The 50,208-nt window shown below is 61.0% G+C and carries 61 protein-coding genes and 1 pseudogene; 22 read left to right on the forward strand and 40 right to left on the reverse strand.

The window, feature by feature from the left end:
- Nucleotides 1-275: 275 nt before the first annotated feature.
- The gene (locus FHT82_RS26965; protein WP_183735780.1) at nucleotides 276-950 is read right to left on the reverse strand and encodes a GntR family transcriptional regulator; all 675 of its coding nucleotides are present in this window, start codon (nucleotides 948-950) and stop codon (nucleotides 276-278) included.
- 33 nt (nucleotides 951-983) lie between these two features.
- The gene (locus tag FHT82_RS26970; RefSeq protein ID WP_183735781.1) at nucleotides 984-1,673 is read right to left on the reverse strand and encodes a GntR family transcriptional regulator; all 690 of its coding nucleotides are present in this window, start codon (nucleotides 1,671-1,673) and stop codon (nucleotides 984-986) included.
- Between the two features lie 250 nt (nucleotides 1,674-1,923).
- Between FHT82_RS26970 and FHT82_RS26975 the strand changes: the two genes are divergently transcribed.
- Nucleotides 1,924-2,187 carry a KTSC domain-containing protein gene (locus FHT82_RS26975; RefSeq protein ID WP_183735782.1) on the forward strand — a complete coding sequence of 88 codons (264 nt, stop codon included), beginning with the start codon at nucleotides 1,924-1,926 and terminating at the stop codon, nucleotides 2,185-2,187.
- An 80-nt stretch (nucleotides 2,188-2,267) separates the two neighbouring features.
- Here the strand turns inward: FHT82_RS26975 and FHT82_RS26980 are convergent, their stop codons facing one another.
- On the reverse strand, nucleotides 2,268-3,347 hold the full coding sequence (locus tag FHT82_RS26980; protein WP_183735783.1) for an acyltransferase: 1,080 nt from the start codon (nucleotides 3,345-3,347) through the stop codon (nucleotides 2,268-2,270).
- Nucleotides 3,348-3,587: 240 nt separating this feature from the next.
- Nucleotides 3,588-4,721, reverse strand: a complete 1,134-nt coding sequence (locus FHT82_RS26985; RefSeq protein WP_183735784.1) for an acyltransferase — start codon at nucleotides 4,719-4,721, stop codon at nucleotides 3,588-3,590.
- Between the two features lie 289 nt (nucleotides 4,722-5,010).
- On the opposite strand from FHT82_RS26985, the gene FHT82_RS26990 reads away from it, so the two are divergent.
- Together FHT82_RS26990 and FHT82_RS26995 are read left to right on the forward strand one after the other, a co-directional pair.
- Nucleotides 5,011-5,415: a hypothetical protein gene (locus FHT82_RS26990; RefSeq protein ID WP_246698231.1), complete on the forward strand. Its 405-nt coding sequence runs from the start codon at nucleotides 5,011-5,013 to the stop codon at nucleotides 5,413-5,415.
- A 52-nt stretch (nucleotides 5,416-5,467) separates the two neighbouring features.
- Nucleotides 5,468-5,974, forward strand: a complete 507-nt coding sequence (locus FHT82_RS26995; protein ID WP_183735785.1) for a hypothetical protein — start codon at nucleotides 5,468-5,470, stop codon at nucleotides 5,972-5,974.
- Nucleotides 5,975-6,019: 45 nt separating this feature from the next.
- Here FHT82_RS26995 and FHT82_RS27000 read toward each other — a convergent pair whose 3' ends face one another.
- The 3 genes from FHT82_RS27000 to FHT82_RS27010 form a co-directional block, all read right to left on the reverse strand.
- Nucleotides 6,020-6,253: a hypothetical protein gene (locus FHT82_RS27000; RefSeq protein ID WP_183735786.1), complete on the reverse strand. Its 234-nt coding sequence runs from the start codon at nucleotides 6,251-6,253 to the stop codon at nucleotides 6,020-6,022.
- Between the two features lie 272 nt (nucleotides 6,254-6,525).
- A complete protein-coding gene (locus tag FHT82_RS27005; RefSeq protein WP_183735787.1) occupies nucleotides 6,526-8,448 on the reverse strand; it encodes a hypothetical protein in 1,923 nt (640 codons plus the stop codon).
- Between the two features lie 141 nt (nucleotides 8,449-8,589).
- Nucleotides 8,590-9,315, reverse strand: coding sequence for a class I SAM-dependent methyltransferase (locus FHT82_RS27010; protein ID WP_183735788.1), 726 nt, complete (start codon nucleotides 9,313-9,315; stop codon nucleotides 8,590-8,592).
- Between the two features lie 251 nt (nucleotides 9,316-9,566).
- Between FHT82_RS27010 and FHT82_RS27015 the strand changes: the two genes are divergently transcribed.
- Nucleotides 9,567-9,782, forward strand: a complete 216-nt coding sequence (locus FHT82_RS27015) for a hypothetical protein (RefSeq protein ID WP_183735789.1) — start codon at nucleotides 9,567-9,569, stop codon at nucleotides 9,780-9,782.
- Between the two features lie 721 nt (nucleotides 9,783-10,503).
- Here FHT82_RS27015 and FHT82_RS30460 read toward each other — a convergent pair.
- From FHT82_RS30460 to FHT82_RS27055, 8 genes are all read right to left on the reverse strand, one after another.
- The gene (locus tag FHT82_RS30460) at nucleotides 10,504-12,426 is read right to left on the reverse strand and encodes an SGNH/GDSL hydrolase family protein (RefSeq protein ID WP_246698232.1); all 1,923 of its coding nucleotides are present in this window, start codon (nucleotides 12,424-12,426) and stop codon (nucleotides 10,504-10,506) included.
- A 74-nt stretch (nucleotides 12,427-12,500) separates the two neighbouring features.
- Nucleotides 12,501-12,815 carry a hypothetical protein gene (locus FHT82_RS27025; RefSeq protein ID WP_183735790.1) on the reverse strand — a complete coding sequence of 105 codons (315 nt, stop codon included), beginning with the start codon at nucleotides 12,813-12,815 and terminating at the stop codon, nucleotides 12,501-12,503.
- Nucleotides 12,808-13,218, reverse strand: a complete 411-nt coding sequence (locus tag FHT82_RS27030) for a Bbp16 family capsid cement protein (protein WP_183735791.1) — start codon at nucleotides 13,216-13,218, stop codon at nucleotides 12,808-12,810. Before FHT82_RS27030 ends, FHT82_RS27025 begins: the two co-directional genes overlap by 8 nt.
- Nucleotides 13,219-13,282: 64 nt before the next feature.
- A complete protein-coding gene (locus tag FHT82_RS27035; RefSeq protein ID WP_183735792.1) occupies nucleotides 13,283-14,317 on the reverse strand; it encodes a major capsid protein in 1,035 nt (344 codons plus the stop codon).
- Nucleotides 14,318-14,323: 6 nt separating this feature from the next.
- Nucleotides 14,324-15,022, reverse strand: a complete 699-nt coding sequence (locus tag FHT82_RS27040) for a hypothetical protein (RefSeq protein WP_183735793.1) — start codon at nucleotides 15,020-15,022, stop codon at nucleotides 14,324-14,326.
- Nucleotides 15,006-15,359 carry a hypothetical protein gene (locus tag FHT82_RS27045; protein WP_183735794.1) on the reverse strand — a complete coding sequence of 118 codons (354 nt, stop codon included), beginning with the start codon at nucleotides 15,357-15,359 and terminating at the stop codon, nucleotides 15,006-15,008. Before FHT82_RS27045 ends, FHT82_RS27040 begins: the two co-directional genes overlap by 17 nt.
- Nucleotides 15,359-17,044 carry a portal protein gene (locus FHT82_RS27050; protein ID WP_183735795.1) on the reverse strand — a complete coding sequence of 562 codons (1,686 nt, stop codon included), beginning with the start codon at nucleotides 17,042-17,044 and terminating at the stop codon, nucleotides 15,359-15,361. Before FHT82_RS27050 ends, FHT82_RS27045 begins: the two co-directional genes overlap by 1 nt.
- 15 nt (nucleotides 17,045-17,059) lie before the next feature.
- Complete coding sequence (locus FHT82_RS27055; RefSeq protein WP_132654374.1) at nucleotides 17,060-17,299, reverse strand: hypothetical protein; 240 nt, start codon at nucleotides 17,297-17,299, stop codon at nucleotides 17,060-17,062.
- A 535-nt stretch (nucleotides 17,300-17,834) separates the two neighbouring features.
- Between FHT82_RS27055 and FHT82_RS27060 the strand changes: the two genes are divergently transcribed.
- Nucleotides 17,835-18,785, forward strand: coding sequence for a DUF535 family protein (locus tag FHT82_RS27060; protein WP_183735796.1), 951 nt, complete (start codon nucleotides 17,835-17,837; stop codon nucleotides 18,783-18,785).
- Nucleotides 18,786-18,825: 40 nt separating this feature from the next.
- Here FHT82_RS27060 and FHT82_RS27065 read toward each other — a convergent pair whose 3' ends face one another.
- The 3 genes from FHT82_RS27065 to FHT82_RS27075 are packed head-to-tail and all read right to left on the reverse strand — an operon-like array spanning nucleotide 18,826 to nucleotide 20,928.
- Nucleotides 18,826-19,995, reverse strand: coding sequence for an ATP-binding protein (locus FHT82_RS27065; RefSeq protein ID WP_183735797.1), 1,170 nt, complete (start codon nucleotides 19,993-19,995; stop codon nucleotides 18,826-18,828).
- Nucleotides 19,992-20,684, reverse strand: a complete 693-nt coding sequence (locus FHT82_RS27070; protein ID WP_183735798.1) for a response regulator — start codon at nucleotides 20,682-20,684, stop codon at nucleotides 19,992-19,994. Before FHT82_RS27070 ends, FHT82_RS27065 begins: the two co-directional genes overlap by 4 nt.
- A 19-nt stretch (nucleotides 20,685-20,703) precedes the next feature.
- Nucleotides 20,704-20,928 carry a hypothetical protein gene (locus tag FHT82_RS27075; RefSeq protein ID WP_183735799.1) on the reverse strand — a complete coding sequence of 75 codons (225 nt, stop codon included), beginning with the start codon at nucleotides 20,926-20,928 and terminating at the stop codon, nucleotides 20,704-20,706.
- A 62-nt stretch (nucleotides 20,929-20,990) separates the two neighbouring features.
- On the opposite strand from FHT82_RS27075, the gene FHT82_RS27080 reads away from it, so the two are divergent.
- Nucleotides 20,991-21,731: a phosphatase PAP2 family protein gene (locus FHT82_RS27080; protein WP_183735800.1), complete on the forward strand. Its 741-nt coding sequence runs from the start codon at nucleotides 20,991-20,993 to the stop codon at nucleotides 21,729-21,731.
- 220 nt (nucleotides 21,732-21,951) lie between these two features.
- Here FHT82_RS27080 and FHT82_RS27085 read toward each other — a convergent pair whose 3' ends face one another.
- Complete coding sequence (locus FHT82_RS27085; RefSeq protein WP_183735801.1) at nucleotides 21,952-22,269, reverse strand: plastocyanin/azurin family copper-binding protein; 318 nt, start codon at nucleotides 22,267-22,269, stop codon at nucleotides 21,952-21,954.
- Nucleotides 22,266-22,787, reverse strand: a complete 522-nt coding sequence (locus tag FHT82_RS27090; RefSeq protein WP_183735802.1) for a DUF4142 domain-containing protein — start codon at nucleotides 22,785-22,787, stop codon at nucleotides 22,266-22,268. Before FHT82_RS27090 ends, FHT82_RS27085 begins: the two co-directional genes overlap by 4 nt.
- 149 nt (nucleotides 22,788-22,936) lie before the next feature.
- On the opposite strand from FHT82_RS27090, the gene FHT82_RS27095 reads away from it, so the two are divergent.
- On the forward strand, nucleotides 22,937-23,611 hold the full coding sequence (locus FHT82_RS27095; RefSeq protein WP_183735803.1) for an RNA polymerase sigma factor: 675 nt from the start codon (nucleotides 22,937-22,939) through the stop codon (nucleotides 23,609-23,611).
- Between the two features lie 5 nt (nucleotides 23,612-23,616).
- Here the strand turns inward: FHT82_RS27095 and FHT82_RS30590 are convergent, their stop codons facing one another.
- From FHT82_RS30590 to FHT82_RS27105, 3 genes are all read right to left on the reverse strand, one after another.
- Nucleotides 23,617-23,748, reverse strand: a complete 132-nt coding sequence (locus tag FHT82_RS30590; RefSeq protein ID WP_281411244.1) for a hypothetical protein — start codon at nucleotides 23,746-23,748, stop codon at nucleotides 23,617-23,619.
- Nucleotides 23,749-23,898: 150 nt separating this feature from the next.
- Nucleotides 23,899-24,255: a type II toxin-antitoxin system PemK/MazF family toxin gene (locus tag FHT82_RS27100; protein ID WP_183735804.1), complete on the reverse strand. Its 357-nt coding sequence runs from the start codon at nucleotides 24,253-24,255 to the stop codon at nucleotides 23,899-23,901.
- Nucleotides 24,252-24,476, reverse strand: coding sequence for an antitoxin MazE family protein (locus FHT82_RS27105; RefSeq protein ID WP_183735805.1), 225 nt, complete (start codon nucleotides 24,474-24,476; stop codon nucleotides 24,252-24,254). The genes FHT82_RS27100 and FHT82_RS27105 overlap by 4 nt, the downstream gene beginning before the upstream one ends.
- Before the next feature lie 156 nt (nucleotides 24,477-24,632).
- Here FHT82_RS27105 and FHT82_RS27110 point away from each other — a divergent pair, with 156 nt between their 5' ends.
- Nucleotides 24,633-24,836 (forward strand): hypothetical protein, encoded by a 204-nt coding sequence (locus tag FHT82_RS27110; RefSeq protein WP_183735806.1) that lies wholly within the window; start codon nucleotides 24,633-24,635, stop codon nucleotides 24,834-24,836.
- A 6-nt stretch (nucleotides 24,837-24,842) separates the two neighbouring features.
- Here the strand turns inward: FHT82_RS27110 and FHT82_RS27115 are convergent, their stop codons facing one another.
- Nucleotides 24,843-25,709, reverse strand: a complete 867-nt coding sequence (locus FHT82_RS27115) for a LysR family transcriptional regulator (protein WP_183735807.1) — start codon at nucleotides 25,707-25,709, stop codon at nucleotides 24,843-24,845.
- Nucleotides 25,710-25,795: 86 nt separating this feature from the next.
- Here FHT82_RS27115 and FHT82_RS27120 point away from each other — a divergent pair, with 86 nt between their 5' ends.
- A complete protein-coding gene (locus tag FHT82_RS27120) occupies nucleotides 25,796-26,026 on the forward strand; it encodes a hypothetical protein (protein ID WP_246698233.1) in 231 nt (76 codons plus the stop codon).
- Between the two features lie 89 nt (nucleotides 26,027-26,115).
- Here the strand turns inward: FHT82_RS27120 and FHT82_RS27125 are convergent, their stop codons facing one another.
- On the reverse strand, nucleotides 26,116-26,907 hold the full coding sequence (locus FHT82_RS27125; RefSeq protein WP_183735808.1) for a potassium channel family protein: 792 nt from the start codon (nucleotides 26,905-26,907) through the stop codon (nucleotides 26,116-26,118).
- A gap of 81 nt (nucleotides 26,908-26,988) precedes the next feature.
- Nucleotides 26,989-27,204 carry a hypothetical protein gene (locus FHT82_RS27130; protein WP_183735809.1) on the reverse strand — a complete coding sequence of 72 codons (216 nt, stop codon included), beginning with the start codon at nucleotides 27,202-27,204 and terminating at the stop codon, nucleotides 26,989-26,991.
- Between the two features lie 317 nt (nucleotides 27,205-27,521).
- Between FHT82_RS27130 and FHT82_RS27135 the strand changes: the two genes are divergently transcribed.
- The gene (locus FHT82_RS27135) at nucleotides 27,522-28,415 is read left to right on the forward strand and encodes a hypothetical protein (protein ID WP_183735965.1); all 894 of its coding nucleotides are present in this window, start codon (nucleotides 27,522-27,524) and stop codon (nucleotides 28,413-28,415) included.
- A 33-nt stretch (nucleotides 28,416-28,448) separates the two neighbouring features.
- On the opposite strand, the gene FHT82_RS27140 is transcribed toward FHT82_RS27135, so the two are convergent.
- From FHT82_RS27140 to FHT82_RS27150, 3 genes are all read right to left on the reverse strand, one after another.
- Entirely contained in the window at nucleotides 28,449-29,795 is a 1,347-nt protein-coding gene (locus FHT82_RS27140; RefSeq protein WP_183735810.1) for a carbohydrate porin, read from the reverse strand.
- A gap of 178 nt (nucleotides 29,796-29,973) precedes the next feature.
- Entirely contained in the window at nucleotides 29,974-30,366 is a 393-nt protein-coding gene (locus FHT82_RS27145; protein ID WP_183735811.1) for a hypothetical protein, read from the reverse strand.
- Between the two features lie 183 nt (nucleotides 30,367-30,549).
- Nucleotides 30,550-31,527: a nucleoside recognition domain-containing protein gene (locus FHT82_RS27150; RefSeq protein ID WP_183735812.1), complete on the reverse strand. Its 978-nt coding sequence runs from the start codon at nucleotides 31,525-31,527 to the stop codon at nucleotides 30,550-30,552.
- A 119-nt stretch (nucleotides 31,528-31,646) separates the two neighbouring features.
- On the opposite strand from FHT82_RS27150, the gene FHT82_RS27155 reads away from it, so the two are divergent.
- The 6 genes from FHT82_RS27155 to FHT82_RS27180 all read left to right on the forward strand — a co-directional run bounded on the left by FHT82_RS27155 (nucleotide 31,647) and on the right by FHT82_RS27180 (nucleotide 37,565).
- Nucleotides 31,647-32,099, forward strand: coding sequence for an Lrp/AsnC family transcriptional regulator (locus FHT82_RS27155; protein WP_183735813.1), 453 nt, complete (start codon nucleotides 31,647-31,649; stop codon nucleotides 32,097-32,099).
- A 744-nt stretch (nucleotides 32,100-32,843) separates the two neighbouring features.
- A complete protein-coding gene (locus FHT82_RS27160) occupies nucleotides 32,844-33,548 on the forward strand; it encodes a phosphatase PAP2 family protein (protein WP_183735814.1) in 705 nt (234 codons plus the stop codon).
- Between the two features lie 163 nt (nucleotides 33,549-33,711).
- A complete protein-coding gene (locus FHT82_RS27165) occupies nucleotides 33,712-33,972 on the forward strand; it encodes a ribbon-helix-helix protein, CopG family (RefSeq protein ID WP_062374542.1) in 261 nt (86 codons plus the stop codon).
- On the forward strand, nucleotides 33,969-34,307 hold the full coding sequence (locus FHT82_RS27170; RefSeq protein ID WP_183735815.1) for a type II toxin-antitoxin system RelE/ParE family toxin: 339 nt from the start codon (nucleotides 33,969-33,971) through the stop codon (nucleotides 34,305-34,307). Before FHT82_RS27165 ends, FHT82_RS27170 begins: the two co-directional genes overlap by 4 nt.
- Before the next feature lie 649 nt (nucleotides 34,308-34,956).
- Nucleotides 34,957-36,639 carry an arylsulfatase gene (locus FHT82_RS27175; protein ID WP_183735816.1) on the forward strand — a complete coding sequence of 561 codons (1,683 nt, stop codon included), beginning with the start codon at nucleotides 34,957-34,959 and terminating at the stop codon, nucleotides 36,637-36,639.
- Nucleotides 36,640-36,854: 215 nt separating this feature from the next.
- Nucleotides 36,855-37,565 carry an LssY C-terminal domain-containing protein gene (locus FHT82_RS27180; RefSeq protein WP_183735817.1) on the forward strand — a complete coding sequence of 237 codons (711 nt, stop codon included), beginning with the start codon at nucleotides 36,855-36,857 and terminating at the stop codon, nucleotides 37,563-37,565.
- A gap of 8 nt (nucleotides 37,566-37,573) precedes the next feature.
- Here FHT82_RS27180 and FHT82_RS27185 read toward each other — a convergent pair whose 3' ends face one another.
- From FHT82_RS27185 to FHT82_RS27215, 7 genes and pseudogenes are all read right to left on the reverse strand, one after another.
- A complete protein-coding gene (locus tag FHT82_RS27185; protein ID WP_183735818.1) occupies nucleotides 37,574-37,840 on the reverse strand; it encodes a DUF2277 domain-containing protein in 267 nt (88 codons plus the stop codon).
- A 216-nt stretch (nucleotides 37,841-38,056) separates the two neighbouring features.
- Entirely contained in the window at nucleotides 38,057-40,621 is a 2,565-nt protein-coding gene (locus FHT82_RS27190; RefSeq protein WP_183735966.1) for an arylsulfatase, read from the reverse strand.
- A gap of 102 nt (nucleotides 40,622-40,723) precedes the next feature.
- Nucleotides 40,724-41,392, reverse strand: coding sequence for a hypothetical protein (locus tag FHT82_RS27195; RefSeq protein WP_183735819.1), 669 nt, complete (start codon nucleotides 41,390-41,392; stop codon nucleotides 40,724-40,726).
- Nucleotides 41,389-41,661, reverse strand: coding sequence for a hypothetical protein (locus FHT82_RS27200; RefSeq protein ID WP_183735820.1), 273 nt, complete (start codon nucleotides 41,659-41,661; stop codon nucleotides 41,389-41,391). The genes FHT82_RS27195 and FHT82_RS27200 overlap by 4 nt, the downstream gene beginning before the upstream one ends.
- Nucleotides 41,662-41,720: 59 nt before the next feature.
- A pseudogene (locus FHT82_RS27205) lies at nucleotides 41,721-42,104 on the reverse strand (sulfatase-like hydrolase/transferase); the annotation flags it as partial.
- 180 nt (nucleotides 42,105-42,284) lie between these two features.
- Complete coding sequence (locus FHT82_RS27210) at nucleotides 42,285-42,968, reverse strand: glutathione S-transferase family protein (RefSeq protein ID WP_183735821.1); 684 nt, start codon at nucleotides 42,966-42,968, stop codon at nucleotides 42,285-42,287.
- 11 nt (nucleotides 42,969-42,979) lie between these two features.
- Complete coding sequence (locus tag FHT82_RS27215; protein WP_183735822.1) at nucleotides 42,980-43,387, reverse strand: DoxX family protein; 408 nt, start codon at nucleotides 43,385-43,387, stop codon at nucleotides 42,980-42,982.
- Nucleotides 43,388-43,469: 82 nt separating this feature from the next.
- Between FHT82_RS27215 and FHT82_RS27220 the strand changes: the two genes are divergently transcribed.
- The 3 genes from FHT82_RS27220 (at nucleotide 43,470) to FHT82_RS27230 (ending at nucleotide 45,032) form a co-directional block, all read left to right on the forward strand.
- Nucleotides 43,470-43,934, forward strand: a complete 465-nt coding sequence (locus FHT82_RS27220) for a MarR family winged helix-turn-helix transcriptional regulator (RefSeq protein ID WP_183735823.1) — start codon at nucleotides 43,470-43,472, stop codon at nucleotides 43,932-43,934.
- A 112-nt stretch (nucleotides 43,935-44,046) separates the two neighbouring features.
- Nucleotides 44,047-44,817 (forward strand): TMEM165/GDT1 family protein, encoded by a 771-nt coding sequence (locus tag FHT82_RS27225; RefSeq protein WP_183735824.1) that lies wholly within the window; start codon nucleotides 44,047-44,049, stop codon nucleotides 44,815-44,817.
- On the forward strand, nucleotides 44,814-45,032 hold the full coding sequence (locus FHT82_RS27230) for a hypothetical protein (protein ID WP_183735825.1): 219 nt from the start codon (nucleotides 44,814-44,816) through the stop codon (nucleotides 45,030-45,032). The genes FHT82_RS27225 and FHT82_RS27230 overlap by 4 nt, the downstream gene beginning before the upstream one ends.
- A gap of 237 nt (nucleotides 45,033-45,269) precedes the next feature.
- Here FHT82_RS27230 and FHT82_RS27235 read toward each other — a convergent pair whose 3' ends face one another.
- Nucleotides 45,270-45,770, reverse strand: coding sequence for a hypothetical protein (locus FHT82_RS27235; RefSeq protein WP_183735826.1), 501 nt, complete (start codon nucleotides 45,768-45,770; stop codon nucleotides 45,270-45,272).
- Nucleotides 45,771-45,888: 118 nt separating this feature from the next.
- Nucleotides 45,889-46,152, reverse strand: coding sequence for a hypothetical protein (locus tag FHT82_RS27240; protein WP_183735827.1), 264 nt, complete (start codon nucleotides 46,150-46,152; stop codon nucleotides 45,889-45,891).
- 179 nt (nucleotides 46,153-46,331) lie between these two features.
- Between FHT82_RS27240 and FHT82_RS27245 the strand changes: the two genes are divergently transcribed.
- Nucleotides 46,332-47,021, forward strand: a complete 690-nt coding sequence (locus FHT82_RS27245; RefSeq protein ID WP_183735828.1) for a hypothetical protein — start codon at nucleotides 46,332-46,334, stop codon at nucleotides 47,019-47,021.
- A gap of 160 nt (nucleotides 47,022-47,181) precedes the next feature.
- Entirely contained in the window at nucleotides 47,182-47,478 is a 297-nt protein-coding gene (locus tag FHT82_RS27250; protein WP_183735829.1) for a YkgJ family cysteine cluster protein, read from the forward strand.
- Nucleotides 47,479-47,679: 201 nt separating this feature from the next.
- On the opposite strand, the gene FHT82_RS27260 is transcribed toward FHT82_RS27250, so the two are convergent.
- Entirely contained in the window at nucleotides 47,680-48,126 is a 447-nt protein-coding gene (locus tag FHT82_RS27260) for a DUF3597 domain-containing protein (RefSeq protein WP_183735830.1), read from the reverse strand.
- Nucleotides 48,127-48,311: 185 nt separating this feature from the next.
- The gene (locus FHT82_RS27265; protein WP_183735831.1) at nucleotides 48,312-48,887 is read right to left on the reverse strand and encodes a transglutaminase-like cysteine peptidase; all 576 of its coding nucleotides are present in this window, start codon (nucleotides 48,885-48,887) and stop codon (nucleotides 48,312-48,314) included.
- A 192-nt stretch (nucleotides 48,888-49,079) separates the two neighbouring features.
- On the opposite strand from FHT82_RS27265, the gene FHT82_RS27270 reads away from it, so the two are divergent.
- Nucleotides 49,080-50,208 (forward strand): hypothetical protein (locus FHT82_RS27270; RefSeq protein WP_183735832.1); only part of this gene is annotated, 1,129 nt, incomplete at its 3' end.

The following is a 50,208-nucleotide window of genomic DNA, read 5'->3' on the forward strand; positions in this document are numbered from 1 at the left end:
ACCGCCTGCAACAAGATCAGACCCACGACAAATCCCTCTGCCAATAGGCTAAACTTAAACCGGACAGCAGTGGGCTTGTCCCGAGGATCTGCCGCAGTCTCGACGCGCAGTCGGTAGCAGCTGGGAATCGAGGGTGCGCGACCGCCCTTTCACATCTGCGACCTCCCGATATCATTAGATCCTCGGGACAAGCCCGAGGATGACGCCGTGAGCGATGAAGCCCCTCAGCGCAGGAGGAATCATAGGGGCAAGGGCGCTCTGGGAAACAGCCGCTGTCACCCAATCCGCCCGCTCGTCAACACATGCGCCACCCCACTCTGCACATGCCGCCGAATAACCGCCCGCGCACCTTCCACATCCCGCTTCAGCGCCAGCTCGAACAGCAGCCTGTGATCATCCACCACCGCTTGCCCACGAAAGCTCCGCGCCAACATATGATACCGCAAAAACCGGTCGAACACCGAAGACAGCGTCGCCATCAGCGTCGCCGAATTGCAGGCCGAGACGATCGCCTGATGAAATTCCCAGTCATAGCGCACCCAGTCGACGGTGCGCGAGGCGTCCCCCGCGAGCAGCTTCCTCTCGGCCGCCGCAAGCTTGTGATGGGCGGCGACGATGCGGCCTTCCCATTCCAGGTTTCCGGCGGCAAAAGAGAGGCCGATCGCGTGGGTTTCGAGCACGGTCCTCAAATCGGCAAGCTCCTCCAGCTCCTTGCGTGACGCCGGGCTCACCTCGAAGCCGCGCTGTCCCTCGGCAAGCACGAGGTTTTCCATCGCAAGCCGGCTGAGGATCTCGCGCAGCGACGAGACGCTGATCGAATAATGCTCCTTGGCCTGCTCCAGCTTGATCTTGGCGCCCGGCGCCAGTGCACCCGAAATGATATCCTTCCGGATCTGCCGGAAGACGACGTCGCTGATGGTTTCGGAGGCTTCGGCCGTGGTCTTGAGCATCGGTTTTTCTGTCTTGCGCGGGCCAGCCATGGTCTATTTCGCCTGCTTCGCCGGGGCCGAGAGCAGGCCCTTGCCGAGCGCATGTTCGACACCGCCCTCGATATGGCGCTGCAGGATCGTCTTCGCCGTCCTGCTGTCGCGCTGCAGGGCCGCTTCCAGCAGCTGCTTATGCTCCTCTTCGGCCACGCCGCCGCGATAGGAGAGCGCCACCATCTGGTAGCGCAGATATTTGTCGAAAACGGCCGAATGCGTTTCCATCAGGAGCCGCGAGCCGCAGGCGGCAATCAGTGCCTGGTGGAACTCCCAGTCATAGCGCTTCCAGTCCTCCGCCTGGCTGGTATCGCCCGATGCCATCACCTTTTCCATGCGCGCCAGCTTGTAATGGGCCGAGACGAGCTGCGCCTCCCATTCCACATCGCCCTGTTCGAAGGATTGCTCCAGCGCATGCTCTTCCAGGAGCAGGCGAAGTGCAGCAATCTCGCGCAGATCGGCGACGGAAACCCCCGCCACCTCAAAACCCCGCTGCCCTTCGGCGACGACAAGCCCTTCCGAGGTCAGCCGGTTGAGGATTTCGCGCAGGGTGCTGACGCTGGTCTCATAGGTGCCTTTGAGATTTTCCAGTTTCAGCTTCTGTCCGGGCGCAAGCCGCCCGAAGATGATATCGGCCCTGATCTGCCTGTAACCGCTCTCGGCGACAGTTTCCTCGATATCGTCCTGCCGCATGAGTCTCTCCGAGATTTTGCGTTTTCTCCTATATAGCGGGAGAACTCGGGTGGATTCAATGGGGAATGGAATCGGCGGATAATCGGCTGGTGTGGCAAAATGCTGCAAAGCGGCAGTCTGCCGGATCAATCCTGTTAGAGCGGCATTCACCTAAGGCAAGGCTTGTGAGGTAATGTGTCCCGAAACCTTACAAATGCTTGACTATTTTATCAGGAATGTTTCCATTGTGCGGTGCAGCATAGGAGCAACAATGGAACTCTCGTCAAAACTCGTGAAATCCGTTGCCTACGACCCGTCGACCGGGGTCCTCGACATCGAGATTCGCCTCAAGGGCAATCGCAGGTATTTCAACGTGCCGCCGGTGATCTACGAAAACCTGATCACGGCGGCATCACCTGGCTGGTATTATACGCGCCATATCCGGGATGTGTTTCCACGCTCGATCCAGGGTGAATCCGGACCACTCTCCCAGAAATTCCGATTGTTTTTCAACCGCCGCGGCGAGTTTTCATAAGTCAGGGTTGCGGCGGCTCTGCGCACACAGCCGTTGCACCGCGCGGCCCACAGCGTCTGAACCGGCCGCCGAGAAGGGATTCAGGCGGCTGCGCGGCGCTTGGGAAGAAGCGCGCGCAGCATGACGCGCTTGCCCCAAAGCTCGAATGCAAGATAGGTGCCGTAGGAAAGGCCAATCGCCAGCAACAGGTAAGCGCACAAGGCTGCGGCAAATCCGGCCTCGACGCCCAGTGTCGGCAAAAGCCGCCTCGCCAGCTTGGCGAAGAACGGGACGAGCAGCGGATGGATCAGATAAAGCGAGTAGGATATCTCGCCGAGGAAGTAGACCGGGCGATTGCCGAATACGGTTTCGCCGAGTTTTGACCCTTGAGCGATCAGCCACACGACCAGGACGATCAGCACGTAATTGACGAGATCCGTATGGTCCATGTACCAGCTCGCTGCCAGGGCGACGAGCGCGACCGGCAGGCTGTAATTTACCACCGTCATCAGGCCGAATTTTGCTTTCTCAGCCAGCGCATAACCGACGACGCCGAGCGTGAAGCCGCACAGCGCTCGTGCCAGGGCAAAGGAATGATCCGACGAGACGATGTCCATCGGCCCTTCGATGCCGAGGCCCAACTGCGACATCCCTGTTATCGCAGCCAAAGCGGCGACGACGACAAAGCCGAGGAAGAAGGTTTCCCGCGCCGTCAGAAGTGCAATCAGCGGAAACAGCAGATAGCAGAACAGCTCCGCGCTCACCGACCAGGAGACACCCATGATGGGAGTTGCGTGCAATCCCCAGCCGGTCAGCATGAATATGTTGCAGAACGCATCCCACCCATCAAGGCTGGCATGCTCTGCGCCACTGAAGTTCAGGCTGAGTTTTGCCGTCGCAACAAGCAGGATGGCAACGTAAGCCGGATATATCCGGCAGACACGCTTTATGAGGAAATCCCAGTACTCTGCCTTGTCAAAGCGGCGTGAGAATGTAGACGCATAGTTATAGGCGAGCACATATCCGCTCAGAACGAAGAATGCGTCGACGGCAGCATAGCCCGGACCCATCGAAAAGACCGGCTCGCCGCCAAAACCGCGGGAAAAATGGTAGAGGGCAACAATTAACGCAGCGATACCGCGGAATCCGGTCAGCGCGCGTATTTCAGCTCTTTTTGCCATTGATATCCTCAGGCGCTCTCTGCCTGTGAATACATGGAGAATACATGGGCTGGAACCGGAATCTTCGACAGATCGTCGATTGCTGCACTTGCGTTGCACGATTGCTGCACTTGCGTGGCGCGATTGCCACCAAGTCGTCGGGGCCTGTGCAAAACCGGCCTCTCGCCTCAGCAGCCAAGCGAGATCGGCACCGCCATCCTGCCGGATGACGATGCCGATGAGACCCAGGGGACGCTTTACCTAGACGGAGGCGCGGGGCTTGGTCAGGCCTCGGCCGACATTCTGGCCGGGCATTTCGATCAGGTTGTAACCGACCCAGGCGAGACCGTAGACGATCGGCACCGTGATGACGAGGGAGAGTGCCCAGCGCACCGGATCGGAGACATCAGTCGCCTTGATCAGGTAGGCGATGACCGGCTGCATGACCATGAGATGGATCAGGTAGGCGCCGAAAGACAGTTCGCCCAGACTATGGAAAAAGCCGTTACCCAGCCATGCACCGATCGGCCTTAGAAGCTTTGCCGGAGTTTCAGGCAGGCGGTGCGTATGGATGAAAGCGAAGAAGATCAGGACGAGCGAAATCCGCACGGACTGGTGCAGCAGGTCCTTTCCGCCGCCGAGCGGGGCCAGAACGAGCACCATGGCGATCGTCGCAAATTGGAAGGCCCGTATCCTGTCGGTCCACAAAGCGCCGGCCAGCAGCATGCCGGCGGCAAAAATATGCATCTTGAGCGGAAGGAAGGTCGGCATCGGAAAGGAAATGCCGAGCCGGTTCAAGGCATAGGAAATCACGATACCGGCAAACGAAGCGCCGACAATGCCCTTGATCCAGCCGATGCGGCCGACAACGATAATGATGAAGGGCAGGGCGGCATAGAATTGCATTTCAAGACCGATACTCCAGTCCGGCAGCGCGGTCCTGAAAGCATATTCGGGGCTGAAGCCGAAGAGGAAGGTCACGTGCGCCAGATAGTTGGTCAGGCTGCTGTCGAGATAACGACTGGCCAACTGCGGCTCCACGCCATTGAAGCCGTCGATGACCATGCGGGCATCGTAAATGAAGGGGCCGAGCGTGAGGGCCGCAACGAGCATCACGTAATAGAGCGGAGCAATTCGGAAGTAACGCCTGATCCAGAAGGTGATCCAGGTGCTGCTCGCCTCCCAGGGCTCCCGCTCTTTTCTGCGCTGATAGTGAAAGACCATCAGGAAGCCCGACAGCATGATGAAGAGATCGACGCCGAGATCCGGGTCGCCAATGACGGGCACCGAAAATCCGGTCAGAAGATGAGCATGGCCAACCAGTACCCACAGGGCGGCCAGGCCGCGCAATCCGTCAAGGCAGTCGACACGACCGCCGTTGCTAACACTCGTCACAGGCAATTCCTCTACTGGGGGTTGGGGAATTTTACTGTTTGCTCGTAGAAATCAGCGAATTTGACCACAGTTTGGGGTGCGGACACAAGTCTTTTATTGCGCTGCAGCACCGAAGCCACCCCTGATGTCGTCTTGCTTCCGATCGCGAATCCAGCACAGTCTGGATTGTTCAGCCGGAGGGGATGTTTTGGTTCACAGCTTCAGATCTTGCCTGCTCGCCGCAATTGCCGTGGCTGTTTCGGCGGGCTCAAGCACGGCGGAGGAGGTGCCGGCCTCCTGGAAGAAATCGATGACCGGCGACCCGGCGACGAATTATTACCTCGCCCAGGCGATGAAGCCGCTTGCAAACCCGGACGCTCAGACCTTGAGGGTCGTGAAGCTCGCAAATACGCTCAGCAATCTGTGCAGCGGCGCATCGCTCGACAAGAAAGCGCTCTACGCCTACATGACCGAGACCCGCTTCGCAGACATCAAGGGCAACGCCTATAACGAAGCTGCCTTCCTTGCCGACAGCGCCTTCCGCTATTTCGACTATCGCTCGCTTGCCCATCTCTGCGCGGGAGGCGCTTATCTCTTCGGCCCCAAGGGGCATCTCGCGCCGGGATTGCTGAAAGCCGGCCGGAGCAAGCCGAAGATGAGCTACGACTCCCAAAATCCTTTCATTCCCCTGCCGCCGCTGGCGCGGAAATCCTGATCGGAGCAGGTGGATGCCTTGCGCGATGCAGCAAATTTAGACAGCATTGGGCATGCCGACTCTCAAGCAGCTTTCCATCGCCCTAGGGCTGTTGACCAGTGATCATTCTCCCGTTCCCAATGAGGACGGCTGGCAGAATTACGTCTGGCGCGTCCACGCCGCGCAGGAATGCCTTGATGTCGAGGATGGATATTGCGTCCTGGTCCAGGACAAATGGGATTGGAAGCGGCCGCAATATTACAGCTTTTCCTTCCGTTTGGACCCGAAGACCAATTCGGTCACATCCCGCATCACGCTTAGAAACGAAGACACCGAGGATGACGATCAGGTCTGCGTCGTTGCAAGCTTCCTCAATGCGGCCGGGCAGGAGGTGGGCATTTTCTTCGCCAACTGGCGCGCGCTCCCCGGCCGGTCCTATAGCCGCGAGGCACCGATCTGGCTGACCACCGATGTCAAGGAGATCGCGACCGTGGCAGTCGGCACGAAACAATGCGACGTGAGGGCGACGGCCGATGCCGAGAATTTTTACAGGATCCGGATGGAACTGAAGCAACGCTGATGGCGACGGGGGCGTTCGCACTTTCCCACTTTTGCTGGAATTACTCTATTTGATGTCGCCGCCTGGTCGCGGAGGCGCAAACCTGTCGCCGGGGCTGCCGATTCTGTCGCCCTTTTTGACGCCGATCGTTCCGGTCGGGCGCGGGTCTGCGCGCTGTTCTGTGCGCTGTTCTGTGCGCTGATCGCTGGGCCATGTCACGATCACGAAAACAAGTCCGAGCACGAGCGCCACGAGTGGCGGTGCGACGAAGATCATCAGTAGATAATGCCGTGGTTTCATGGAGTCTTGTCGACAGGTGAGGCCTTCACCTGGGCAGCGGCTTTCTCAAATCGGTTGCGGTCCGTAAGCACAGGACGGACTTTCCTGTTGTCCATCCTCACTGACGTCCTGCCGGTGCTGCAAACTCGGCAGGTGAAGAACTGTAGTTTGAACCTTGTTCATCGTCCATTACCTAATCCGGCTAGCCATCAGAAGATATAACGGACGTCACACTACAACGCCGCGCGTCTTTTCAGACGCGCAAAGGACGTTGTGGCTCGGGGTTCGAGGCGTTAATCGGCCTCCTGCAATACCGCCACGAGCGCCGGATCGGCCGCGAGCTGCGTGGCGATGTAGTCATTGCCCCAGGATGTCTCGTGCGTCCCATCCGAGGTGAAAGCGCCGCCAAGAGAGACGTGGTCGACGGGAAGGGCAGCCCATGCCCCGGTTTCTGCTGCCGGTGTCGTCGGGTTGCCGGCCTCGCCCCATTTGCCTGCATCCGCGCAGACGACCATGTCGAGCGCTCCGTTCGGGTTTGTGCGAAGGAAGCGGTTGATCCAGGAGCGGAAGCTGACATGGGCGGCATAACCGGGCCTGGGGACCTGATAACTCGGATCGCTCCAGGTGAGGTTGACCGATGCATTGCCGATCGGAGAGGCAAGGCCAGCGGGCAGATTGACGGTGATCCTGTTGCCGTCGATCGCCCTGATCTGCGCGTAGTTCTTCCAACTCGTGTTGAAGGCCTTCGGAATGAGGCCGGCCACGCCAACATTGCTTCCGACAACGAGTTTTGAAACGTCGGGGATGGTCAGGGTGAGGTCACCGGTACCACTGTCATAGATATAATCCGACGCTTTGACGTTCGATGTCGTGTCGGGCGTGAGCGTCGGCGGAATGATTTTCACATGCGGCATGGCAGCCCTGTACTGCCTGAAGAGCTTGCGCATCTTGCCGACGAGGGACATGCCGGCGGTCGAGGCCATGTCGTCAGGCCCGATATAGGTCCAGCTGATGTCGCCGTCGACGATGCCCTTGCCGGTGCCGCTCGGCGCAACGGAGCCTGAGGCGCCGCCGGTATCGGCGATATAAGCGTTGCCGTTCGCCCTGCAGGTGTCGTCGACTTCCCAGGTCTTCTGCGACCAGTCCGGGGTCGAGGTCTGCGTCGTATCGTTATGAGGATCGCACGGAAGGAGGTGCGTCGGATTGCACCAGGCGGCGAATTCCATGCGGCGGTCAATACCGGAGATTAGCTGATAGTTATAGCTGTCGGCGCCTCTGGACATCTGGGCGCAACCGAGGCCAAGCTTGCATGCCAGACGCGTGCCCCAACCGGTATTGCCGTAGCGGTCGCCGCCGCCGTCACCGAAGGTGCCCGAACCGGCCATGCCCTCGTTGGCACCCTGAAGCTTCGAGTTGCCCATCGACATGATGGCAACGGCATCTGCGGGAACGGCGACCCTGATGGCGCCGACCAGCATGGTTCCGGGATTGCCGGTCTGACTGCCATTGGCGGCGTGAAACTTCGTCTGCGTCATCGTCGGGTCGGCGGCAACCAGCGAGGTCGTCGAATTGAACGAACCGTCCCGGCGGCCGATGAAGGTCGAGGCATTGACGACGCTGTTGATGGCCTTGTTCTTCACGGAGCCGGAGCGTCCGGCGACGCATTCGTGCAGCAGGATGCCGCCGATTGCCGTAAAGGCCGGAATGTCGGCCGGGGCTGCCACCGTGAAGACCATCATGCGCTCCGGCTGGCCCGGAACATATGAATAGATCGCCTTGTTATCCCTGGTGTTCAGGCAGCGATGGCGGCTGGCAAGATCGGGCGAGGATGTCGAACTGTCGTTGAACGGATATTCCATCGACAGCATGAAATCATAGGCTTCGGCGAGATCGACCTCGAGAACCGGACTGCGCGGCGGACGCTCCAGCGTCCAAAGCGGAAAGGAAAACTCGATCAGCTCGCCCGCTTTGATGGCGTAGGGCAGAAAATATGCCTTGCGCCGAACGAAGGCCATCTGGGTCGAACCGGATGTATCCTTCTGATAACCCGCATTCGTGCCGTAGGCGACGGCGCGGCGCACTCCTTGCCCTTCGCCATTCTCGGCAGTCGTCTGCATTCCAAGCGCCGGCCGGACGCCCGCCGTCAAAGCGGCGGCAATGCTGCCGACGGATATCGCCGAAAGGCCGATGATCAGGTTGCGGCGAGTAATGTCCAATGCGAGCCTTCCGTCATCAGGTGTGATCGAGCCGGTCGTCAGCCCCGAGATATCAGCGACAAGGCGACCGGATGCAGCATTGGATGCAATGGTGGCGATGGTTTGGCCGGAACGTCACAGCTCGATGAAGGGCGGGAGTCCCTAAGCGGCTTGCCTGGCGACAAATAATTTTTTTGCCACGACGATGTAGTTTTTCGGAAAACCCGACTGGGTATATTTTTGCTGCGCATCGAGACGATAAAAAACCCGGGCCAGATGCCTGCATGCGATCCGCACGGATGCCAGCAGCGGGACGGCCGCAACCCCCAGCGCGCCTGGAGCGATATTCTTTGCGCCACGCGGCAGATGTTTCGAAGCCGTTTCCATCTGATAGGCCACCGTTCCCAGATATCCCTCCATCCAATCCAGGCTGATGATTTCAAAGCCCGCATTTCCAAGGAGATGGCGCCACGCAAACTGCGTGTATCTGAAGAAGTCGTAGGGCTGCTCATGCTCCTCGTAGAAAAGCGGCGCAGAGCAGATCATCGTCCCGCCATCTTTGAGGACGCGGTGCATTTCCTGAAGCACGGCAACCGGGTCCGACAGATGCTCCAGAACCTGATTTAGCACGATGGCATCGAACCTGGCTTCCGCGACGGGAATGCTTGAAAGGTCGCATACATAGGTGGATTTCGCATATTCCTTGTCGACCATTTCGAAATCGGCGGCCTCGTAAATGCAATGGTCGAAAAGGTGCCTATAGGGCTGGCTTCCGGCTCCCGCATCAAGCACGATCGACCCCGCAGGCAAGCTCCTTGCAAATTCCTCGTTGTGTCGTCCAAGCCAGATTCTCGAAGAGTTCATCACATCCTCCAGCGATCCGTTCATGTCCTCCAGCGACCCGATCGCGCCACGGTAGCACCGGCAGGTTCCTGGTCAATCGGTTTCTGGATCGGCTGGCTGATGATGGGGCGGGCAACCTGACTAACAAAAAGACCAATAAAAGTCCGGCTCGCCTAAGCCACCCCTAAAAAGTCACGATTGTCTTTCGGCGTAATTTGCAGCATCCCCAAGTTGCTGGGGATTTTCAAATGCGAATAACTACCGTTGGCGAAACCGCCAAAGACATTTTCCATTTCTTGTCATCTGCGCTTAAGCGTTTCTGGATGATGTACCGGAACGGTGGATACGAGGACGACTGGGCATTCGCTCGCGTCTCCGGCGATGTTACCGATATCAACACGAAGATGCCGATCACCGGCCCCGTCATGCGGAAGGTCATCGATGGCAGGTGGGCTTACCGCCAGATGACCGAATTTGAGCGCGAAGAGTTCGACGCCAACCGCCGTTGGTAGACCAGGCCATTAGGGTCGACGCCAGGGCAGCCGCTTTCGCTAACGTCAGTATGTACCATCGTTGACGGGCGGGAAGGGACCCGCATGTATGCCGCTATCGCGAGAAACCATGTTCGCGTCTGCGCTGTCACGAGCACGAGTTACCTGCTTCCGATAATCGGGCGGCAGGGCATGGCGTTAGCTTCCTGTTACCTTTGTCACAAGAGTCCAAAAAGGTTCTTGCGTAATTTTCGCGCATGAGGTGTATCTTCGCCTTCTGGTTGGGGAGCCTGCATGCATATCAATAACTTCCGCGAACCCGCGAAAGATCCAAACTCTTCATTGATGGGACTCACCGGCCGCGACGGGCCGTTTTTTGCTCCCGCGACGTCGGCACCCGCGTGGCATAGACGCAATCACTCCTTCGTTAGAGGGCGGAACCTTATACAATGTTTTCGGTTCCCTAGTGGACCGCTTGACGTTTGTTCCTCAACCGTTCAGATCGCCGGCGGTCTACCTGTCGCCCGCTTCGGCGGGCGTCTTTTTGCGAAATCCCCCGCCTGCGCAGGCCAGGAGCGCGACACTGTGACGGGCGTCACATGTCACACCAATTTCACGCGACTATGACCTCTCGGCGTGGTTTGTTTCCCTGCCTGATGCGGCTGAGCAGATCAGGCAAGCGGGGCTCGTCCCAGTATCGAGTAGCGCGGCGAGCCCCATCTTTTCGATCATCGGGTGGGCGCTACGCGCCGAACCCCCACAGCGCCACAGGATCAACGTCTTCCATGACCTTGATCTTCGAAAACTGAACGGCTGACGGCGGCGCGGTGCGGTCGCCGGTGATGCGGATCTCGATGCCGACGCGGTCGGCGGTTCCCCAGGCCGGATCCCATCGGAAGGGCTCGGAGATGAGCTTGTAGGTTCCCGAGCGTCCCATACCGAGAACGAAGGTGTCGGAGGAGAGGCGATAGCCGCTGAAGCCGCTCGAGCGGTTTGTCGTGCCCTGGCGGGTCATGTAGCGCAATTCGATGAAAGCCGGCGTGCCGTCGAAGGTCTGGAGCTCGCACATGGCGCGATACCATTTCGTCTGATCGAGGGTGAACGGAACGGAAATGGACTGGGCGACAAGCTCGAAATAGGGGCCGATATCAACCTGAAGCGGGGTGTAGTCGATGCGCTGGGCCTTATAACCTCCGCCTATATCCACGATTGAAGCCACGGCCGAGACATTGCGCACGACGCTGATGGCAACCCCTGTGGCAACTTGTCCAGCGCCGGTGCGGTTTGCATTGGTATTCGCCCATGTCCCGGCAGTGCCGCCATTGAGCTGCGATATGCCTGATGGAGCGAAGTTGTTGTTGGCCGGGTCGAGGTCGATGAAGGTGCCGGCAGAAAAGAGGCTTCGAATGACAGGAAGAAGGATATCCTCGCCGATGGCACGGGCAGCCTTCGGACTCTGATGTATCTTATCGCTCAGATACATGCCGAGGTCAGGAGCGCCACCAGGCGCAAGCACCGTATCGAGATCGAGAACCGCGACGATGCCATCGCGGGTGGCCTGCGTGGCGATCCATGCGTTGAAGGCGATACGCTTGGCATGGCGGTCGTCACCAGCAGGCCAATCGCCGCGGTATGGCACCTTTACGACAATGGCGAGTTTGCCGGCCTTGCGGATCTTCGACAGGCCCTCGTCGAACTTGGTGATCAGATAGGTCAGGGAGAACTCGCCATCGTCCCCGGATGATATGGTATTCGAGCCGCCTTCGAAGATCACGGCCTTGAAATCGCCAAGCAGAAAGGCATCGAGACGGGCGACGATACCACCCAGAAAACCAGCGCCTGAAAAGGCGAGATGATCGGCCGCTTTCGCGTTGTTGAACCCCGAGCTGTTCAGTCCCAGCGGCGACGTCGTGTCGAACCACTGATCGACACGGAAACGCGGGTCGAGACGTTTTGCCCACTCGATCAAGCCGATGCCGATGCTGAAGCCGGCGCGACCCGCTGTGGTGTCGGGGATGTTGGGGTTGAAATCAAGGTTGTTGTAGGCGACGTAGCTGTCGCCGATGGCGCCCAGGAGTTCGCCGGGGGCAAGCGGCGTGCTCGGCAGGGCAACGAATGCCGCGACGGGGCCGATTGATGCGCTCGTGGTTTCGACGGGGGTGGTGTCCGCCATCGCGGTCTCGATCACCCGCAGGTATTTCCCCGTCAGCGTTCCCAAAGCGAATGTCGTTCCCCCGAACGGGCTTCCCGTGTTCGTCCACCCGGTCGATCCGTCATCGGAAACCTGCATCTGCCGGCTGATGCTATCAGGGGCGAAATCATAGGTGGCGGGCTGGACGGTGATCTCGAGCGTATTCATCGGCGTCCCGGTCAGGAAAACATCCGAGAGCGAACTTGGCGCACCGCCCTTGACCGGAATGACCGGCGCGTTGCCATAGAGGCTGCGCCCATCCGATATCCTGACGGCGCCGAGCACGGGCAGGTCGTTATGGACGGTCGCGCCATCGGTGACGATCTCGACGCCGAGGACAGGCCTGTTATCGGCGAACAGGGTGGTGTCGCCCACATCGCGGATGCCGATGACAGGGCGGTTGTTGAACATGCGCGTGCCGTCGGGAACGATGACGACGCCCTGGACGCGCTGCATATTATAGAGTTTCGCCATCGGTGCGCTCTGCCTTCGCTCGAAGAGAAAAAAGAGCGGCCGAAGCCGCCCGAGGTGGCCTGTCAATCGGGGTGTCAATCGACAGGCTGGGAGGAGTTCTGGATTTCCGGCGGCACCCAATCTGGGGCAGGGCCGCCAAGAGCTTCCTGCACACCGTTGCCAACTGGTTCAGGAGGCGGGGAAGCCCTGACGGGCTTTGCGGCCGGCTTTTTCTCGGCCGGCTCCGCTTCCGCCTTGCCAGTGGATTTGTCACCGGATCGGGCGAGACGCACCCATTTCGGGCGGCGCTTCTCGTCCTTCCAGAGCGCGTCCGGCAAGCTGAAACGCTCGCCGGGTTCGCGCCGGATGCTGCCGAAATAGCCGCGCTCGGTGGCGACGACATCAACCATGCGAGGGAACCCCAGCGGTGAAGCCGGCGGTGATCTTGCCCGTGGTGGGGGCCGTGCCGGTCACGGTGTAGAGCAGGCGCAGGTAAAGCTCATCCGTGCCGCGCGGGATATGGCTCGGCGGGATGATCTTGCCGGCCTTGAGATCGGCGAGGTTGAGGGTCGTGGTGATGACCGCCTTCGGCGAGGCGAAGGCCTCGTTGTCGTCGGTCTGGATGGTGACAGCGAGCGAGGTGAGGTTGTTGAAGCTTTCCACCACCTGCATCAGGAAGGGGATTGGTTCGCCCTTGCCGATATCGCGGGTGAGGCCGGCCTTGATCGGGCCGAGATTGATGACATTGGTGCTGGGGCCTGACGCGGTGATAACCTGCGCGTCCGAAAGCAGCGTCTGCCGGTCGAAAATCATGGGAAGTGCCTTTCGTTAGATAGGGGTTGCCCGCCGCTCAAGACGGCGGGCTTGAGGGAGACGATCAGGCGAGCGCCGGGACGGCGGCTTCGGTGTTGAGGATGGCGTCCGTCTCGCGGATCGGGATGCCGCGATAGAACTTCACTTCCTGGCCCTCGACGAACTGCGTGGTCAGGTGCACGGTGTTCTGCCGGTCGGAGGTCAGCGCGCGATCAGACGACTGCACGTCGAGCACTTCGAGCACATCCTTGTTCATGTAGATGGCGATGCGGCTGGCCTTGGCATTCAGCCGGCGAGACTGCAGGCGGTAGTAGCCCTTGCGCAAGAGCGACCAGAGATCGACGGTACCGGCCATCATGTCGGACACGTCGATATTGGCGACGCGGGCGTTGTAGCGCCAGTCCTTCACGGCCGCACCGATATGCCAGGTGTAGAGCGTTTCCTTGGCATAGTAGGGATCGCCATTGGCATCCAGCACGCGCTGCTCGCCCTTGTCGTCAATCTTCACGCCGGCCTTGGTGCCCTTGGGGTAGAGCAGGTGGGTGGCGTGGTCGCCCCAGGTGACGAACCAGATGGAAGTGTTGTCGGCGCCGGTGCCGCCGCCATGGACCACCTGGTTGGCGATGTTTGGCTGCGCCGGGTTCGGCAGGTTCGGGTTATAGGCGGCGTAGCGGGCCGACAGTCCCTTGAACTTTTCCGGGGTCGTCGCCGTGTCATGGTAGAAGAGGCCGGAGGCCATTTCCTGGCTCAGCGACTCGATGAAGGGCATGGTGTCGACGAGACGGGCCTTGGCCTTATCGGGTGCCAGATCGAGCAGGCGCATGTCGATTTCGGAGCGGGCATGCACGAAACCCGTCGTATCGTCCACCTGCTGCATGGTGGCCTTGGACTGCTTGATGCCCTGGTAGAGCCGGCCCCAGGAAACGGAGGGCAGGCCGGTGCGCACCATATGGCGGTGCACGGCATCCATGTTGCACTCGACGGCCATCGCGTCGTCGAGGATCGGGTTCTGCTGGGAGAGAAGCTCGATGACGGCGCCTTCGGCAGAGCCTTTGAATGCGTCAACGAGATTGGGGTAGTAGCTGCCAATGGTGGCCATGTCTTATCAGCCCTTCGGTGCGTCTTTGGGAAACATCAGGTGCGCGGTTTCGGCTTTCCTGCCGTTTCCGCCCGCGCCGCCGTTCGGTGGGTTGTCCTCCTGGATCATCGATCCGACCTTTGCGAAAATTCTGATCATTTCGGGGTGGTTGCCGCCGCCGCTGGTATTCAAGTACTCGCGCAGCGCCGGAGTGCCCAAGCGGGAAAGCGCGCGCTGGGCCGAGCCCACGGTTCCGGCCCATTTCGCGCCGCCGATCTCGCGATCCCTGCGGGCCTCGTCGGCCCAGCCCTGAACGCGGCCGGCCCAGGCTTCGGAAGCCGCCTTGCCGCGCCGGCCCTGGATCTCGATGAAGCGGTCGGCCAGCTGCTGCGCCTGCCGGTTGGTCAGGCCGAGATTGTGGAAATCAGGGCCGAGCGCATCGATCAGTTCCTGATCCACCTCGATGCCCTCGGGCATGGTGAGCGAATAGCGGCCATCATCGGGGACGCGATCTGCCGGGTCATTGTCAGCGGTATCGTCGGGCTTGCCGGTGTCGTGATCGGCGGCGTCGGCATGATCGTCGCCACCGCTGTCACCGTCCGGTGATGCCGCATCGTCCGGAAACAGAACGGTTTCCGGTGCAGCACTTTCGCCGCCACCGCTGCCGGTTCCCTCGGCGCTGTGCAGAACGGCCGGAAAGGGGCTCCTGCTAAGCATCGATATCATGGTCTTCGCCTTCCTCTTGTTCGGCGCGGCTTGCCGCCGCTGCCTTGTCCGTTGCCCTGAGATCCGCGATGGCCAGCAGCAGGCGCGGATAGAGCGTCGGGTCGATGCGATCGAGCTCGGCGATCAGCCGGCGGCCGACGCCCTGTTTTCCGAGCGTGTAATGCGTCGCGTTGCCAAGCTCTCCCGCATAGGCCTCCTGATAGACGGCGCATTGTTCCAGCATCCAGAACAGCACGCGCTTGCCGGAGGCGGTCGCGAAGACCTCGCGAAACGCCGTCGTGATTTCGTCTCGCTGAATGGTTTGGGGGATGGATGGTTGATCCTTAAAATGATCCATCAGGCGAGCCCCAGCTGGCGCAGAAGTGCTGCGCCGTTCGGGTTGTCATTGGCATCGGCCAGCACCTGTGCGGCCTTGGCGCCCTGATTGAGGGCGGGTGCGACCTGCGAGGCCATCTGCGCCGTCTGCGCCGCCTGCATCTGCTGGGCGCGCTGGGCGCGCATATCCTCCACCTTGTCGTCGGCGAGGATCATCGAGGGTGGGGCGCCGATCGCGTCGAAATAGAGGTCAATCGCCTCGTCGACATCGAGCTTGTCCAGCGCTTCCGGCTTGACGGCGGAGACCTGGCCCATGAAGGCGACGCCGCGCTCGATGGCGCCTGTCGCAACCGCCTGCTGTGCCTGCGCGAGCGTGGAAATATACTCGACCTTCAGCTCGGTTCCCTGCAGCTCCGGCGGCGGTGGCGGCAGCTCGTCACGGGCCGCCAGAATATCGAAGGTGCGGTCGATGGTCGGGCCGAGCTGATCGCCGAAGACGTTTTCCAAGACGGGGCCGAGCTGTAAGAGCTGCTCTTCCTTGCGCTGCGTCAGCTCGAACTGGTTGCGCGGCTGCACGCCTTCCATATTGGTGATGGCGAAGAAGAGATCGGCAAAGAAGGTCTTCTCGATGCGGTTCTGCACTTCCTGGATATCTTCGCGCAGCTCCGCCAGGCTGAGGTTCACTTCCATCGCCGGGCGGAACCCCTTGCCTGTGGGGTCGTCGACATAGTTGACCGCGCCCGGCAGCAGCGAGGCTGGGCTGTTCTGCATCGAGGTCGGCGCGTTCATCGGCGGGCGCACCTTCTTGTCGATGCCTTCGAGCTTTCGCGTCTGCTCCAGCTGCAGCATCCTGATATCGCCGAGCGCCTTCTGGCCGGGCGAGAGCGCATAGTGATCGTCTTCGGAAAGCTCCCAGGCCGGCGCGATGATCGGGTTCGAGTCGAAGCCGCTTTCTTCCAGGAGATCGCCGCCGAGCTCATCGATCCAGTAGTTGGAGAGGAAGGCCTTGTTGCGCTTGTCGATCAGTCTGGGGTCGCGGTCGTAGCGCGGCTCGATGGCGTGATAGACATCGAAACATTCGCCATATTTCGAGCTGTCATAGAGGCTCCTCAGCCGCTCCGGCACATTGTCGTAGCCGAAGCGCTCGATGATGCGCTGCACGCTCCAGCGGAAGGTGCGGTAGAGCGTGGTCGCCTTGCCCTTGTGATCCCTTGATATCCAGAAGCGGCCATGCACCAGCTGCTGCACGCGGATGACCGTCTCCTCGTCTTCCACGAGAATGGCGACGGACTGGCCGAACTGGCCGAGATCGCCATAGCCGATATGGAAGGCGCGGTAGAGGTTCGACGCGGCAAAGACCTCGCGCATCTTGTCCTGCACGGCAGCGAGATAGACTTTGACGGAATCCTGCTTCTTCAGATCGGGATCGAAGGTCGTCAGCCGAAACCAGGGCCGGGCCGGCGAGGTGAGGCCCGAATGCATGCCTGACTTCAGCGTCTCATAGGCATGGCTGCCGGTGCTGTCGATGATCTTGTCGCGCGAGCGCGGTCCTTCCCGGTCGGAATGAAGTCTGAGCCGCGTCGGCTCGATATGCTCTGCCAGCGCCCGCCACTCTGCTTCCCAGGGCTGGCGGACCTCCTTCAGTTCCGCCAGCCGGCGGCGGTGATAGGCAATTTGCGTCTCGTTGTCGCGACGAGGATTTTCCATAGATGATGTCAGCCTCTATTGCCCGAGCAGCGTCTTCTTGAGCGTATTGCCCGAGAGCGCCGGCGATTGCGTATCGGCGAGAACAGGTGCGCCCGAAGGCGAGGTGAGGATGGTGGAGGGCGCGCCCTTCACCTTGTCGGAGGCGCGTCGTGCGGCGGTGGATTGGGCCGCAGCATAATCGGGCGTCTTCTGCTGGGCGTATTCGGGTGGCGCCTGCGGCGGCTCGGCTTTCGGCGGCGAGGAGAACATGCACATGGGGGCATCCGATCGTGAGGTTGAGCGGTTGGACCGGGTGGAGGAGGGTGGTCTCCAGCCGGTTCGGCGTCGATGGGAGGCAGCCTGCGGGGTGAAAGGTTGTGGGGGTGACATGGGGCGATGGATATTCGCCATGTGAAGAGGCTAGACTGTGCCGTGTAGCCCCCTCATCCGCCCTTCGGGCACCTTCTCCCCGATGGGGCGAAGGGGGTGTGGCGGCCGCCCGCGCCCCTCCAGCTTAAAAGATGTTCTGAGGCGAGGAGGCTGGCTCCCCCTTCGCCCCAGTGGGGAGAAGGTGCCCGAAGGGCGGATGAGGGGGCCACACGGCACAAGGCCTCGATCACCCCAGGCCGTATCGACCCTTTATCCATAGGGAGGACGCCAACCTGAAACGCTGAAGTTTCCCGCCCGCTCAAGGACCTGAGCAGGCCGCCACCCCGGCAGTCCTCCCCGCGATGACCACGGTTTCTTGCCACGATCTTGATAGTCCCGCCGCAGATGGTTGGCCGCAACCATCCTCGTCGGGGCTTGAAACATGATCCAGAACGAATTGATCACCGCGGCGGCAAAAGGTGAAATTTCCGCTACCCCTCGTCGGCATTCAGCGCCCGAAATCGCAGAAGAACCACGGCAATTCCGATTTCTCCTGTTCTCGAGAATACTGACTTTCGTTCTGCGAGCCCGCTGGAAGCGCGGCGTTCTGTTCTGGTTTCGCTTTGCCGCCCATCCGCTCCTGACCATCCGCTGGTGGCGCTTCCTTGCGGGTTTTGCCGCAGCACGGGCGTTTCCGGCCCCGCATGACGCGTTGCTGCAGAAGCCGCTGTCGAAGTTCCTGGTTTACGGAATGCCCAATTCCGGGCGTCTCGCACGTCTCGTCGAGCATTTCCTTGTCGCGGACAAGATCCTGGCCAGGGAAACCATGATGCGGCTGTGGCAGGGGGAAAGGCTTGAGATCGGCGTGGTGAACGGCCGCAACGAGGCCTATACGTGCCGCATCGCACTGGCCGATCTTTGCGGCGGACGTCACGAGGGTGTCTTCGCCGTCGAGCTTGTCCGCACACGCGACAAGGCCCTTCTGTGCACCGGCAGGTTCACATTCCTTCGTCAGGGCTCTGAGGGCGGCTACACCTTCGTCATCGGCAGCATGCAGGGGCCTCGCAATGGAAAGCGGCTGATCGTCGAGGCGACCCGCGATCTCCGAGGCGTTCGCCCGAAGGAGGCGATCCTGATCGTGCTGCAGGGGCTGACTGTCGAAGGCGGCATGCCGTATTTCCTGGCCGTCTCGCGGGCCAGGCAGCCGATACAATATCGCCGCCGCAAACGACGCTCCATGATGCTGTCGGCGATCGATGCGTTCTGGGCCGAGCGCTCTGCCGAGCCCGAAGATGTCTACGGGTTCAGGGTGCCCAAGTCAGCAATCGGCGGAACGGACAGGCGCAGCCGGAGCAAATCGCGTTTCCACATGATTGGCGAATTGTTCCATTGAGGGTGAAGTGTTCCATTGAGGGTGCTTGGCCCCGTGCGCACTATGCCGGACGCAGGTGGATTGCAACCATTGCGCCGCCGCCTTGCCGGTTTGCGAATTCAAGATGTCCGCCATGGGCAACCGCGATCGCCTGCACCACCGATAGTCCCAGTCCCGTACCGCCTGTTGCGCGAGACCGGGAGGGATCGCCGCGCCAGAAGGGGTTCGTGGCCACCGCATCCAGTCCTTCAGGAAATCCGGGACCTCGATCCAGAAAACGGATGACGACGCTCTCATCCGGCAATTGCTCCGTTTCGCAGCGCAGCCAGTTGCCGTCTGCCGCGTAACGGCAGGCGTTTTCCAGAAGCGCCAGCACGGCCTGGCGAATGCGCGGGGAGTCGACCGATAGGAAGGCGGGCTGCAGCCCGGTTTCGAGCGTCAGCGTGCTCGTCTCCAGCATGGGTTTGGCCGATGTCAGCACCGCTTCCACCACCTGCGACACGTCGGTCCGTTCACGCTCCATGACGAGTTTCTGGCCGATCGCCAGCGACAGGGTACGCAGATCTTCGACAATTCTTCCAAGGCCTTCCACCTGGACCAGGAGATCGGACATCATCTTCCGGTCCATTGGAAAAACGCCGTCGAGCATGCCCTGCAACGAACCCCGCAGGATCGTCAGTGGCGTGCGCAATTCGTGGGCGACCGCCATGTTGTTGAAGCGCAGCCTTTTTTCCATGCTGTCGAGGCTGGTTGCAAGCGCATTGAAGGTATCCACGAGACTGGAGACTTCTCGGGTGGCGTGGCGCGAGGCAGCGACGCTCACCGAAAAGTCGCCGGATTTCAGGCCTTCGGCAGCAGATGTGAGCTCTGCGAGAGGCCTTGCGATCCGTCGCGCCAGAAATATCCCGATAATGGCGCAGACGAGGGCTGAAAGCAGGCCGGAGGTCAGAATCAGGATCTGGAGCTGGAAATCTGTCTGTTCTTCCTGCAGCCCATTGAGGTTAGAGAGGAGGAGCTTGAGCGCATCCTGGTCGGGGACCACGCCATTGTCCAGATCGCGATAAGCAGCCGCGGCTCTCGGTGGCAGGTTTTCAATGATGCTTTCCTCAAGATAGGTGGAATACCAGATGGCCCCGAGATAGGTCATGCCGACGCTGAGAAGCAGCATGACTGTGATGATGACAGCGGTAACCGTTGCAAGCGGCAGCGAGGGGAGCCTGAATATTTTCATCTCGGATCCGAAAAACGATAGCCAATTCCCCTCACGGCAGGAAAGAAGCCGTTCTGCCCCAACTCTTCCAGTTTGCGCCGAAGGTTGGAAATATGCGTGTCGACAGTGCGCACCAGAGCGTCGCTTTCCGGCAGGCAGGCGTCGAGAATATCGGCGCGCGCGAAAGCCTGGGTCGGATGGCGGATCATATAGGCGAGAATTCGAAATTCGCTGAGCGTCAGGGATAGATGCGTGCGGCGCTCGTCGCTCGTGACAAACGCAGTGTGGCTGGTGAAATCGACCTCTATAGGCCCAAACCGCTTGATGACGTTGGCGTGTTCTCCCCGCGTCCGGCGCAGGACGGCCTTGACCCGGGCCACGACCTCCTGCGGGTTGAACGGTTTGACCACATAATCATCGGCGCCGAGGCGCAGACCAGCCAACCGGTCGATGTCGTCGGCAATGGCCGTCACCATGATGACCGGCGTCGACCCGGCTTGCCGCAGACGCGCGAGCACGTCGAAACCGTCGAGTTTCGGCAGGCGCACGTCAAGCAGCACAAGATCCGGTTTCAGATGGGCATGATGTTGAAGCGCTATTTCGCCGTCGCCGGCGCGAACGGTACGGAACCCGTCACGCAACAAATATCCTTCCAGTATCTGTGCGATTGCCGGTTCATCCTCAACGATCAGAACGAGACTGTTATCCACCCCAATGCCCTGCGGTTGTTCAATTGCCTTTGCCGGCTTTGCCGCCGGACGTCCACCATCGCGGACGGAGGAGATTTCTGCAATTTGCAAGCGCGCTTTTAGCGACCAGCCAACCTGTTCTCAACAGCGCCTTGATCGCTTCCTCGCCATTTCTTGACAATTCGAAACCAGCTTGCCGCCGATTAGAGCGCCGCGCATCCGTCCGGACGCGCAACGGACGCTCTAACCCTTTGATTTGACGCATCAGGCTTTCCGAAAATCGATTCCGATTTTCGGGCCGATGCTGCAGCTTTCGGAGATGCCGGCATGCGAAAATTTGTGTTCGATTCCTGGAATCCTGCCTCCAGCGGCGTGGGCTTGCCGGCAACGCCATCCGAGGCTGACCGGGCGCTCGCCGCGATCGGCACGTCGATCGTCTGGGTCAGTTTCGTCTTTGTCGTCTTTCCCAATCTCGATCTCATCGTCTCGCGCTGGTTTGCAAGCGGACAGATCTTCATTCTGGCCGACGATCCATTCCTGCTGGCGGTAAGGGATATCAGCCGCCTCGCACAACCCTATCTTATCGGCTCGATGATCGTGCTGATCGCGCTGCAGTGGCTCCTGCCGGGACGAATGCGGTTCTGCCCGCCCGAAAAGCCCTTGTTCGTGCTCCTGAGCTTTGTCGCAGGCCCGCTCTTCACGGTCCAGACGCTCAAGGTTCTCATCGGGCGTGTACGGCCGCGCGAGCTTGCCGAGTTCGGTGGAACCATGGATTTTACGCCGGTGTGGCAGTTTTCTGCCGCGTGCAGCCGCAACTGCTCCTTCCCGTCCGGCGAGGCTTCCGCAGCGGCGGCGTCACTGTCGCTGCTGGTTCTGGTGCCCGCCAGGCTCAGGTGGGCGGCCGCGATACTGCTGTTGCCCTGCCTCTTGTTCGTGGCGTTCAATCGCGTGATTTTCGGCGCTCATTTCCTTTCGGACGTCGTGCTTGGCTGGCTGCTGACGATGTTCGCCATGGCCTGGGTCTGGCGCTGGATGGATGTGTATACGGAAGAAAAGCTTTGGCGGTGAGGGGGCTGGATGGCGCCTTAAGACCCCGCCCCAAACCCCTCCCCACAAGGGGGAGGGGCTTAACTCGCCGCTTCCGTTTGAGACCATTTCAACGTTTTCGGGAGGGCGAAATTGGCGCCGCAGGTTAGCCCCTCCCCCTTGTGGGGAGGGGTTGGGGAGGGGTTTTCCTTGGTGCAGACCGGGCTGAAGGTCGACGACATATACACGTCCAAGGCAGCTCCTACCGCCCCAACTCGATCCGTCCCTTCATATTCGGATGATACCGGCAGTAATACCCCACCACCCCATCACCCTTGACCACCATCGACCCCGACTTGCCCGAGGGTATCACCACGTCGAAACTCCCTTTCGACGTCGCGGTATGATCCATCACATCCTCGTTCCGCCAAACGATCGTATCGCCCGGCCGCGCCGTCACCACAGCCGGCTTGAACTCCAGCTTTTCGATGGTGACCTCGATCGTCGCGGCACTTGCGGCCGTTCCGTAAAGGAAGAGACCGGCCGCAAGGCAGAGTTTCAACACGAACGCCATGGTCATTTCAGCATCGAGGCAACATGCTCGGCATGCTGCTCATGGCCTTCGAAGAGTTTCAGGCCGGTCTCGAGCAGGGCCTTCAGATCCGGATTCTGCGCGGCCGGGATCAGCGCCGTCTTCAGCGCCTCGTTGACCTGCTTGTGGTAGGCGACTTCGTTGTCGACATAGGCCTTGTCGAAGGCCGCACCCTTGAGCTTGGAGAGCTTTTCCCGCTCGGCCTTGGCGGCCGATGTCAGCGACTTGCTGGTATCGTTATCCTCGGGCGTCACCTTCAGCTTCTTGACGAGATCGAGCGCCTGCTTGTTGACGGCTTCGTGGTCGCGGATCATATCCTTGGCGAAGGCGACGACCTCCTTATCCCTGGATTTTTCGACCGCCTGCTTGGCCGCCTCGATATCGATGACGCCGGCCGTATAGGCGATATGGGCGATCTGCGGATCGGTGGGCGCTGCGCCGGCCGATAGCGCCGCGGGGGCGGAGAGCGCGAAGGCGGCAAGGGCGGCGATAAGATGTTTCTGCATCTGGTCCTCCATCCGGCGGCAATGCGCCGGTCGATGTTTCCTACGCAGACTTGGATGCCGGCATCGGGCAGACGTTCCCGAAAAGATTTTTTCGAGATATCCGGAACCTTTGCCTTGCCCCGGCATCCAATAGGGAAAAAGGATGAGCCATGGCGCAGCAGGCGGAAATTTCGATAGAACAGAGAAGCGACCCCGAACTGGTGGTGATGGCGCTCGCGCGCGATCCCGCCGGGTTCCGTGCCATCATGCGGCGTTATAACCGCCGGCTGTTCCGCATTGCCCGCGGCATCCTGCGCGATGATGCCATGGCCGAAGATGCCCTGCAGGATGCCTATCTCAAGGCATTCCGCCACCTTGCCGATTTCCAGGGCACCAGCGCCTTTTCCACCTGGCTGACGCGCATCGTCATGAACGAGGCGCTTGGCAGGCTTCGTAAGGCGCGGCGAACGCCCGAAATGCCCGTCGATACGATGCAAGGCCGCATCCTCGATTTCCCAACCGGTTCGCCGATCGACAATCCCGAGACATCAATGGCGCAGCGACAGATCCTGAAACTCGTGGAAGAGGCGACCGACAGCCTGCCGGAAGAATTCCGCCTCGTCTTCATTGCCAGGGTGATCGAGGAGATGAGCGTCGAGGAAACCGCCGAAATGCTCTCCCTCAAACCCGAAACCGTCCGCAGCCGCCTGCACCGGGCGCGCGCATTGCTGCGCCGTCAGCTCGACGAGATGATCGGGCCGATCGCGATGGATGCCTTCCCCTTCGCCGGCTGGAAATGCGACCGGCTGACGGAAAAGGTGATGAGGGCATTGATGGAGCGGTGACAGGCTCACTTCGGTTCCGATTGCTGAATGACGGGCGGCGGCGTCTTGCTCTTGGTGCCGCCGCCGTCGAACATTTTCACCGCCAATATGCCGACCACCGATGCGATCATCAGCGCCAGGATTATCATCATGAGCATTCGCATCGGCCGATCCGATCCAGGATACTGCTGGCCGGATAACAATTTAGGATGGAATTCGTTCCTGTTTCGCGTCGCCTGAGGCCGCCAGCGGCCCTCTATTATTCCCGTGTTGGCCCTATACCGGAACCATGCGGACGCGCTTTCCTGCTATTCTTCTATCCGGCCCAGTCTTGGGGAGACCGCCAACCCGAGGAAGACCATGACGGCCTGATTGAACCGGACCACGTCCTCGTCGTCGAGCCGTCCGAGCCGGTCGCCGACTTTCGACTTGGGGACAGTCGTGATCTTGTCTACCATCAGCCGGGAAGGAGAGCGCAGGCCATTTCGTTCATTCGGCTCGACCGGGAGCCGGAACAGCGGTGCGTCTGTCGGATCCGTGGTGAAGGCGCAAATGGTGATCGAGTCCGTCGCGTCGAAGCTGTCGTCCTGGACGATGACGACGGGGCGCGGCTTGCCCGCATAATCCTTGCCGCCCGCGACGGTCCAGATCTCTCCGCGCTTCATTCGTCGTCCCAGTCGGAGACCGCGTCGATGAACGCCTGATCGGCATGGGCATGAGCGCTGGCGGCCACGGCCAGAGACTGGCGGTGCGCCTCCGACTTGAACGATGATGCACGCACATCCGGCACCCAGATCTGGATCGGGCGCAGGCCCTGCGACCGCAAGCGCTCGCGATGTTCGCGCACCTTCTCGCGCGAGGACTTCGGACTTGATGCTCCAGCCATGACGACACTCCGGAAAGGTTACATGTAACCTACTATGAGATGGATGGTATTGCCAGTGCTTTCAAGGAGGGCAGCGCTTCCCGCAGCAGGAAAAGATGCCCTATCGGCGCCGAACTTTCTTCGATCCCCGGCGTTTCCGGATCGAAGGAGCCCATCATGTCCAGACGCAAATTCAAGAGACTGACCCACCGGCTTCTCGGCCGGTTCGATGACGTTCAATCCCTGCTCGATGGGATCGAAGGCAGCGCTTTGAAGCTGCAGGCGACCTGCGACGACGAGGCCGAAACCGAGGATGTCATCCACCCGACCGTGCAGCCGCCGCAATGGCCGAGGCGTGGAGCAGCACCCGCCGCCCTATAGAGCATTTCAGACGCGCTCGCATCTGCCCGCGAAGAGATCCGCATGCGCGGCAAACAGCGCGCCCAGCCTGTCGATAACAATGCGCACTTCCGGCCGCTGGCGCTCGTCCTCATGCACCGTGATCCAGATGTCATAGGTCAGGCTGTCGATCACAGGCCCGGCGCGGACCAGGCCGGGCTCGGCATCGCCCATGAAGCAAGGCAGCAGGCCGCGGCCGGCGCCGCCGCGGATGAGATGGAGCAGCATCAGCGGCGTGTTCGTCCAGCTGGTGATCCAGTGGTCCGGCTGCCCGAAGGTCCATTTGTCGGCCGGTGTCACCGCAATCTCCGTTCCGAGCGAAATCCAGTTGTGATTGGCGGCGCTGAAAGTGGCGGCCTGATAGGCAGCGTGGGCAACGGAGACCGAACGGCGGGTTGCGAAATTGCCGCGCTCCGGCCGTCCGTGCATGATGGCGAGATGCGCCTCGCGGTAGGTGAGATCAAGACCGGTATCGAGCGCCTTGTAGCACATGCGGAACCGGTCTTCCGGCTGCCAAACGGCCGGCAGGTGGCCGGCGATGAACCATAACATCCAGGCATCTGCTCCGGTCGAAACGATCGGCAGGCTCAAAACGTCGCCGCGCCAGTCGGCGATCGTCTCTGCCGCCTGCTGCATGACGAGAACACGCTCGAACAGCGTCTCGCCATCCTTGGCGAGCAGATAGCCAGTCGGGCCGCGCCGGAAGAGCGTGCGCCCCGTCGCCCGCTCCAGCGCCAGCATCCGCCTGCCGATGGTCGGCGCGCTGAGGCCCGTGCGTGCAGCAGCCCCCGTCAGGCCGCCTGATGTCGCGACATGGAAGAAGAGCTGCAGATCGTCCCAGCTGGCCTCTTTCATCTGTGAAAACCCCCTTTTATCGGCGCGTCTACCTTTGCGGGTGGGTGCGCCTTAGGTCAGTGGCATCTGACATAGATGGAGGCAGTATGATGCTTCTCAACTGGATCATGCTTTCAAACGAGCTTTACAGCCGCCGGCAGAGACAAGACCCGCTCGCCGATCCGCTCGATGCGCCGGAATGGGACGGGTTGCGATGGGCCTTGCCGCTTCTGAGCCGGATGGCGTGGAGACCCTACAAGGCAGATCAGGCGCCGGCGCCGAGGAACCGGGTGAAATGCGCGATGACGGCGTTAGGCGCTTCCTCGGGAATGAAGTGACCGCAAGGCAGGGCTTCGCCCTCGACCCGCTGCGCCCAGTCTCGCCACGGCCCAAGACCATCCACGCTTTTCAGCGTGCCGCGTTCGGCCTACGCGCCTTCGTCGGGAATGTTGAGGACTTCGCCGCAGGCCTTGCAGTGGACGGCATCGGCATCGTGGCGCTGCAGGCCGCAGCGGTGGCAGGCAAAGGTCACCTTGTGCGGCCGCACCACCGCCTGCGCCAGGCGCACGAAGAGCGAGATGCCGACGATCATGGTCACTACCGAGGTGAGCTTGCCGAGCGTGCCGGGCAGTGTGATGTCGCCGAAGCCCGTCGTGGTCACGGTCGCGACAGTAAAATAGAGCGCGTCCACGAAACCTTCGCCGCCCGGCTGGTTGTAGAAGAAGGAGGTGTAGACGAAGCCCGTCACGAGGAAGAGGAAGACCAGGAAATTGATCACCGCGCGCACAACATCGATCGCGTAGCCGCAGCCCATCCGGTGCAGCGCCACCTTCAGCAGCGGGCTTCGTCCGATCGCCCAGAGCCGCATGACGCGCAGGAAGGCGAAGTTGAAGAGCGCATTAGGGAAGAGCAGCGTTGCCAGCACGATGAAATCGATCCAGGTCATCGGCCGCAGGATCCAGCTGCGCAGCGAGGGTGCCGCGATGGCGCGCGCCGCGGTCTCGGCGGCGATCCAGACGGCGATGACGTAGTCGATGACGAGATAGGTGGGGGCGGCGCGGAAATAGGGGCCGAGCACGAAGAAGGCGAGGATGGCGATGTCTACGACGGTAAAGACGAATTGCAGGAGCATGGCCTTACGGCCTTCGCCCCGCTCGATGCGTCGCAGTCCCGCGCGCAGGCTCTTGTGATGCGTGTCGTCGTCGAAGAGATGATCCATGCAGGCGAGATAGCTCGCTTGCCGCAGGTATCAACGGCGGTCAATCCAAGGAGGAATCCTCAGCCGCTCGCAGCCCATGGCTTACTGCTTGTCACGGGCTTTTCTTCCGACGCTGCGAAGCTCTTCCTTATCGATGAAGTGATCGGTCGCGCCGGGCTCCTTGTCCGGATGGGAGACTTCCACATCGAGGTCGTCGGGCAGGTCGAGTGCCTGCTTGGTGTTCATGATGCCAAGTGGCACGCGGCCGTCCTCGGTCTTTGCGGCGACTTCGACGAGCGGTTTTGTCTTCTGGGCCATGAGGCGCTCCTTTTCTCTAAAAACGCAACGCGGGGCAGACTCTCCTGTTCCATCGAGGGGTAGATTCGAGGGCTTGTCCCCAGCGCCACACCCGTTCCCGGAACAAACAGCATCCGCCGGCGTTCGATCTCCGCGAACACATTCAATTCACGGAGGATTTTCAAATGGGTCGCGGTATTCTTCTCTGGCTTCTGGGTATCCCGCTGCCGATCGTCATCCTGCTCGTTCTCTTCATGCGATAGGAGGCCGCCATGTCTCTTGCTGAAGACAGAACCGTTATCGGAGGCTCCGGCCTCGAAAGCGGGCGGACCGGCGTGATGCCGGTCGAATCATCGAAATCGGCCATGGCCTGGGGGCCGATCATCGGCGGCGCCGTGGCGGCGACGGGCATCACGCTCATCCTGCTGCTGCTCGGCTCCGGCGTCGGTCTGACGATGGTCTCCCCATGGTCGGGCGAAAGCAGCTCGGCCACGACCGTCGGCGTCACCGCGGCGATCTGGCTGGTCGTCGTGCAATGGCTGTCCTCGGCCTTCGGCGGTTATCTGACCGGACGGCTGCGTACCAAGTGGGCGGCGATCCATACCGACGAGGTGTTCTTCCGCGATACGGCGCACGGTTTCCTCAGCTGGGCGCTCGCGACCGTCTTCGTCGCCGGCTTCCTGGCATCGTCGCTGACCTCGCTCGCAGGCGCCGGGGCAAGTGCAGCCGGTCAGGCCGCAATGGCTGCCGGTGTCGCCGGAGGGGCCGCCGCCGCCTCGGCTTCGGACACGGATTCGACGGGGCCTGGCCTATCCACCGCCTATTTCACCGATGCGCTCTTGCGGCCGCAGAATATCGGCAATCGCGCCAACGAGGATAATGGCGCGGCTGCTGCCGAGATCTCCCGCATCCTGCTGCAGGGCGCCGTCAACGGCTCGGTGCCGGATGGCGACAAGACCTATATTGCCGGCATCGTGTCGGCCCGCACAGGGCTTTCCGAGGCCGATGCCCGCGCCAGGGTCGATACCGTGCTGAAGCAGATCGACGACGCCAAGGTCGCAGCACAGGCTGCCGCCGACGAGGCCCGCAAGGCTGCGGCGACCTCGGCCTTGATCGGCTCTTTGTCGCTGCTGGTCGGCGCCTTCATCGCCGCTGCGGCTGCCGCGTTCGGCGGGCATCAGCGCGATGAGGAAGAGGATCTGGTGGCCACGAGCCGCGGGCCGCTGGTGTAGAGGGAGAGCGGCGCCTGAAACGGCGCCGCCCTCTCAAAAGGTTGTCACGGCCCGGAAGCCGAAGATCGCCGCATTCTCGATCCGCGAGCCGGGCTTGTCGGGATCGGCTGCATTGCCGCCGGGTCGGATGACATATTGGAAGAAGGGCTGGGCCGACAGCCATGGCGTGACGGCAGCCTGATACGTGGCTTCGATCACGGCCTCGGAACTCGGAACCGGCTGCGACGTCCCGGAAAAAGCATTCTCGGCCTTTGCCAGGTCCGACATGCCCGAACTCATGCTGGCATAGGCAAAGCTGACGCCGGCCGTGTCATCGTCGCGGCCAGGCAGAGGCCCCTTATAGGCAAGGCCCATGTCGAAATACCAGTTCATGCTGTTGCGGTCCTGCTGCGGCGCGACCGCTACGCGGACAAATCCATTCAGGCCGTTGTCCGTGCTGCCGGGCTCCTGCCACAGCGTCTGATCGACAACGGCGTAGACCGCAAAATTGCCGGAGAGCCGGCGCGGGCTGCCGCTCGACAGGGGATCGGCGAGCGAAACGCCGTTCGATGCGGTGGACAGGCTGTCGAACTCTTCGGAATTGTACCAGGCGCCGATCTTATACGTGCCCGGCAAGCCGTAATCGCCCTTTCCAGGCGTATAGGCATAGGCCGCCTCGGCAATCGCGAGCACGCCGTCTCCGAGCGGAAATCCCAGTCCGTTTGCATTGCCATCAGGGTCCGATCCGGTCGGGCTGCCATTGAAGACGGCGGCCTGCAGGGTCCAGGCATCGTCGGGTTTGACGATGATCTGAGCGCCCGGAACGGCGAAGGGATAGGCCGGGCCTCCTCCGGGCAGATCTGCGGCAAAAATGCCGGGCCATCCGAATGTGGAGTTGACGAAAAGGCTGGCCGTATTGCTGATCGCGAAATTCTGGTCCGCCAGAATTTGCCCGAGCTTCACCGTCACCTTGTCGTTCATGAGGCTCTGTGAGAGATAGAATTCGCCCAGTCTGAAGCCGGGATCGGCCTCGACAGAGGTTGCCGTCAGAAGATTGCCGACATCCTTTCCGGACAGGCCCTGACCCTGGATCGCATAACCGGAGATATGAATGCTGCCGCCGGTCCACCCTGCCAGCCGGCCCATGTCGAAATCGCCCTGCAACTGAAAAAGACCGTCATAGGCCGTTCCCCGTTTCAGGCCGCCCGATACATTGCCGAGCACATCGCTGGTCTGCGACATCGTGAAGGTGATCCCCTGATCCCGCAGGCGGTTGCGGGCGCCGTGCCAATCGCCGGTCAGTGTCGTATCGGCGTAGGATGGCGGGGCCATATCGTCGGCCCGTGCGCCCGCGCCGTAGACGGCAATCGCAAATACGAGGGCGGCGGGTACCTTTTTCATTCTCTTCCCTTTTCCGGAGGCTCTGATTTGGGAGGATGCAAAGGCGCTCACCCATAGCGCCTTTGGCGCGAACAATGAGTTTGCCATCATTGGAACGAATCGCGCGGCAGGACAAGTTTGTCGGGGCGGTATGGAAGACTCGGCTTGCCCTGTCGCCAGTTCGATACGCGTTATGCCGTCACGGCCTGGCAAGATGCCAGACGCCTTCGGCCCCGTCGCCGTGGATATCGCCAGGATTGGAATCGAAGTGATAGGTGTAGAGCGGCGAGCCGTTGTAAGCCCACTGGGTTACCCCGGTCGGCCGTGTGACAATGCTCCAGGGACCGGAGGCCTTGGCGCCGGCCGGCGCTTCGAAGGGGGGCCAGGCGAGGGCACAAAGCAGTGTGCATTCGGACTTGCCGGGCTGGTCCTTGTCGAAGGTGTAAAGCGATCGGCCGCTATCGTTCGCCAACAGCTTGTGTTGTCCGCTTGTCACGACCGTGGCAGGCGACATGGGTTTTGCCTCTGCAACCGATAGGGAGATCAGGGCGAGGCCGAACGAGATCACGAGGCTTTTCGTCATTCCAGACATTTTTGGTCCTTTCTGCCGCTGCTCCGTGCCTGAACAGGAGAGGCTCCCGCGGCGACAGGCGGCGACTGTTCTTCAGCCGCATCAGGATCACCGGGTTAGCCGGGATTTGTAACTATACGAAGGTCGAGAATGCGGTAGATGAAGAGGTGAGTACAAAGTTCGGTGAGCCCGATGTGATCGTCTCTATCGGCGCTCGGCCTCCATGTTTCCCAGCCGGAACATCTGCGCAAAGAACGCCTTGTCGGGCAGGCGGCGAAGCAGGGCCGCAATCGCCGCGCATGCCGCGACCGCGAAGACGAGCCGGCCGGTCAGGACGCCGTGCAGATTGGCGCCGAGCGACATCACCACGATCGTATCCTCGATCACGCTGTGCGCGAAGCCCATGAACACGCAGGACAGAAAGATCTGACGCGGTGCCACCGAGCCCGATTGCGCCTCGCGGATCAACAGGCCGGCGCCGTAGGAAATGCCCAGAAACAGGCCGATCGCCGTCAGATGTCCGGCCTCGCCGCGGATGCCGGCAAGGTGCAGCACAGGCGAAAGAGCCTTCATCATCATCTCCATGAGCCCGGTCACCTTGAGGATTTCAAGAGCCCAGGACAGGACAAGGAGGATGACGAGCATCCAGACCATGGTCCCGGCAAGGCTCCAGATGTAATCGGCCCAGTCGGGCGTTGCGCTCATCGGCAGCCAGACAGGATCGACCTGATACGAGAGCCATCCCGTCGCCGAGAAAACATGGTGCAGCATGAAGGCATAGAGCAGGCCGCCCGCGATGCGCAGCACCGTCGTCGCGATCATGCCGGGACCGGCCTTCTGGATGATCTTCTGCTCGATTGGCAGACCGTGCGCGAACAGAATGAGGGCCGAGAAAACCGTGACGTCGGCGACGCTGAGCGAGGAAACGGGAACGAGGGTGAAGACGAGGGGAATGGCGCCCCAGATCCCGACCAGCATGCCCGTCAGCCAGGCCAGTCCCAGCTCCGGGGGCAGCCCGATCAGGTTCATGACAGGTGCAAAGGCGGGCGCAACCGCCTTGACCGCTCCCATCCGCGACAGCAGCTCCGTCAGGATGGCAATCGGAACGGTGATGCGGACAAGCACCCAGTAGATGCCCAGCGTCTGGCTGGTGTTGCGCCGGATGAACGACAGGAACGGCATGTGAGACTCCTTTTGTGACGTCTCCATCTGCTAAACCCGTTCGCTTCGAATTTGCGGTCAAAGATTGCAGTGCCTTGCAATTATATTGCAATGGCATGTCTGGCGGATATGCTGCGGGAATGGACCGGATCGACCGAAAACTTCTGAACCTGATGCAGCGCGACGCATCGCGCACGAATATCGAAATGGCCGACGAGGTGGGTCTTGTTCCCTCCAGCTGTCTGCGCCGCGTGCAGCGGCTGCGCAAATCCGGCGTCATCGACCGCATCGTCGCTATCCTCAATCCGGCAAAAGCCGGACGTGGGATCAAGGCCCTGGTGACCGTGGAACTGAAGCTGCACGGCGAGGCGCATATGCGCCGCTTTCTCGATATCGCCATCGCCGAAGAGGCCGTGTCGCAAGCCTATTCCGTCACGGGTGCAACCGATGTCGTGCTGATGCTGCGCCTGCGCGATATGGAGGAATTCGATAGCCTGTGTGAGCGTCTTTTCCGCGACGAAAACAATGTTGCCCGCTATTTCACCATGATCGTCATCCGGACGGCGAAAGAGGAGACTGCCATCAGGCTTTGATGGGTTCGCTGGCTGGGTGGCGCCCGAAGGCGAGGGTTCGGCGGCTGTCTTTGATGTTGTGCCGTGCGGAACCCCACTTGTAACTTGACGTCATCCGCCTGCAGCCTAGCTATAGCTCAGCCCGCGGCAGGCTATTATTCTCAACTCTGGTCTTAAAAGTTGCAAGAGCCGCCGCCTCTGGCCGTGAAGCCATCCTTGCAGGCCATGTTCAAAGGCTCGTTCAAGTTCCGGGCACCGGGGCCACCGGGGGTGCAGGACGAGCAGATCACGGCAACCAAGAGGAAGGCGAAGGCTGCGATTGCCTTATCCAAACGTATCATCGGAAATCCTCCAAATTCACATTCTGCAAAGTCTCGCCGCGGCCCTCGTGTTCAAACGACGTACAAAGCACCTTAGGAAAGCCCGTTACATATGAACCTGGCTCTTGGAAAAGCCGGAACGCGAGGAAAATTAACACGATGGCATTGGATTATTAACAATATAGACTTAACTTATACTGTAGTCCACAAAAATATATCCATCTATGCGCTAAACTATCTTCGTGTCATTTGGGTTAGATCTTACAGATCGTCTCAATTTCGATCTGAGACCAGAAAACATGGCAAAACGCTTGACTTCCGAGACAGTCGCTCTGTTGTGCGGTGCGGCACGACGCCACCCCTTGCCAAATCAAACCGCTGCACACAGTTGATGAGTTCCTGCGCCGGGACTTTCAGGCGCACAACACCGTCCGACGGGAGAAGAATGAACCGTATCAAGACCTGGCTGAACCAATATGAGCCGATGACGCTCATTACCTTCGCCTGCCTCGCCGGCGGCGTCTTCCTGCTGCAGCAGTTGACGAGCGAGGTGCTGGAGGGCGAAACGCAGGGCTTCGACCAGACGATCCTGCTGTGGCTGCGCCAACCCGGCGATCTCGGCCGGCCGATCGGCCCGCACTGGCTTGTTCATGCGATGGGCGACATTACCAGCCTCGGCGGGGTCACCGTGCTGGCGATCCTGACGCTGCTGGCCACCGTCTATCTGCTGCTCGACCGCAAGACCACGATAGCCGTCTTCCTGTTCCTCTCGGTTTTCAGCGGCTGGCTGGCGAGTACGGGCCTGAAGATCATCGTCGCCCGCGCCAGGCCGGACGTGGTTCCGCATCTCGTCGATGTCAACGATCTGAGCTTCCCGAGCGGCCATGCGATGGTCTCGGCCGTCACCTATCTCACGCTCGGGGCGCTTCTGGCGCGCACGCAGCGCTTCCGCGCCACACGCATCTTCGTCATGGGGGCGGGCATCTTCCTCGCCACCATCATCGGCCTCAGCCGCATCTATCTCGGCGTCCATTACCCGACCGATGTGCTCGCCGGCTGGGTTGCCGGTTCGCTCTGGGCGCTGTTGTGCTGGCTGGTCTCGAAGCGCTTCATCGCGCGGACTGCTGATGAGGCTGAGAGCGAGCGGTAGTGCCCACTCAACTCATTCCCGTCCTCGGGCTTGTTCCGGGATCATCACAGGAATCCAGCCGGCTTGCGTCCGCAAGCCGAAAGGTGCGCGCGAAGAGTTTATCGGGTGTTGAATTTGACAGCCGATGAGCTATTTTCCTGTATTACAAACGGAGGCAAAAACGATGTCAGAACGTGAGCTGTCAGACCCGATCACCATGCGGCTGCCGCTGGATGTGCTATCTGAAATCGAAGAGATCGCTGAAATATGCGATCGCAGCCGAAGCTGGGTCTTCGTCCGTGCTCTGAAATCATATTTAGCCGCAGAGGGGCGCGAGATTATCGAACTCGCTCAGGCAAGGCGGGATATTGAAAACGGGCTGGGGCATGATCTTGACGACGTGATTGACGAAGTCGATGCGATCGTCAAGGGAGCGGCTGCTTGAAAGTCACTCTCTCTCCTAAGGCACGAGAGTACGTAAGGCGAGAAGCTAAATATCTTAAATCGGGAAGTCCCAGAGCAGCTCAACAATTTGCTGATGACATCAAGTGGCTCAGGCAAGGGCTCAGTCGCTTTCCGGAGATGGGAAAGTTCAACGACGAGATTCCCGTTCCTGGAGTTTTACGCTTTGTCATGGGACCATATCTCGTTGATTACGAGATTCTGGGCGATGAGATTTCAATTTTCGCGATCCGTCACGGCCGCGAACGTCCGCCACGCGTTGAGATGGAGGACGATTTCGACCTCGAAGAACCTAGTGCCGATACTCGCTTCGAGTAATTCCTTCCCTGGTGGCGGTTGCTACCTAATTCCGGATATTTCCTGGCATCCGATGGGATTGTGAAACTGCCGCAGGGTCAGGGTCTCTCGCCGCGTGGACACGGGGCAGCTGGATTCCTGTGACATCCCTCGTGCCGGCACGAGGAGGGAATGAGGGAGCCACACGCACCACGTTCCCTCATTGTCGACTTGATGACGGAGGGTGGAAATGCCACCAGCCCGCTTCACTGCGGTTCCAGCGGCCGCTTCGCGCCAAAAGCGGCCATGATATGGGATCGGCATTACGGTGGATGTCATACACCCGGACCCTATCCAATCGGAGTGTATTGACGAGAGCCTTCAATCTGGCGGCGAGGGCGAAGATGTGCGATTATCCGGCAACGCGACTGCCGACATCCAGGCAGACGCGAGGGCAAGCATGTCATTACTGGCCATCGACACTTCGATAGCGGGTACGCCTGTCGCCACCTCTATGGCGAGCAATCAGCGCGGCATTTTTCAAATACCCCAACAGACCGACCTCCTGCAGCACCATGCCGCGAACTGTCACGACACCAGATCGTCCCCGGCCGAGAGGATGGGCATCCTTCTGCTCTAAGAGGCAATACCAATAGGGCCGAGCACGAGCAAACTCAACGGAGGATACACCATGAGTGCCATGAGAAACCTTTGCTTCGGGCTGCTGGCTTCCGCATGCGCAACCGCGCTGGGTGCACCGGCAGTCGCGCAGCAGCAGTCGAAACCCAACATCCTCGTCATCATGGGCGACGATGTTGGTTGGTTCAACATCGGTGCCTATCACCGGGGCATCATGTCCGGGAAGACGCCGAACCTCGATAAGCTGGCGTCTGAGGGCATGATGTTCACCGACTATTATGCCGAGGCGAGCTGCACGGCCGGCCGGGCGAGTTTCATCACCGGTGAAATCCCGTTACGCACCGGCCTGACGACTGTGGGGCAGGCGGGCGCAGATGTGGGTATGCCGGACAAGGCCGCAACCATCGCCGCCGTCCTCAAAACCGAGGGCTATGCCACGGGCCAGTTTGGCAAGAATCACCTCGGCGATTTGAACAAGTTCCTGCCAACTCTCCATGGCTTCGATGAGTTCTTCGGGTACTTGTACCACCTCGATGCGATGTCGGACCCCTACTGGTATTCGTTCCCGGATGACCAGTCGTACCGTGACAAGGTCGGGCCGCGCAATCTGGTGCACAGCTTTGCCACTGATACGGACGACGCGACCCAGCAGCCGCGCTGGGGCAAGATCGGCAAGCAGCGGATCATCGACGAAGGCCCGCTGGCGCCATACCCTGATATGTCCAACGTGCCGAACATGCATGACATAACGCCCAAGGCCAAGTACGACATGGGTACGTTCGACGACGTGCTGGTCAAGGCCTCCTGCGACTTCATGGACAAGGCCAAGACCGAAGGAAAGCCGTTCTTCGTCTGGCACAACACGACGCGCATGCACGTCTGGACGTTCCTGTCTCCCAAGTACCAGGCTTTGATGAACAGCCAGACCAATTATGGTCTCGAAGAAGCCGGCATGGCGCAATTGGACGACAGCGTCGGTGCCATCCTGAAATGCGTCGAGGACGCCGACGAGACCGACAACACCATCGTCGTCTTCACGACCGACAATGGCGCAGAAGTCTTTACCTGGCCTGACGGCGGCATGACCCCGTTCAAGGGCACCAAGGGTACTGTGATGGAGGGCGGCTTCCGCGCACCCGCGATCATCCGCTGGCCGGGCAGGGTCAAGCCGGGCACGGTCGAGAACGGTATTTTCTCCGCCCTGGATTGGTTCCCCACGCTGGTGGCGGCGGCTGGTAATCCCAACATCACCGACCAGTTGCTCAAAGGCGTGAAGCTGGGTGACGTGACCTACAAGAACCACCTCGACGGCTACAACCAGCTGGACCTGCTGGAGGGCAATGCGCCGTCCGCACGTCATGAGTTCTTCTACTTCGGCGGCCCTGCGCTGGGGGCTGTGCGCCTCGACGATTTCAAGTATCAGTTCTTTCAGCAGCCGCAGGGCTGGCCCGGCGCAAAGGTAACGACTGATATGCCCACCATGGTCAATATCCGTCAGGATCCCTTCGAGCGGACACCGTCGATTGGCGAACAAAGCCTCAATGACCTTGGTGGAGGCTACATGAACGACTTCTACGCTCGTGAGTTCTGGCGCTTCGTCAGCGTTCAGCAGGAAGTCGCCAAACTCGCTCTTACGGCAGTCGACTATCCGCCAATGCAGGATCCGGCCTCCTTCAACCTGGATGCCGTGAAGAGGCAGATAGACGAGGCGATCAAGAACAAGCCAGGCAACTGATCGAGAATGGGTCGAGACAACGGGTGGCCCGAGGGGCTGCCCGTCCGTCGTGCAGATCGACAGGCCGTCGAGGCCCGGCAGCATGCGGTCGACGGCGAGCACGTCATATTGTCCCTCATGCCCTGGGTGACGCTGCCGAAGCCGACTGCAAATTATGGATGTCGTCGCCGCATGTTCGGCGTATGATCCTGCCTGGCAATCTGGGGGGATTTCCAATGCTTCATCGCACGAAGATCCGCGTGGCCACGAGAACGGTGGCTGTCCTGCTGTTCATCTATCTGCTGCTTGCCTATTTCGTCATTCCCGAGATCTGGATTTTTCACGATGCCGACCGTGTTGCCAAAGTCGGCAACATGGTCACGACGACAGAGCAGGGGATCCCCGGCGACCCCATCAATGTCGGTCTTGTCGGTTCGAAGGAAGAGGTCATCCGGGCATTCGCCGCTGCCAAATGGGATCCTGCCGATAAGATCACCCTGCGCACATCGATCGATATCGGACTGAGCGTGGTGCTTGACCGGCCCGATCTCGATGCGCCGGTCAGCCCGCTGCTTTTCGAGGGCAGAAAACAGGATCTGGCTTTCGAAAAGCCCGTGGGCAGAAGTGCCGACGAACGCAACCATGTCCGTTTCTGGCTGACCGGACAAACCGGCCCGAATGACCGCCCGCACTGGCTGGGCTCGGCAAGTTTCGACCGGGGCGTCGGCTTCAGCCACGATACCGGTCAGATCACGCATCATATCGGCCCTGACGTCGATGCGGAGCGAGACCTTGTCATCGGCGATCTTCTCAAGGCCGGACAAATTCTGTCGACCTATGAGATCGAAGGCATCGGAGCAACCAGGGACGGCCGCAACGGCGGCGGCGATCCCTATTTCACCGACGGAAAGGCGCTCGTCGGCGTGCTTCGAAACCAGCAGCAGTAGGGCGTTTCCTATGCGAAGCGGGCGGCCGTTCGTGCCCGCGCCTTGGCAGCGACTTCCTCGCGGTCGCGAGGCGGCTGAGACGTCTCCAGCGAATTGAGCAATTCATGGGCGCATCTTGCGATCGACGAGACGGCGCTCTCGAAGGCGGCCTCATTGCGTTTCGATGGCCTGGTGGTTCCGCTCAGCTTGCGCACGAACTGAAGCGCCGCATCATGGATTTCCTCGTCCGTCGCCGGCGGATCGAAATTGAACAGGGGTTTTATATTTCGGCACATGCGCTGCTTTCCTTCATCGTCTCTCCGCCACGGAAAGGGGCGTGGCGTCATATGAAAGTTAGTCGCGAGAGCGCCAATTGCAACGGACTGCAAGTCCACAAGAACCGCCTCGCGCCGCGCGAGACTTCGGTCGAGCCATTGTCTTCTCCTGATCGACGGGCCTGAGGACTGACCTCAGGCCCGCATTTCGTTCGCGAGTTTGGCGAGGCGCTCGGATCAATTCGGCCCGGGCTGGACGTGCTGAATCGGCTTGCCGTCGACCGCAACGGCCTGGCTGGCGGCGCCGTCGCTCGCGGCCGCCTGGGCTTCCTGAAACTTCTTGATGTCGTCTTCGCTGAGCACCGGACGGTCCACCTTGAGCGTCAGCTTGTTGAGCTTGGCGGTCAGCGTAAACGGCGGCTGGTAGTCGGCGTCGTTGACACCGGTGAGCGTGTCGGAGCCGACGTCGAAGCTCTCGTCCCACTGCAGGATCATCGGCAGGGTGCGTTCCATCTTCTGGGTTGCCACCACGTTGCCGTCCACCTTGAGCGTGCCGGTGCCTGGACCGCCGACGCCGCTGAAGTTGTTAAAGGCAAGTGTGCCAGCGCCGAGCCCGTCATATTTGAAGTCGAACTCGATCAGATGCTTGCCGGGCGTCAGCGCGTCCGGCCCCTCCCATTTGATCCGCTTCAGGTCGACCAGGTTCCACAGGAAGACGGGTTTGCCCTTGAGCAGATAGAAGCCGTAGCCGGCGAAGCGGCCGCCCGATGTCAGGATCATACCCTCGGCCCCACCCTCCGGCACGTCGATGTCGGCGGTGATCGTGTAGGACGTATTGATCAGCAGCGGCGAGTCGCCCTGCGGCAACCCAACCATCGGGTGAGTATAGACGAACTCGCTGCGGCCGGCGGTGATGTTCGGGCGCGGCGCCACGATGCGGGCCGCCACCGAGGCGTCCATCGGGAAGACCTGATATTTCCTGGCCTCCGCGATGAACAGTTCCTTCATCTCTTTCACCTTGTCGGGATTCTGGTCGGCGATGTCATGGGATTGGCTGAAGTCCTTGGTAAGATCGTAAAGTTCCAGCACCTGGTTGTTGAGCGGGTCGGCGTTGGCTGGACCGAACGCGTCCCACGGAGCGCGGTTTACCTTGGTGCTGAGCAGCCAGCCGTCATTGTATAGCGCCCACTGCCCCATCATCTCGAAGTACTGGGTCTTGTGACGGGTAGGCGCCTTGGCGTTCTCCTTGTCGAACGTGTAGGCGAAACTCGTGCCCTCGATCGGCGCCTGCTTGATGCCGTTCACCGTCTCAGGCGCGGGGATCCCGGTTGCTTCGAGGATGGTCGGCACCACGTCGATCACGTGCATGAACTGCTCGCGCAGGCCGCCCTTGTCCTTGATGCGTGCCGGCCAGGAGACCGCCATGTTCTGGCGGACGCCGCCAAGCTTCGAGGCGTTCTGCTTGAACCAGGTGAAGGGCGTGTCGAAGGCCCACGACCAGCCTGCCGACATGTGGTTGTAGGTCTGCTCGGTGCCCCAGACGTCGTACCACTTCATCTGCACGTCGACCGGCATCTTGTTGATGCCGTTGAAGAAGGCGACCTCATTGGGCGTGCCGAGGGGGCCGCCTTCGGCGCTCGTGCCGTTATCGCCGTTGATGTAGATGATGAGCGTGTTGTCGAGCTTGCCCATGTCCTCGATGGCCTGGACGACACGGCCGATCTCGTGGTCATTGTAGGCGGCGTAAGCGGCGAATACCTCCGCTTGCTTGATGAAGAGCTTCTTCTCTTCCGCCGGCAGATCGTCCCAATTCTGGAGCACGTTCGTCGGCCAGGGCTCCATCTGCGTATCCTGAGGGATGACGCCGAGCTTCTTTTGGTTTGCGAAGATCTGATCGCGAAGCTTGTTGTAGCCCTCATCGAACAGGTGCATCTCCTGTATCTTGTCGAGCCATTCCTTGGTCGGATGATGCGGCGCATGCGTGGCGCCGGGCGCGTATTTCACGAAGAACGGCTTGTCGGGGATCGTCTGGTTGAGGCGGGTCAGGTAGTCGATGGCATCATCGGCCATCCCCGTGATCAGGTTCCAGCCCGGCTTGCCGTCGAAGGGATAGATCTGGGTGGTATTGCGGAACAGGTTCGGTTGCCACTGGTTCGCATCGCCGCCGACGAACCCGTAGAAATACTCGAAGCCCATGCCGGTCGGCCATTTATCGAATGGACCGGCCTGACTGGCGGCAAATGCCGGAGTGTTGTGATCTTTGCCGAACCAGGACGTGGCGTAGCCGTTGTCGAGCAGAATCCGCCCGATCGTGGCCTTGTCCTCGCCGATGATGCTGTTGTAGCCGGGGAAGCCCGTCGACTGTTCGGAGATTACGCCGAAACCGGCCGAGTGATGGTTCCGCCCGGTGATGAGGGCCGCCCGCGTCGGCGAGCACAGCGCCGTCGAATGGATATTGTTGTAGCGCAGACCTTCATTGGCGATCCGATCCATGGTCGGCGTCGGGATAACGCCGCCGAAGGTGCTTGGCACACCAAACCCGGCATCATCCGTGATGATCAAGAGCACGTTCGGCGCATCCTTCGGCGGCACGATGGCCGGCGCCCACCAAGGTTTCGACTGAAGCGCATCATCCTTGATGACGCCGCCGAAAGCCGGGTCTGGTGCCGGCAATTGCTTGCCGTCGATCGAGGTCGTGGCACCGGGCGAACCCGGCTCAACGGTGACCTGCTGGGCGCTCGCGGTCCAGGCGGAACACGCCAAGGTAGTCGCAGCAATCTGCGTTAGTAAGGCCAATTTCATTCGCATGGTGCATTCCTCTCTGGTTACTGCCATCGGATTGAATCGGCCCCGTCCGACCGGGCCATTGTTGACGCTCCGTCTGCCGCGCTCCGTCATGCAGCCCTAGCACGGCGGCAGCGGATAATAGCCGCAGGCCGGCGGCGGATAGTAGGGCCGGTAATAGGGCGGGTAATAGGGCCGGTCGTAGGCCGCCGCAGCCGCGCCGTACCAGGCTCCCCGGAAGGCCGTCCTTCGTGCTACACCCGCAAACGACAGAGGCGTCCTCGGCATGCCGATAATGTCGATGAAGATCGATGCCGGGCCATCCGCCTTGGCGAGACTGCCCTCCAGCACCTCCACCTTGAACGTCAGGTTCGTGCCTTCGAGCTTTGGTTCCTTCAGAACGACGACGGCGTCCTCGACGCTCGACGCGTCCTTGTTCAGCACCGAGACGGTGGCGTTCGGCGGATCCTTTTCGAAGCTGCCGCCCTGAGCCCACTCTTCCAGCAAGTGGGTGGTCAGCGCATGGCCGGCGGAGCGGACCGGCCGGTCGGCGAACAGGATCGAGTTGTTGGAAATGCTCGTCAGCGTCAGCGTGTCGCCCTTCAGGGTCGCGCCGTCGGAGTTCATCACGATCAGCGAGGGAACGAGTTCCGTCTTCTGCGTGCTCGAGGTGCCGATGGACTTCGTCGCCGGCGCGGTGATGGCGTTTTCGGCCATCGACGTCGACGATGTGAGAATGCCGAACGTCGCGGCTACCGCGATGGTGCTGATGGTGTGCTTGAGGCTCATTTTTTTCTCCCTGGTTCGAAAGTTAGCTTGTCGATCTTGCCGGTGAACTCGAATGGCGTGTCGTACCGATACTCCACGAGCGCCACGCCGGTGCGCGTATCGAGGCCGACGTCGAAGGTCTCGTCCTCGGGGAACGTCACCGGGATGCCGTGCCCCAGCGCGTTCGTGGCCACTTCCTTGCCGTCGACGGAGAGCACACCCGTGCCGCCTGTACCAAGTTCGGTGCTCCGCTGATCACGTCCGGAGACGTCGTGGTGCTCGGAGCTCACGGTAGCGTTGCCGGCGTCGTGGCTGCTACCCATCCGTCGTGATAGATCGCGCGGTTGCACGCGCGCGTCGGAGAGCAGAGTGACGTGGAGTGGAAATTGGTAAAGCGCAGGCCCTGGCTGGCGATGCGATCCATCGCCGGCGTTGGAATGACGCCGCCGAAGGTGCTCGGTGCGCCGAAGCCCTGGTCATCCGTCATGATCAGCAACACGTTGGGGGCGCCTTTCGGCGGCACGACGCGCGGAGCCCACCATGGTGTCGAGTCCGACGCCTTTTCGTTGATGACACCGCCGAATTTCGGATCAGGCGGTGGAAGTTGTTTTCCGGTGATCGTGGCGGTGGCTTCGGGGGATCCCTGAGTACCGGTGACCTGTTGAGCCCATCCCGGGACACAACCAAGGGCCAGGAGACCCGCACCCGCAAGCATGCTCCGGCAAATTCTCATGACGGCTCCCCCCGCAGCAGATCAGGAAAATGCGATCGTATATTACGAAAGCTTTAAATACACGAGTTGGCCCGTGCGAAAAAGGCTGCATTCCCTAACGCTTTCGATCAGGTCTTACGATGAGCGCGGAAACTGCCGAATGACGAGAGAGGAGGGAGCGTCGGTGCTACAAGAGGGCTTTCATGCGGATAGTTTCAGCAGCCAGGCATCGTGATGCTTAAGGAAGGTTCGCAGGCGGTCGCCATAATCGCCCCCGACCGCCTCGCGCACGCTCCGGCGCTCGGTCAAGGCCGCGCGCCATTGGGCCGTGCGGGACAGCCCATCGAATATTCCGGTGGATGCGATCGTGTCGAACACGTCGAAATAGCGGAAGATCGGCGCGAAGACTGCGTCGACGAGACTGAATGTCTCGCCGGCGAAAAATGGCCCTGCGCCGAGTTCGGCCTCGACGCGCCTGAATTTGTCGATGAGGGCCGATCGTTTGGCCTCGTAGGCGGCGGCATCCCTGGCTGTCTCGAAGCCCCACAGGTCCGAAAGGATCGATGAGCCGAACTCCATCCATCCCCGGTGCTGAGCCCGCTTCAGCGGATCGGCGGGATGGAGCGGCGATCCCGGTTGGGTTTCCTCCAGGTATTCGCAGATCACGGCGCTTTCGAACAGTACCGCCTGCGTTCCATCCGCCTGGTTGACGACCAGCAGCGGCACCTTGCCGAGCGGCGAGATGGCCAGGAACCAGTCGGGCTTTGCCGAGAGATCGATAGTGCGGCGCTCGAAGGGCACGCCCTTTTCCGCAAGGGCGATGGCGGCGCGCTGGACATAGGGGCAGAGATGATGGCTGACGAGGATCAGATGTGCATCGGACATGACAGGCACCTTTAAAACGCGGGGGCAGAACGAAGCGCATAGCGACCGTCGCCAAGCAGGAACTGGGCCAGCGACAGCACGATGAGATAGAACGGATATTCCCAGCCGCCGTTCGGTGCGTTGAACACCCAGCCATTGCCCCAATGAGCCCAGATGATTGCGCCGAGCAGGGCGGGGATCAATGCGAGGGCAACCCATCGGGCATAAATGCCGAGCACCAGCATCACGCCACCAACGGCTTCGGCCGCAAAGGTCAGATAGGCCAGCCATCCCGGCAGGCCGATGGATGCGAAATAGCCCGCCGTGCCGGCAAGGCCGAATGTGAAGAGCTTGAGCACGATGGAATGGGCGAGATACATCACGCCGAGGCTCACGCGCAGCAGTGTGACGGCATAATCGGTCATGCGTTCCTGGTTCATGGACGGACTCCTTAATGAGGTAGATGTAATTGCATCTATATAGGCCCTTGCGCTCGCCGTCAATATAGATGTAATTGCATCTATGATTGATCCTTCGGCTCCCGACCATCCTCAACCGTCTCCTTCCGCCACGCGCGCATGGGTTCTGCTCATGCGTGCCCAGCAGACGGTTCTTGCGGCGATCGAGAACGATCTCAAAGCCGCCGACCTCCCGCCGCTCGGCTGGTATGACGTGCTTCTGGAACTTTCGCGGGCGGAGGGCGGCAGATTGCGCCCTTACGAGATCGAGCAGCGCACGCTTCTTGCCCAACACAATCTCTCCCGCCTTCTCGACCGGATGGACAAGAGCGGACTTGTCGTGCGTGAACTCTATGCCGAGGACGGCCGCGGCCGATGGGTGGTCATCACCGACGATGGCCGCGCCATGCAGGCGAGAATGTGGAAAGTCTATGCGCCCGCGATAAAGCGTCATCTTGGCGACAAGCTCGACGTCGCCCAAAGCGATCAACTGGCCAACTTGTTGAGTGCATTGTCACGGGATGCTTAGCGACGGAGGCTGATGAGGGCAGTGGACAGGCCGGATTTTGCGTGGGCATTCTTTTCGCGGCCGGAGCATTGCTGCTACCTGTCCCGATCGACTGCGGAAAACCGAGGTGACGATGACGACGATCACAAGCATGACTTCGACGATGACTGCCTCCTTCCTCGGCTCCTTCGTGGAGGTCGTGGAAGCCTTCACCATCATCCTTGCGGTCGGCGTCACACGGAGCTGGCGGCCGGCCTTTATCGGCACGGGGCTGGCGCTGGCAGTGCTTGCGGTGCTGGTGCTGGTCTTCGGGCCTCTGCTCGGCCTGATCCCGATCGACATCCTGCAATTCGGCATCGGCACGCTCTTGATCCTGTTCGGCATGCGGTGGCTGAGAAAAGCGATCCTCAGGGCCGCGGGCTTCATCGCGCTGCATGATGAGGAAAAGGCCTTTGCCGCGGAAACCGATGCGCTTGCCCGCCAATTCACGGAGCGTCGGGCTGCTGACCGGCGGGCCGATTTTCTGGCCGGCACGGCCGCCTTCAAGGCCGTGCTGCTCGAAGGCATCGAAGTGGTGTTCATCGTGATCGCGACAGGCGCGCGGCCCGGCATGCTGCCCTATGCGGCCATCGGCGCGCTGGTGGCCTGCATCGCCGTGCTCGTCATCGGCATGGCTGTTCACAAGCCGCTGTCTTCAGTGCCGGAAAATACGCTGAAATTCATCGTCGGGCTGCTGCTGACGGGTTTCGGCATCTTCTGGGTGGGCGAGGGCATCGGCACGCCATGGCCGGGCGAAGACCTCTCGCTGCCCGTGCTCTTCGGCGGTCTCGCCGCCTTCTCCTTCATCGCAGTCCGGTGGCTGCGCCAGTATCACAATCTGCATGCGGAGCCCGTCGCCCGATGAGCATTCTGAAGATCGCCTTCAAGGAATTGACCGGTATGTTCATCGATGACGGGGCGCTGGCGCTTTTCAGCCTGCTTCTCGTGCTCGGGGTCGGCCTCGCGGTAAAATCCGGCCTCATCGGCCCGACCGCGGGGGCCGTGCTGCTCATCGCCGGCTGTCTCGCCGTTCTCGCGGAGAGCGTGACACGGGCCGCAAGGCGGAAATTTCGGCGGTAGAGGGTGGTTGTCTGGAGGTTGTGGGGCCAGGCGAGGCGCTTCCTGTGAATGAGGCGTATCCCCGACCTCCCTCATTCCTGTGCTTGTCACAGGAATCCAGCCGGCTTGCGTCCGCAAGCCGAAAAGACCCTTATATTTAAGGGCTTATGAGTTCGTTGGAGAGAGAGAGTCCCCCGCCGCGTAGACACGCGGCTTCTGGATTCCTGTGACAAGCACAGGAATGAAGGCAGGGCGAGCTTACCTTCCTCTCTCCCGCGCCACGACCAGAATGAGCGGCGCCAGGGCGGTGGCGAACGGACCGAAGGGCAGGCGCTGCAGGGCCTTGCCGACGAGGAAGGCGGCGGCCATGGTGCTGGAAAGCTTCAGCCAGGGATGATCGCCGAGCTGCGCATGGGCGCTCGCATCCGCCCAGCGGATATTTTCTTCCACCACGTTGCCCGCCTGATGACGGATGATATGCAGCCGGGCGCGCAGATTGTCGATCTCGCAGCGCACGTCCTCGATCTGTCGCTCGAGCTCCGCGCGCGCGGCGGCGCGCTCGACATCGACGACGATCTCCTCCACCGGCGCATCCTCGGCAACCGCATCCAGATAGGTGCGGTATTCCGCTTCACTCTCGAAACCCTCGTGGCGGGCGGCCCAGTCTGTCGGCGCGATGTGGTCGGCCGGCGGCTGCTCGCCCACATCCTTCACCGCGTCCCTGCCTTCGATCGAGTTCCTGCCTGTCCTGCTCGCCATTTCGGTCTCCTCTTTCGCTGACGGAGTTCAAACGTTCGAGGCGGAAAAAGGATGCATGGGCGGCGGGGATTGATTGCCGGCGCGGTGCGCCGACAGAACGGATTGAACTGAGCTTCGGCTAGGACTGAACGAGGATCACCAGGGTCTCGGGCAATACGCCGTCATATTCCATCGCATCGGCCGCTTGCTTGCTCTTCATGAATTCCGCCAGGCGGCCCATGTCGGCGACGTCCATGACGAGGCCAACCTTGTTGGACGATTGCGGATCGACGAAGGTGCGAATATTCGTGCAGCCGATCGGTTCGAAAACTTCCTTGCGGCGGGGCGAGGCGAGCCAGTGTTTGACGTCCTTGACGTCGTGATGAGCCAGGATGGTCGGCATTGCGTCCTCCTCTTGCTGCTCCTGATATCGGAGCCGGAGAAAAGTTTACGCCTCGGGCAATCGCATGGATATCACCCGCATGGGTGGGCGCATCTTTTTGTGGTCGCCGTGAGGGGGCTGGACTATGGGCAGTGAAGCGCATTTATGATGCGTCCTCATCAAGGGGGCGAGGGATTGGCATGAAGTGGATTTCGCTGGCCGGGGCGTTGCTTGCAGCATGCCTCGCCGTGGTGCCGGCAAAGGCAAGAGACGCGCTCGATATCCTGAACGGCACGCTGAAAGCGGCGGCCCAGCCCATGGTGATGGAGGATGGCCGGACGGGCGGCTGTACCTATTGGTTCGTCGCGCTCACGCGGGATCATATCTATCGGTCGGGACAATATCTTCGTGTGACCGGTTATCTCAACCTGATCAAGACCCGTCTCCTGGTAGGCGAAACCGACATACTTCCCCCGTTTGTGAGCACCTTGTTTCTCACTGTCGAAGAGGCTTCGAACGGGGAGGATGGCGATATCCGTTTCACGCCATCGGCGCCGTCGAAGGCCTATCTCGTCGGCACGGATACCGAAAGCCACACCGACAGTCGCGGGGAACCGACAGGCACCGAAACGCCTGGAACCGTGAAGATGTTGCTCGATACCGACCCGGCGCTGAAAATCCTCATGGAAGCGACGAGTTCCTCTCATGCGATCAGCGTTGCCTTCAACCAGTTTTACGGGGACAGGATGATCACCGTTCCGATCGAACTCGACGTGACGGACGTCAAGCCCAACGGGGAACGGGTGCGCTCGAAGGATACGGCGATCGATTTTCAACTGTGCCTGGCCGACCTGAGCAACGATTTTCCGGTGCCGCTGAAAGCGAAGTGAGGCTGCCGGTATTGTTTCCGGAACCGGTGCTGGCGACGTGACTGCCACCGGCGACAGGACGCGCCCCGGGCGCGTGGAGGATCAACTTGTTCACGCTTGCCGGTCCGGCATTGGACCGATGCTTTTGCATCCTTGGCCGATACAATGTTAAGAGCCACATATGACCCTATCAACAGAGCTGGACTGTCAGGCCTGCGGCGCGTGCTGTTCCTATTCGAGCGAATGGCCGAGGTTTACCACTGAAAGCGAAGAGGACCTCGATCTGCTGCCGGCGCATTTCGTTTCGGCGGATCAGACGGGCATGCGCTGCGATGGAGAGCGCTGCTGCGCGCTCTCCGGCACTGTCGGGTCATATGTATCGTGCATGGTCTACGATATCCGGCCGGATGTCTGTCGCGCCTGCCTTCCGGGCGACGAAGCCTGCCTGATGGCGCGCGCGGCGATCGGGCTGGTGTAGATCAAATACCGATCTCGAAGCGTGCCGAACCTTGTCACGGCAATCGCCGTGACATCCGTATCAGAACATTGCTTCCTTCCGGTGCCGCACCGCGAGGATCGTTACCGTGTCCTGATCGAAGCGGTAGCGAGCCGCATATCCGCTGTCTCCGAAATCGATGAGCCATTCGCGGTATTGCTCGGGCAGGTCCTCGACTGCCGCTCAATCCAGAAGATCGGCCGGCACCTTGCCGCCGTTTTCCGACAGTTTCTTCATGAGCGCCTTGTGAAGGAAGATGTTCATCTTCGCGCTGTCATTGGTATCGCCGGTATAGCCGAGTTCGCCGGCGAGCTCCTTGCGCTCTGCCATGCTCGCATCCATTCCGAGCGCCTTCATGAGATCGACGATCGAATGGCGCCAGTCGAGCTTCTGGCCGGATTTCTTCACGGCCGCGTTCAGGATCTGCTCGATATCGGCCTTGCTAGCCTGGGTTGGGCTGGCCTGGGTTGGGTTCGCCTGGGCCGAACCTGATTGAGCAGGTGGCGGCGCGCCGGTTGCGGGTTCGCTGACCGGCGCACTGGCCTGTGGGGCCGCGGGTGCTGGCTCCGGCGCGGGTGCCGCCTGTGCCTTGCCGAAAATCGCGTTCTTGATGCGGTCGAAGACGCCCACGGGGAAACCCTCCTCTTGTGGTTGCGATCGGGGATGTCCGGGAGAGAAGTAGGGTGGTAACGCGATCCGCAAAGGTGGCGGACGGGAATCATGGTTTGCGAGATGCAGTTCTTGGGTATTAGACGTATGCGCCCGGCACATACGTTCAATAGTCGCGCCCCGCGTCCTCTGCCGCCCCGCCAGAATCAAGAAAACTCGTTCGCCCTCGGCCCGGCAAGGGTCACCCGCCAGGTCGATTTTGCCCGGAAATCCTGCGTCGCCAGAAACGTATAGGGCGTGGCTCTCCAGGGTTTCACTGCGTTGTTGAGATTGTCGAGCACGTAATCGCCGTCGTCCATGCGGGCGATCAGCACGACGTGGTTCTCGTCACGCAGGCCGATCACTACCGAGAGCGCCAGGCGGTTTGCCGGAAAACCGGCGTCGATCAGGTCCTTCATCTTCTGCAAAGCGTAATCCTCGCAGTCGCCCCGTCCGTTCGAGGGCAGGGTCCAGACGTCGCCGTTTCCGGAGGCGGAGCGGTCCTCGGTCGAAATCACGTGCAGGTTCACGGCGCGGGTGACCTTGCGAAGAAGTGGCATGCCCGGCTGCTCGGCTGTCGCTCGCGAGGGAGTCTCACGGCAAAGCCAGCGGTAGCTGGCACAGGCGGAGGCGAATCCCACCGGCGCGCCGATGCTTCTGCCGACCGGCAGCAGCTGCCCGGCAAATGCTTGAAATTGCATGGGAAAGAACACAAGGGAAACAAGATAAACAAGCCGTCGCATGAATCACCCCTCTATTGTTCGTGAGAGAAGGTAACACAGTTTATACTAAAACTTTAATAAAAATTATTACTTGCGTAATTAACTATAGGTTAAGAACCTGTGCCACTATCCACAGTTTATTCTTGGAATTAACTTTTTGCTAATATAGGAATTCCCCTCAGTTAACGGTTTGTTAACTTTGGGAGAAAAAAGATGATCCGCAAAGCAGCGAAGTATAGCGTCGCCGTTGCTTACCTTCTGGCAAGCAGCAGCCTCACAATGGCCGCACCGGCAGTTGTCAACTGCGCCACGGCTGCGCCGGGCTCGATCGAGGCCAGGTTGTGCCTGCCGACGAAATCCATCCGCACCGACAAGGACAGCCGCACGGTCAACAATGACAGCAGCGGCAACGGCTTCGGCGGTCGCTCCGGCTCCGGTTCCGGTTCCGGCAAACAGGCGTCGAACCAGAATCCTTCCGGCGATCAGAACAACGGCGGCAACGACGGTAACGGCAGCGGCGGCAACACCGGCGGCTCCGGCGATGGTGACGGCGATGGCCCCGGCGATCATCACGATGGTCATCATGGTGGTCACCATGGCGGCAAGGACCGTGACCATCACGGCGGCAAGGACCGTGATCACCACGGCGGCAAGGACCGTGATCACCACGGCGGCAAGGACCATGGCGATAAGGACCATGGTGATCGTGGTGACAAGGATCACGGTGATCGCGGCGACAAGGGCCGAGGCGACAAGGGCGGTTCTGACCGGGGCGACAAGGGTGGCTCCGACAGAGGCGACAAGGGTGGCACCGACCGGGGCGACAAGGGTGGCTCGGACAAGGGCGACAAGGGCGGTTCTGACCGGGGCGACAAGGGTGGCACCGACCGGGGCGACAAGGGTGGCTCGGACAAGGGCGACAAGGGTGGCTCGGACAGGGGCGACAAGGGCGGTTCTGACCGAGGCGACAAGGGTGGCACCGACCGGGGCGACAAGGGTGGCTCGGACAAGGGCGACAAGGGCGGTTCTGACCGGGGCGACAAGGGTGGCACCGACAAGGGCGACAAGGGCGACAAGGGCGGCTCCGACAAGGGCGACAAGGGTGGCTCGGGCAAGAGCGGCAGCAGCGGTTCTGACAAGGGCAGCAGTGGCTCCGGCAATGGCGGCAGCAGTGGCTCCGGCAATGGCGGCGGCAGTGGTTCCGGCAATGGCGGCGGCAGCGGTTCCGGCAATGGCGGCGGCAGCGGTTCCGGCAATGGCGGCGGCAGCGGTTCCGGCAATGGCGGCGGCAGCGGTTCCGGCAATGGCGGCGGCAGCGGTTCCGGCAATGGCGGCGGCAGCG

It is taken from the genome of Rhizobium sp. BK275, from assembly GCF_014193555.1.
GTDB lineage: Bacteria > Pseudomonadota > Alphaproteobacteria > Rhizobiales > Rhizobiaceae > Rhizobium.

Excerpts from the sequence above, each read along its gene's own strand:
- FHT82_RS26965 (WP_183735780.1), bottom strand. The coding sequence starts at position 950 with ATGCTCAAGACCACGGCCGAAGCCTCCGAAACCATCAGCGACGTCGTC.
- FHT82_RS26970 (WP_183735781.1), bottom strand. The coding sequence starts at position 1,673 with ATGCGGCAGGACGATATCGAGGAAACTGTCGCCGAGAGCGGTTACAGG.
- FHT82_RS26975 (WP_183735782.1), top strand. The coding sequence starts at position 1,924 with ATGGAACTCTCGTCAAAACTCGTGAAATCCGTTGCCTACGACCCGTCG.
- FHT82_RS26980 (WP_183735783.1), bottom strand. The coding sequence starts at position 3,347 with ATGGCAAAAAGAGCTGAAATACGCGCGCTGACCGGATTCCGCGGTATC.
- FHT82_RS26990 (WP_246698231.1), top strand. The coding sequence starts at position 5,011 with ATGACCGGCGACCCGGCGACGAATTATTACCTCGCCCAGGCGATGAAG.
- FHT82_RS26995 (WP_183735785.1), top strand. The coding sequence starts at position 5,468 with ATGCCGACTCTCAAGCAGCTTTCCATCGCCCTAGGGCTGTTGACCAGT.
- FHT82_RS27000 (WP_183735786.1), bottom strand. The coding sequence starts at position 6,253 with ATGAAACCACGGCATTATCTACTGATGATCTTCGTCGCACCGCCACTC.
- FHT82_RS27010 (WP_183735788.1), bottom strand. The coding sequence starts at position 9,315 with ATGAACGGATCGCTGGAGGATGTGATGAACTCTTCGAGAATCTGGCTT.
- FHT82_RS30460 (WP_246698232.1), bottom strand. The coding sequence starts at position 12,426 with ATGGCGAAACTCTATAATATGCAGCGCGTCCAGGGCGTCGTCATCGTT.
- FHT82_RS27025 (WP_183735790.1), bottom strand. The coding sequence starts at position 12,815 with ATGGTTGATGTCGTCGCCACCGAGCGCGGCTATTTCGGCAGCATCCGG.
- FHT82_RS27030 (WP_183735791.1), bottom strand. The coding sequence starts at position 13,218 with ATGATTTTCGACCGGCAGACGCTGCTTTCGGACGCGCAGGTTATCACC.
- FHT82_RS27035 (WP_183735792.1), bottom strand. The coding sequence starts at position 14,317 with ATGGCCACCATTGGCAGCTACTACCCCAATCTCGTTGACGCATTCAAA.
- FHT82_RS27040 (WP_183735793.1), bottom strand. The coding sequence starts at position 15,022 with ATGATATCGATGCTTAGCAGGAGCCCCTTTCCGGCCGTTCTGCACAGC.
- FHT82_RS27045 (WP_183735794.1), bottom strand. The coding sequence starts at position 15,359 with ATGGATCATTTTAAGGATCAACCATCCATCCCCCAAACCATTCAGCGA.
- FHT82_RS27050 (WP_183735795.1), bottom strand. The coding sequence starts at position 17,044 with ATGGAAAATCCTCGTCGCGACAACGAGACGCAAATTGCCTATCACCGC.
- FHT82_RS27055 (WP_132654374.1), bottom strand. The coding sequence starts at position 17,299 with ATGTGCATGTTCTCCTCGCCGCCGAAAGCCGAGCCGCCGCAGGCGCCA.
- FHT82_RS27060 (WP_183735796.1), top strand. The coding sequence starts at position 17,835 with ATGATCCAGAACGAATTGATCACCGCGGCGGCAAAAGGTGAAATTTCC.
- FHT82_RS27065 (WP_183735797.1), bottom strand. The coding sequence starts at position 19,995 with ATGAAAATATTCAGGCTCCCCTCGCTGCCGCTTGCAACGGTTACCGCT.
- FHT82_RS27075 (WP_183735799.1), bottom strand. The coding sequence starts at position 20,928 with ATGCGTCAAATCAAAGGGTTAGAGCGTCCGTTGCGCGTCCGGACGGAT.
- FHT82_RS27080 (WP_183735800.1), top strand. The coding sequence starts at position 20,991 with ATGCGAAAATTTGTGTTCGATTCCTGGAATCCTGCCTCCAGCGGCGTG.
- FHT82_RS27085 (WP_183735801.1), bottom strand. The coding sequence starts at position 22,269 with ATGACCATGGCGTTCGTGTTGAAACTCTGCCTTGCGGCCGGTCTCTTC.
- FHT82_RS27090 (WP_183735802.1), bottom strand. The coding sequence starts at position 22,787 with ATGCAGAAACATCTTATCGCCGCCCTTGCCGCCTTCGCGCTCTCCGCC.
- FHT82_RS27095 (WP_183735803.1), top strand. The coding sequence starts at position 22,937 with ATGGCGCAGCAGGCGGAAATTTCGATAGAACAGAGAAGCGACCCCGAA.
- FHT82_RS30590 (WP_281411244.1), bottom strand. The coding sequence starts at position 23,748 with ATGCTCATGATGATAATCCTGGCGCTGATGATCGCATCGGTGGTCGGC.
- FHT82_RS27100 (WP_183735804.1), bottom strand. The coding sequence starts at position 24,255 with ATGAAGCGCGGAGAGATCTGGACCGTCGCGGGCGGCAAGGATTATGCG.
- FHT82_RS27105 (WP_183735805.1), bottom strand. The coding sequence starts at position 24,476 with ATGGCTGGAGCATCAAGTCCGAAGTCCTCGCGCGAGAAGGTGCGCGAA.
- FHT82_RS27110 (WP_183735806.1), top strand. The coding sequence starts at position 24,633 with ATGTCCAGACGCAAATTCAAGAGACTGACCCACCGGCTTCTCGGCCGG.
- FHT82_RS27115 (WP_183735807.1), bottom strand. The coding sequence starts at position 25,709 with ATGAAAGAGGCCAGCTGGGACGATCTGCAGCTCTTCTTCCATGTCGCG.
- FHT82_RS27120 (WP_246698233.1), top strand. The coding sequence starts at position 25,796 with ATGATGCTTCTCAACTGGATCATGCTTTCAAACGAGCTTTACAGCCGC.
- FHT82_RS27125 (WP_183735808.1), bottom strand. The coding sequence starts at position 26,907 with ATGGATCATCTCTTCGACGACGACACGCATCACAAGAGCCTGCGCGCG.
- FHT82_RS27130 (WP_183735809.1), bottom strand. The coding sequence starts at position 27,204 with ATGGCCCAGAAGACAAAACCGCTCGTCGAAGTCGCCGCAAAGACCGAG.
- FHT82_RS27135 (WP_183735965.1), top strand. The coding sequence starts at position 27,522 with ATGCCGGTCGAATCATCGAAATCGGCCATGGCCTGGGGGCCGATCATC.
- FHT82_RS27140 (WP_183735810.1), bottom strand. The coding sequence starts at position 29,795 with ATGAAAAAGGTACCCGCCGCCCTCGTATTTGCGATTGCCGTCTACGGC.
- FHT82_RS27145 (WP_183735811.1), bottom strand. The coding sequence starts at position 30,366 with ATGTCTGGAATGACGAAAAGCCTCGTGATCTCGTTCGGCCTCGCCCTG.
- FHT82_RS27150 (WP_183735812.1), bottom strand. The coding sequence starts at position 31,527 with ATGCCGTTCCTGTCGTTCATCCGGCGCAACACCAGCCAGACGCTGGGC.
- FHT82_RS27155 (WP_183735813.1), top strand. The coding sequence starts at position 31,647 with ATGGACCGGATCGACCGAAAACTTCTGAACCTGATGCAGCGCGACGCA.
- FHT82_RS27160 (WP_183735814.1), top strand. The coding sequence starts at position 32,844 with ATGAACCGTATCAAGACCTGGCTGAACCAATATGAGCCGATGACGCTC.
- FHT82_RS27165 (WP_062374542.1), top strand. The coding sequence starts at position 33,712 with ATGTCAGAACGTGAGCTGTCAGACCCGATCACCATGCGGCTGCCGCTG.
- FHT82_RS27175 (WP_183735816.1), top strand. The coding sequence starts at position 34,957 with ATGAGTGCCATGAGAAACCTTTGCTTCGGGCTGCTGGCTTCCGCATGC.
- FHT82_RS27180 (WP_183735817.1), top strand. The coding sequence starts at position 36,855 with ATGCTTCATCGCACGAAGATCCGCGTGGCCACGAGAACGGTGGCTGTC.
- FHT82_RS27185 (WP_183735818.1), bottom strand. The coding sequence starts at position 37,840 with ATGTGCCGAAATATAAAACCCCTGTTCAATTTCGATCCGCCGGCGACG.
- FHT82_RS27190 (WP_183735966.1), bottom strand. The coding sequence starts at position 40,621 with ATGAAATTGGCCTTACTAACGCAGATTGCTGCGACTACCTTGGCGTGT.
- FHT82_RS27195 (WP_183735819.1), bottom strand. The coding sequence starts at position 41,392 with ATGAGCCTCAAGCACACCATCAGCACCATCGCGGTAGCCGCGACGTTC.
- FHT82_RS27210 (WP_183735821.1), bottom strand. The coding sequence starts at position 42,968 with ATGTCCGATGCACATCTGATCCTCGTCAGCCATCATCTCTGCCCCTAT.
- FHT82_RS27215 (WP_183735822.1), bottom strand. The coding sequence starts at position 43,387 with ATGAACCAGGAACGCATGACCGATTATGCCGTCACACTGCTGCGCGTG.
- FHT82_RS27220 (WP_183735823.1), top strand. The coding sequence starts at position 43,470 with ATGATTGATCCTTCGGCTCCCGACCATCCTCAACCGTCTCCTTCCGCC.
- FHT82_RS27225 (WP_183735824.1), top strand. The coding sequence starts at position 44,047 with ATGACGACGATCACAAGCATGACTTCGACGATGACTGCCTCCTTCCTC.
- FHT82_RS27230 (WP_183735825.1), top strand. The coding sequence starts at position 44,814 with ATGAGCATTCTGAAGATCGCCTTCAAGGAATTGACCGGTATGTTCATC.
- FHT82_RS27235 (WP_183735826.1), bottom strand. The coding sequence starts at position 45,770 with ATGGCGAGCAGGACAGGCAGGAACTCGATCGAAGGCAGGGACGCGGTG.
- FHT82_RS27240 (WP_183735827.1), bottom strand. The coding sequence starts at position 46,152 with ATGCCGACCATCCTGGCTCATCACGACGTCAAGGACGTCAAACACTGG.
- FHT82_RS27245 (WP_183735828.1), top strand. The coding sequence starts at position 46,332 with ATGAAGTGGATTTCGCTGGCCGGGGCGTTGCTTGCAGCATGCCTCGCC.
- FHT82_RS27250 (WP_183735829.1), top strand. The coding sequence starts at position 47,182 with ATGACCCTATCAACAGAGCTGGACTGTCAGGCCTGCGGCGCGTGCTGT.
- FHT82_RS27265 (WP_183735831.1), bottom strand. The coding sequence starts at position 48,887 with ATGCGACGGCTTGTTTATCTTGTTTCCCTTGTGTTCTTTCCCATGCAA.